The organism is Spirulina sp. LEGE 11439, assembly GCF_059821285.1.
Genome location: NZ_JCAMRX010000006.1, coordinates 1 through 57,671 on the forward strand (window position 1 = coordinate 1; position 57,671 = coordinate 57,671).

Sequence of the window (57,671 nt, forward strand, 5' to 3'; positions counted from 1 at the left end):
CGATGAAGTGCGAACCGCTCCTGAATGGATTCAGTTGGATTTGTTCGGGGAATCCCCGTCTCTTTAGAGCGGGGAGGATGTCAAAGCCGTGACATTATCGGGTTTCTAGTAACCTTTGGATGCGATCGTCAATTTCTTCAACTTCGCCAATTTCTTCAACTTCAGAGAGGGAAAATTCTCTCGCCCGAGGCTGCGATCGCGTCAAAACAACAGCTAAGCATGAAGAGATGAAAAATAGTAAAAGCCAATGTTTCATTGCAAAAAAAACCAATTATCAACAAACTTGGCGCGATCGCTTGCCGATAACTGGCCTTGAATCATAAATTATCGTCGGAGAAAGCGACTTGATACATATTGTCCCGCACCAATTTGCACCCAAGAAGCATTGGGACGACCGATTTCATTGACCGTGGCATTATTGGCCAAAGTGCCGATAACCCTAGAATTCAGACTCGGGCTACTGCGGATATTCAGACGAGAGCCTCCCGTAGCAACTCGATAGCGGCCTGCAGTATTAGCGCTGACCTGACGAGTGCGAGTGCTGGTACTGGCGGCAGCCACCGACCCCCCACGCAATGCGCTCATCGTCCGAGGTCCGGCAACCCCGTCTACCGATAATCTGGCATCCCGTTGAAATTGACGCAGTGCATTCAAGGTTTGTTGTCCAAAAGTTCCGCGTCCGGCACCATTGGCACCATAACGAATGGCATAGCCGCGATTTCTTAACAGGGTTTGCAACTCAGAGACCGCACCGCCCCGAGATCCCATCGTCAAATAGCGTCCCCCCGTACTCCCGCCAGTATTGCTGCGGGCAATGCGAACGCTTGCATTCGTCGTGCGACCGCCAACCCCATTTTTTAACGCCGCAAGGGTGCGAGAACCGACAATCCCATCAGGGGTTAAACCCATTTTTTGCTGGAAGGCACGGATGGCACTTTCAGTTTGCGGTCCGAACTTCCCGCGTCCAGCACCATTCGCCCCGTAGCGAACGCTATAACCGCGATTTCTCAATAGGGTTTGCACTTCCGCGACATCATTTCCCCGCATTCCTCGCGTCATCATGCGCGCTTGTGCGGGAGCAACAGAAGTTAAAATACCGGCCACTACCGTCGCCGTTAACAAGCTCAAACACATCGAACGGCTGAAACGGCTGAGATGATTCCCAAAGGTCAATAAATCCAACTCGGGAAAATCATATTCAATGCCTTCCATCTCTTCGCGGACGAGATATCCTTGAGTATAGGCAATCGTATCCAATGTTCTTTCCTCCTCTAAATTGCAACGATCGCAGGTTTTCTTTAATTTTACCGACTCTAACTCGAAACGGCGATCGCTTTATCTCATTACCAAAGAATTCCCATGCTTCGTTACCTGAATGTTGCAAGAAGACTCCCGCTAGACCGAAGGTTAGCGGCGAGACGAGTCTTTTAAAAGGCGGACGCAGGTTCCCCCCCCGCAGCCCCTCATAAATCGCAACCCATCAAAAAGAATGAGTGCTAACAAATTCTTATAAGAACATTGCTTTTGGGTAAACTCTGTTAAAATCAAATCATGCTAGTCATCGAAGCCAAACTCAAAGGAACACAATCTCAGTATGTCCAATTAGACGAAGCCATCCGAACCGCTCAATTCATTCGGAATTCGTGCTTGCGATACTGGGAAAATCATCAAGGGGTCACCAGAAATGACCTCCAGAGGTTGTGTGCGGTACTCGCAAAAAACCAAGAAACCCCTTGGGTGAAACAGCTCAACTCTCAAGCGCGTCAAAGTTCTGCGGATCGAGCTTGGCAAGCCATCTCGCGATTTTTAACCAACTGCAAGCAGCAAAAACTAAGAAAGAAAGGCTATCCCAAGTACAAAAAATTCAACCGTTCAGTTGAATACAAAAAAACGGGATGGAAACTCTCTCCCGACCGGAAACAAATCGAATTTACCGATGGATTCAAAGCAGGAAAATTCCAACTTTGGACGAGTCGAGACTTGGTTTTCTATTCAGAACAACAAATTCAAAGAGTTCGAATTGTTAGACGTGCCGATGGCTACTACTGTCAATTTCTCATTAAATGGGAGCGAAAAGAAAAGCATGATTTTCAAGGAAACTTTGTGGGTATCGATCTGGGACTCAAAGAGTTCTATACCGATAGCCGTGGTAATACTGTAGAGAATCCCCGTTGTTTAAGAAAATCCGAGAAACGGTTAAAGAGATTGCAGCGTCGGGTTTCCAAACGACACAGAAAAGGGAAAAAACAATCGAAGCGATATCACAAAGCAAGGAAGGCATTGGCCAAACAACATCTTAAAGTCTCCAGACAGCGTAAAGACAGAGCCATAAAAGACGCTTTGGCGTTAGTGAGGTCTAACGATCTCATTGTCTATGAAGATTTAAAGATACAAAATATGGTGAGAAATCATAAGCTGGCGAAATCCATATCCGATGCTTCTTGGTATCAATTCAGACAATGGCTGCAATATTTCGCCAAAATCCACGGCATTATTTGTATTCCAGTGACTCCACATTATACGACCATTAACTGTTCGGGATGTGGCGCAAAAGTTGAGAAAACATTAAGCACTCGGACTCATCAATGTAGTCAGTGCGGGTTAGTATTAGATCGAGACTGGAATGCTGCCAAAAATATTTTAGCGAAAGGATTGCAAATTTTAGCAGAATATTTAAACAGTAGCGAAGGGCATTCGCGAACTGGGGTTAAAAACCCGAACGCTCGAGGAGAGAACGACCACTGGTTTGTTGATAGAGATATTGACAATCTAAGCCGACTCGTTGAACCGAGAACTGTGGTTTCACAGGAATCCCCCACTAGAACGCAAAGCGTTTAGTGGCGGGAGGATGTCAAACTGGAAAAGAAATCTCAATCAGGCATATTTAGGGAGTGATGGGTGTAAATCTGCATAAATGTCCGGGATACCCGAGGACTTGCTCGAAAACTCAATTGAGTATTCCTTCTCTGTGAGGGAAACATTTGATGCCAAACCCGCGCAAATTTTCAATGACTACGCCAACGCCAGCCAAGGAAAATATTTTAGTGGTTGACGATACCCCCGCCAACCTGCGCTTGCTCGTCACGATGCTCAAACAGCAAGGTTACGAAGTCCGACCCACTTTGAATGGTAAAATTGCCCTCTCTGCCGCCCGCGCAATTCCCCCGGATTTGGTCTTGCTCGATATTATGATGCCAGAGATGGACGGTTATGAAATTTGTCGCCATCTCAAAGCCGACGATCGCACTAAAGATATTCCCGTGATTTTTCTCAGTGCCTTGGACGATGCCCGAGATAAAGTGAAAGCCTTTGATGCGGGGGGAGTGGATTATATTACCAAACCCTTTCAAAAAGCCGAAGTTCTCGCTCGCATTGCCAATCAACTTCACCTGCGATCGCTACAAAAACAACTCGCCCAACAAAATCGACACTTGCAGAATTTTGGCGATCGCCTCAAGCAAATACATCGTCTCAATACCACGAGTTATTGCGATTTCACCGAACTTTTTCGAGATTATCTCGAAACCGGCTGTGAAATTTTTGGACTTCCTTTTGCCGAGATCGCTCGAATTGAAGGCGATCGCGGCTATATCGAAGCCAGTTATCAGTCGCCAGTCACCAGTCACCAGTCACCAGTTGACGAAGAAGGCGCAGAGGACAAAGAGGAAAGCGGAAAAAATCATCTTGCTTCTTTTCCCTTGGCTGAAACTTATTGCCAACTGCCCTTGATTCAGCGAACCACCGTTACCGTGAATGGTGCGAGTGTAAAAGAAGAATTGCGCGATCGTCTCTTCGATCGACAATTCCCAATCGAATCTTATATTGGTACGCCGATATGGGTGAATCAAGAAATCTACGGCATTCTCAGTTTCTATTCCTCAAAAATGTACGAGGAGGCTTTCGCGTCTCGAGATATTGAAATTATCGAATTGATGGCACAAAGCCTCGGAAAGTTCATCGCCTCTCATCAAACCGACTTGCAACGCCAGCAAGCCGAAGAAGAAGTGCAATTTCTTTTAACCCTATCTCAAGCGATTAGCAATGCCTCCGACTTCGATCGCGCTCTCGAAATTGCCCTCCGTCAAATTTGTGAGAAAACCGGTTGGATTTATGGGGAGGTTTGGCTCGAAACGGCCGATCGTTCGGCGCTCGAATGCAGTCCCAGTTGGTATCGTCGCCAGCAAAATATTGCTCCGTCCCTCAGCAAAGCGATCGATCGCTTCCGAGAATATAGCACCGCCCTCATCCTATTACCGGGAGAAGAAATCCCGGGAGACGTTTGGGCAACCGGAACACCTCAATGGAACGCCCTGTCCCCTGATAGTGAAGATCCCCTCCTGCGCGTAGAAACTGCCCGACAGAGCGGTTTCCATGCTGCGTTTAGCGTTCCCATCCTCGCGGCGGAGAATTTTGGTGGCGAAAGAACGCGAGTATTAGCCGTACTGAGCTTTTTTACCCTTGAAACCTGCGAGCAAGATATGCGCCTCAGTCATCTCGTAACTGCTGTAGCCGATCAATTGGGTAATAATTTACATCAAAAGCAAATCGAAGCCGAACAACGCGGGATGTTTGCGGCCATGACTGACTTAACGGTTATTTACGATCGCTCTGGGGTTTGTCTGAAAGTCGCACCGACCAAAACCGACCATCTTTTGGGGTCTCCCGCAGATCTTTTGGGAAAAACCTTGCCGGAAGTCATGCCCCAAGAAACAGCCGATCGCCTCCAAGAAGCTATTTGCATCACCCTCAACACCGGAGAAACTCAGCATATCGAATACGATCTGCATCTCAATAATCGCCAGATTTGGTTTGATGCCAGCGTTTCTCCTTTAGATGAAGAGAGTGCCATTATCGTCGCTCGAGATATTAGCGATCGCAAAACCACCGAACTGGCCTTACAAACCAGCGAGGCCAAAAATCAAGCCATTCTCAGAGCCATTCCCGATCTCATGTTTCGCATGAATGAGACGGGAATTTATCTGGATTATGTCAAATCGCAAGAATTCTCGAGTGTAGTTTCGCCGGAAATCGACCTCATTGGCAAAGATTCACGGGACGTTCTGCCTCGAGAAATCGCCGAGCGTCAAATTCAAGCCGCTCGAGAGGTTCTCGCAACGAAAGAACCTCAAAGCTACGAACAAGAGGTCTGGATCGGTCGCCGTTTGCAATACGAAGACATTCGTGTCGTCCCGAGCGGCACGGATGAAGTTCTCTTTATGGTGAGAGATAATAGCGATCGCAAGCGGGCAGAATTGGCACTGCGCTTGGCCAAACAACAATCCGAACGGCTTTTGCTCAATATTCTTCCCCGTTCTATTGCCGATCGCCTCAAGAAAACGACTGGAGCGATCGCGGAACAATACGACTCGGTGAGCATTCTCTTCGCCGATATTGTTGGATTTACCCCTCTTTCCGCGCAGATGTCTCCTATCGAACTGGTTGAATTACTCAATCAAATTTTCTCGGAGTTTGACAAGTTGGCGGACAAACACGGCTTAGAAAAAATTAAAACGATTGGTGATGCTTATATGGTGGTGGGCGGACTGCCAGAACGCAAACCCGGACATCTCGAAGCGATCGCGGCAATGGCTCTCGATATGCAAGCAGCTATGCCTCACTTCCAAACCCCAAAACTTGCACAGTTACGAGGCAAAAATTCCCTCGAAATTCGCATCGGCATTAGTACAGGATCTGTTGTTGCTGGGGTCATCGGGATGAAAAAGTTTATTTACGATCTGTGGGGAGATACAGTCAATGTGGCTTCCCGCATGGAAGCCCAAGGAAAACCGGGTAAAATTCAAATGACAGCCGACGCTCGCGAAACTCTCAGAGATCTCTACCGTTTTAGCGAGCAACGCAAAATTTCCGTGAAAGGAAAAGGAGAAATGATCACGTATTGGCTTTTAGGCAAAAATGAAGGATAAATAGTCTGACAGTATTCATTGATAATTGTTCATTGTTCATTGATAATTGAACCAAGGATGGGAGGCAATTGACGCATAATTTTCCAGCTATTGCGATCGACGGCAACTAAAGTAACCCGTGCAGTGAGATATAATTCTTGACTGTCTGGCGATCGGATTTCGTAATCCCAATTGAGACGAACGCCTTTCAAATTCATATTCGCTTTGACGATCGCGGACTGACCCAATTGCAAGGCTTTTCGATAGCGCATCGCCAGTTCCACCACGGGAAGATCGCACCCCGACTTGACAACATCGGCAAATTCGATGCCCAAAGAACGCAAATATTCCACTCGCGCTTCCTCCATCCAAGCCACATAAGTGCCGTGCCAAGCAATGCCAGCATAATCCGTCTGATGCGCTTGTACCCGAACGGGATAATCGAACCAAAATTCGTTGTTCATCTTTCAGCGTTCATTTTTTCCTCTTTTTTTATCCTTCATTCTTCATCCTTTCTCCTTAACTCTTTATCCTTTCTTTAAGTGCCATTTCCACTCGCTGATATTCTACGCGAATTTGCGTTAAGAGAGACCCATTAACTGTCGTGCTTCCCGATCGCCCCAAGTTTTCCAATTCCGCGCAAATCTCGGCAAATTTCGTCAGCCCCAAAGAGGCACTGCTCGATTTTAAGGTATGGGCGTGATAATAGAGTTGTTGGGCATCGTGGGTCGCGATCGCGCCCTCAATATTCGCGAGTAACTGAGGACTATCTTCACAGTAAGACTCGATCAATTCGCGAAGGAGATCGTCGGCATCCTCGCCACCAATTTCAATAAGCTCTTGCCACATCCTCTCATCGATCGCGGCGGGAACTAAGTTTTCTTCCTTGACGGTTGCCGTGGTCATAGAATCATATTTTTTTAAAGCTTCTACCAAGTTATTCACGCGAATGGGCTTGCTGACATAATCATCCATCCCTGCCTCGAGACAAGCCTCGCGATCGCCTTGCATCGCATTGGCTGTCATGGCAATAATGGTAACAGGTGAATGATGAGTAGTTCTTTCCATTTCGCGAATGTGTCGTGTTGCTTCCAAACCATCCATATCGGGCATTTGTACGTCCATAAACACCACATCATAAGGCTGGCGTTTGAGGGCTTCTAATACTTCTAGTCCATTGGCAGCAACATCGGCTCTATAGCCTAATTTTTTTAGGATATTGAGAGCAACTTTTTGGTTGACGACATTATCTTCCGCCAACAAGATTTTTAAAGGAATTTGTTCGCTTAACGGTGCGTCAAATTGAGAAGAAGACAAAGTAGATCCTCCCATTGAAGGGGATTGAGGAATTAATAAATTGATGAGAATATTATAAAGCTGAGATTGCTTAATTGGTTTGTTCAAATAGGCTGCAAAGTTAACTTTTGCGAAATCGCGATCGCTATCAAACTGTCCCATTGAAGTCAGCATGACTAACGGTAAAGTTTGGCATACGGGTAATTGACGGATACTCTCGGCTAGCATCAATCCATCCATTTCTGGCATTTGCATATCGAGAATGGCGACATCGAATTGCTCCCCTGCTTCCAGCCATGTCAGTGCTTCAGACCCCGAGGATGCCGAGCGAGAAACCATGCCAAAAGATTGCGCTTGCAGGGTTAAAACTTTGCGATTGGTGGCATTGTCATCTACGATTAATAAGCGTTTGTCTTGTAATTGCCCTTTCAGATCGCCATTTTCTACAAGAGCGATGGGAGCAACAAGGGTAAACAAAAATATCGATCCCCGTCCGACTTCACTCTCCACCCACATTTTTCCTCCCATGAGTTCCGTCAAGCGCTTGCTAATGGCGAGTCCCAACCCCGTACCGCCAAATTTTCGGGTGGTAGAGGCATCGACTTGAGAGAAAGGTTTAAAAAGACGATTGAGGCGATCGGGAGGAATACCAATACCTGTATCTTTAACGGCAAATTCAATTTCACACTGCTCTTTATGGGGATTATCACAACGAACAGAGACAACGATCTCTCCTTCTTGGGTAAACTTGACTGCATTGCCCAACAAATTTACCAACACTTGCCGCAAGCGCGTCACATCTCCCACGATCGCCTTGGGGGTTTGCGGCTCAAATAAATAGGCCAGTTCGAGATTTTTCTCTGCCGCTCGGGTGGAGAGCAAATCTAAGGATTCTTCAATACATTGCCGCAGGTTGAAGGGGTGTTCTTCAAGCTCTAATTTACCGGATTCGATTTTCGAGAAGTCGAGAATGTCGTTAATCAGGGTCAGCAAGGCATCGCCGCTACTGCGAATGATTTCGGCAAAATCTCGCTGTTGGGTGGTTAAGTCTGTATCGAGAATCAATCCTGTCATACCGATAACGGCATTCATGGGGGTACGAATTTCGTGGCTCATGGTGGCGAGAAATTCGCTTTTGGCGCGATTGGCAATTTCAGCTTCTTCTTTGGCTTTTCGCATGGCCGTTTCTGCTTGTTTTTGTTCGGTAATATCGGTCATGGTGCCAACGAGTCGATAAGCATTGTCTTCCTTATTGCCTTCCTCGTCTCGCAAGCATTTTCCTTTGGCCAAAAACCAGCGATATTCACCATTGCGATGCTGTAAGCGATGAATATTTTCGTAGAGAGGAGTTGTGCCATTAAGGTGATCGCGAACATTTTGTAGCGCGGCTTCTAAATCGTCCGGATGAACGCGATCGCTCCACGTTGCCAGTTCGTTAGGTAGAGGATCGTCTTCATAGCCCACAATTCGCATCCATGACGGTGAATAATACACTTCATCGGTGCGTAGATCCCAATCCCAGATCCCGTCATTGGTTCCGGAAATGGCCAGATCGAAGCGTTCTTTTTGCTCTCGCAATGAGGCTTCGATATCTTGGCGGCGGACAATTTCTTCGTTCAAGTTATCATTCAGTCGCGAAAGCTCTCGGGTGCGTCGGGTGACGCGATGTTCGAGGGTTTCGTTGGCTTGTTGCAATTCGCCAAACATCTCGGCAAGGGCGACTACCATCAATTGAAAATTACTGGCAAGGGCGCTAATTTCGCTGATACGAGATTGAGGGAAGCGATCGATCTGCAAATGTCCCTTCAATTTTTGCGGGATATCCGTGGTGACGGCAGTTAATGTTTTTACAGGGGCGACCAAGCGTTGACTGACGAGAATGGCAATGAAGAGGGCGAGAATGGCGATGAAGAGAACGAAAGCCAAAGTTTCGATATAGAGCCATTCTAAGCGATCGATATAGGGCTGGGCGGGAATTTCGACGATGAGCTTCCAAGGTAAATCTTCAGAGATCTCGACTTCTCGGACGAAACGGGATTTGCGCCAGCGTACCATATCGGGTAATCCTGAAGTGTTTGGCAGCCATTGAAAAATATTCTCGGTATTTTCGACGGAACGCACGATTCCCCCTTCGCGCCAATTGAAAGCAGTCATGGTTTCGCGTTCGGTGTAAGAACTAGCGATCGTGCGAGTTTGACCGTCTAATAGGGTAGCTTTCAGGCGATCGTTGGCGATGCTGGCTTCTAAAACCGTGGCAATTTCTTTTAACTCTAGGGAACCATAAGCTAATCCGTTCCACTGGTTGTTAACAAGGATGGGAATGCTGATGCCTACGTGAGGAGTGCTATTGGCTTTATCGCCATGAACATCAGTAAAAAAAGGTTCTAAGGTCGTTTTCGCTGTTTTCCAATTGGTTTTGTGGGCAATATTGCCACCGATAACGGTTTCTCCGGCTTCATTGGTGGTTGGAGCGGCAACAATAATTGTACCGTCTGCATTGGTGGCATAAAGTTTAAGGAAAAAAGGAAAGGCTTCTTTAATTGCTGTTGTACTGCGTTGCAATTCTTCTTGAGGTGAATCTGGTAATTCGCCAATAGTTTTAGCAAGGGCTTGCACGCCGTTAAAATGCTGTTGATACCAGCGAGTAAATTCTGTGACTAAAGGTGTTGCTGTGGCTTCCAATTCGATTTTAATTTCTCGTTCGAGGGTATTGAGCGTTTCTCGTCCGTTTAAGATAGTGAGTAATAACGTGGGCAAGAAAACAAATGTAATAAGAAGAATAAAAATAGTCTGGTGAAAGGAAATTCCTTGTTTTAAGTGTGGATTTTTATTGAGTCTAGTTTGGGTTTTATAAGGAAGTTTATTAAAGGGAAAATAGGTTACGAGAAGATAGGCCACGATCGCGTTAAAAATTCCGTTAGTCGATTGTTTGAGAGCAATCAGAATCGTGCCGTTGATGGGAACATGTAAAACAATGCTATAAAAGAAGCTGACGAGAGGAATCCCTCCACACAGCCAGTACATCCCGTCGAGAAAAACTAGATTTTGCCTAGTGCGACGCATCAAGATTGCGACAAAAAGTGCTTCACAGGTAAAAATAACAATAGCGTAGGGGTGACTCCATAATAAATAAGTCAAACTACTGGCAATGAGACTGGCGATCGCGCTCCAAAATGGACCATAAAAATAAGCGGCAATTAAAACAGCAATACTGCCAAATAAAAAATCAATGCTAAAAAAGAGCGTGAGGTGAAAATAATTCCCGAAATACCCAGCAATAATTAGTAAAATTAGTATGATGAATGCCTGCCACGAAGAGGGGAAGCGAAACATCTTAGGAATTCGATTGAAAAAATTCATTATGAGGAATGAGTAACAGAATGAGAACGACTCGGAATTCAACCGTAATATTTTGATATTTTATATTTTACCCGCTCTCTTCTAGGATTTATCGCTCGCTCGATCGGCGTAAAATTGAGAAAACGTAAATTATCGGAATATGATTTATGCCTCACGATTCCTTACCGTTCGAGCAATGCTTCACTATCGCACAAATTGTTGTTACCTCAGACCAAATGCGTCAAATTGAAGGACGAATATTGGCTGCGGGAATGCCGGTTGCGGCATTAATGGAAAAGGTTGCGGGAACGATCGCGCAAAACATTATTGCTCTCTATCCGCGATCGACTTGCGATCGCGTTGGTATTTTAGCGGGTCCCGGTCACAATGGTGGCGATGCGTTAGTGGTGGCACGAGAATTATATTTGCAAGGTTATGATGTTTGCATTTATGCGCCTTTTGATAAGTTAAAAGAATTAACAGCTAATCATGCTCGCTATGCAGCCAGTTTAGGCATTCCCTCTCATTCTCAAATTGAATCTTTAGGCGATCGCCAAATTATTATTGATGGGTTATTCGGTTTCGGTTTAACGCGAGAACTTTCTGGAGAAATTGCACGATCGGTCAACTGGATTAATGAAAGCGGTAAACCCGTAGTGAGTATCGATCTCCCTTCCGGTATTCATACGGATACAGGAGCCGTTTTAGGAATTGCCCTTCGGGCAACCCATACCTTTTGTTTGGGATTATGGAAATTAGCATTCTTTCAAGACTGCGCTTTAGAATACTTTGGTGAAGCATCTCTACTCGAGTTTGGTATTCCGATAGCAGATGTCAAGGCAATTCTTTCCGAATGCCCTCCCATTCAGCGATTGACAAAAACCCTAGCATCCGCAATCTTACCCCGAAAACGTCCTCTCGTCACCCATAAATACAAACAGGGGCATTTACTGCTCGTATGCGGGTCGAAACGCTATGCAGGGGCAGCAATACTCACGGGTTTGGGGGCAAGAGCGAGTGGGGTGGGAATGCTGTCAATCGCCGTTCCGGAATCCTTGCGTTTAATGGTCGTTTCCCATTTACCCGAAGCCTTAATTATTGGCTGTCCGGAAACGGAAGAGGGGGCGATCGCCGCGTTACCTTTGACTCATTTAGAAGCATTTGACGCGATCGCCTGCGGCCCCGGACTGACCCGCGAACCTATATCTCTGGTTGAGAGAGTTTTACAAGTTCCCCAGCCTTTAATTTTAGATGCGGATGGTTTAAATATTTTGGCAGCAATGGAAACCATTTTCCTGCTCTCTCAACGAAAAGTTCCCACCATCCTTACTCCTCATATCGGTGAATTTAAGCGACTTTTTCCCCGTATTTTCCCTGAAAATACCATTGCAGCCGCCCGAGAAGCCGCGCAACAAAGCGGGGCGATTATTCTCTTAAAGGGAGCGAGAACGTCGATCGCTTCCCCGAATGGTTCCCTCTGGGTGATTCCCGATAGTACGCCAGCTTTGGCACGAGGAGGAAGTGGAGATGTACTGACGGGGTTAATGGGAGGTTTGACGGCGGTTTTAGCGAACTCCGAGAAACCTTTAGAACTGGTGGCAGCAACTGCCGCATGGTGGCACGCTCGAGGGGGAATTTTAGCGGCAAAAGAGCGTACTGAATTCGGTGTAGATCCTTTAACTCTCACAAATTTTCTTTCGCGATGTTTCTGAACTCAAAATATTCACTGATATTTTTGTGCTTTTTTGAGCCTCTAAATTTTTCGGATTTTAAGACAAATATCCAGTGCGTATTGTGATGCTAAAACAAAAAGTAATAAAAACAGAAGGCGATCGCAAATTGCGATCGCCTTCTTCACACACAAGATAGCAATATACACACAGACCCGATCTCTGCTATTCGATCTCTAAATTACGCGATCGCCGGCCAAGAAGCACTGGCGAAACGTTTTTCAGAAATCGAAGGAATTGTCACTAGTGGCTGCAGGCGTTCTAAAATCGCCATCACACTAGCTGGACGTTCCCTGACTAAAGGCGCGATAAGATCGTCAATCAGCGCAGCGAACTGAGGATTTAACCCCGAGACTCGCTCTTGCCAGATTAATCGTCCCTCCCACTCGGGTAAATTGGTGGGGGTTTGTCCTGTCAGGAGATGAACCATTGTCCGTCCTAACCCATACAAATCCGATTGTATGACCGCGTTGCCGCGTTCCTGTTCCGGAGCCATATAATTTGGCGTTCCCGCTCGGGTGCGATCTGCTCGGGCATTTCCCACAATGCCAAAGTCGATCAAGGCGAGCTTCCCGTCCGGCTGCAACATGATATTAGAAGGTTTAATATCTCGATGCAATAAGCCGCGCTCGTGAATGAAGGCCAAAATCTCGGCAAGTTGGATCGACCACGCGATCGCTTGGTAATGGGCGATCGCCCCGGTTTTCTCCACTGCCTCGGCTAAATTGAACCCTGGGATTTTTTCCATTACCAAACAGCGAAACGGCTTGAGGGTATGGGGAAAAGAGACGGTAAAACTACCCACCGATTCCACTTTCGGGATACGTGGATGTCTCAACCAAATCAACGTCCGCGCCTCTTCCTCAAACAATTGGGACAAGGGCGAGCTATTTGATTTGAGAATTTTGAGAACTTTTTTCGTACCCATGTGTTCCGGTTCTAAACTCCAGTCCTCGACCTCATAAATATCCGTGGCATGGCTTGGCGACAGGTCTCGCAAGGGGCGAAGGGCGCGATAGCGATGGTTAATCAATAACCGCGTGCCGCAGGCTTCGCATTCTTCAAGTTGCTCCGGGTTGGGGTGATGACAATCGGGATTAATGCAGTGGTTAATAGCAGGATCTAAAGCATTCATGGCTGAATGTGCCGCACAGAAATTGCGACTCGTCTAGTTTGCGTGTAAGACCAGAGGCAAGAAGCCTCTCTACAGAAGCTCTGGCTCAAATCGATCTTTTTATGCAAAATGGAACGAGTTGTCACAATTCTTTACAGCCTTAATTCGCCGCCGGCTCCAGATTCAGTTCGCCAAGCAGATTGAGAATATTATCGATGGAGTAGCCAACTTCCAAGGGGAATTTGTCCTCGAGCAGGACTTGAATTTTGCTAAGACGCTCGCTGAGACGGCGATCGCTGCGGAACATCCGCAACAAACGTTCTTTCACGGGCTTGAGCAACATATTTTCCTGCAAGGTTCGCAGTTCGCTGTCCTCTTCATCCACTTTCAACAAGGCGTGAGAGCGGAAGGTTTTCACTTTGTCGAGTTTCTGGGTGCGGCTGAGTTCGACGATTTCCGCGCAAATCTGCTCGACCAACTGTTGGGTAATGTATTCCATCACCACGGGTTGCAGGGCAAACACGGCACCGCCATCCTCTTGGCTCTTCTCGATCAAAGAACGGCGTTTCAAGGATTCAAGGGCTTCAAAGAGATCTTTCGGAGGCAATGGCAGGAGAATATCGTTTTGCAACTGTTCCATCGAAGCGGGGAAACGCTCGATCGCCAGCCAATAAACGATTTCTCGCTCCAATTCCGACAAGCGCGAGAGTTGCTGTTCGAGCAAACTATCAATATCGCCGAAAACGAGAGTATTTTGCTTGAGGAACTCTTTAACGCTACCGCCGAACAGTTCCTTGATGGTGGTGGCCACAATTTTTAGCGCCAAAGGATTGCCGCGATAGAGGTCCACTAAATCCCCCCATTTTTTCTTCTCTTCGGCTTTATCGTCGAGACCTTTCACCTTAAAGATTTCCGACGCATCTTCTGCTTGCAAACCATCAAGGGTCATGGTGCGAACGGGAGTATTATTCCCGGCCCGCAGGGCAATTTCCCGAGGGGTTTCCAAACTGGTGAGAACCACGCAACTTTGGTGGGTTTCTTCGGCCAAGCGTCGGAAGAAATCGCCATAATTGCGATAGCCGTCGCGATATTGACCGGCCAATTCTGCGGGGCTGAGGATGGCATCGACGCGATCCAAAACGAGCAAGCATTGGCGATCGCGCAACACCTTAATCAAGTGAGAGATCTTCTCGTCAAGAGGATCCGAGAGAATCGAGCGAGCGGGACGGGCAAGAGTTCGCAGTAAATCCGTAAGCAATTCCGACAGGGAAGGAGCTTGACGGAGCGATCGCCAAACCACACAATCGAATTCTTCTTCGGACTGTTTGGCCAGTTTCACGGAAAGGGAAGTTTTGCCGATTCCTCCCATACCCAACAGGGCGAGAATACGACAATCTTCCTCGATCATTGAGGTGGTTGCGGTTTGTAACTCGTCTTCGCGACCGTAAAAAATGGAGACATCGGGAGCTTGTCCCCAATCTCGCACAGGTTTGCTGGGGTCGGTCTTGGGTTCGAGATCGTCTCCGCCGCGAGCCTCTTTCATGCGGTGACGTTCGACGAGAATTTGTTGGAGCTTGGCAAGTTTGCCAGGACCGGCGCCGGAGATGTGAAACTTTTTGTAAATTTCACCCAAGCGCTTGCGAGCGGCAGCCGCTTGAATATTGAGTCGTGCGGCAATTTCTGCATTGGAAACCCCTTGAATGGCAAGGGACAAAACTTCCAATTCAGCATCGGTCACGCCGTACTCATCGGCGATTTCTTGGAGAAAATCAGGTGGAATGATAGTCATGGGACAATCAACAAACTAAATAACTAACTCGATAAGTAAACTTTCTTTCCTCTACTCACCTAATGTTAAGATATTAAGTCGAGTGGGAAAGATAAGACTACAATCTTAACATCATCATAGCGAATTTTTAATTCTGTCAACTTTTTTTGTTGTTAACCTTAGTGAGAGGAAATACGCATATTCTTACTCTCAGTTTCGGCCAATTGACAATTGACGAAACTCTCGATGCAACCTAAAACCTTCATGAAATGAGGCATAGATAGTCTACGAGAAAATACTGAACAGAGTTAGAATGGCTTTTAGCTTCTCATCTTTGAGCGATCGCGACAACGAGGCGTTAATATAAATAAACATTTGCATGCTCTGCAAACCTGTAGTTAATCTTGCACTTTGGCCTGAGAAGTATAAAGTTTTATGACCGCAACCGTTGCTCCACCGCCACAACCCACCCAGACCCGCCGTGTTGTTTTTCCTTTTACCGCCATTGTCGGCCAAGAGGAAATGAAGCTCGCCCTCTTGCTCAACGCCATCGATCCCAAAATTGGTGGGGTCATGATCATGGGCGATCGCGGGACGGGGAAATCGACCACTATTCGCGCTCTCGCCGAATTGCTGCCGGAAATCGAAATTGTTGAAAACGATCCCTTTAATAGCGACCCCCAAGATCCGGATTTAATGAGCGAAGAGCTGCGAGGAGCGATCGCGAAAGGTCAGACCTTTGCCACCATCCGCAAAAAGGTTGCGATGGTGGATTTGCCTCTCGGGGCGACGGAAGATCGGGTTTGCGGCACCATTGATATTGAAAAAGCCCTCTCAGAAGGCGTGAAAGCCTTTGAACCCGGTTTGCTGGCTAAAGCCAATCGCGGGATTCTCTATGTTGATGAAGTCAATCTTCTCGACGATCACCTCGTAGATGTTCTCCTCGATTCTGCTGCCAGTGGTTGGAATACAGTAGAACGAGAAGGGATTTCCATTCGTCATCCCGCTCGTTTTGTCTTAGTCGGGTCAGGAAACCCAGAAGAAGGGGAATTGCGGCCTCAACTTCTCGATCGCTTTGGCATGCACGCCGAAATTCATACGGTGAAAGAGCCAGCTTTACGAGTAAAAATCGTCGAACAGCGATCGCAATTCGATCGCGATCCGCAAACTTTTTGCGCCCAATATCAAAGCGAACAAGATAGCTTGCAGGAGAAATTAGTCAACGCGCAAAATTATCTCAAGCGCGTTGATATCGATTATGATTTGCGGGTCAAAATTTCGGAAGTTTGCTCGGAATTAGACGTGGATGGCTTGCGCGGAGATATCGTTACCAACCGCGCGGCCAAAGCCTTGGCTGCTTTTGAAGGACGCGAAGAAGCAACCGTAGAAGATATTCGCCGCGTCGTGGTCTTGTCCTTGCGCCATCGCCTGCGAAAAGACCCTCTCGAGTCCATTGATTCTGGATATAAAGTCACCAAAGCCTTTAATCGAGTTTTTGGGATCGCGGAAGGAGAAGAATAGGGAGTTAATCATTCATTGATAATTGCTCATTGAAATGGATCCCATTATCGAACTGAGAAAAGTCAGCAAATCTTTCGGCAATAGCGTTGTTCTCGACGAGATCGATCTCAGCATTTATCCCGGTAAAGCACTCGTTGTCATCGGACCTTCAGGGGCGGGAAAATCCACCATTTTACGGATTATTGCGGGTTTGCTTAACCCCGATGCAGGAGAAATCTATATTGCCGGACAGAAGCGAACGGGATTAATTGAAGACAGTCCCGATCCCATTGCGATTAGCATGGTGTTTCAGCAGGCTGCTCTTTTTGACTCCCTCACCGTTGAAGAAAACGTCGGTTTTACCCTCTTGCAACACTCGAATTTAGATCGAGAAACCATTAGCCATTTAGTGGAAGAAAAATTAGGTATGGTGGGATTGAGTGGTATTAGCGATCGCTATCCCGCTCAACTTTCTGGGGGAATGCGAAAGCGGGTCAGTTTCGCTCGAGCGATTATGGCCAATCCCGAAAATCCTCAAGATAGTCCCGATGTCATTCTCTACGACGAACCTACTGCCGGTTTAGATCCCATTGCTTCAACAACGATCGAAAATTTGGTCCGCCAACTACAGCGACAAGAAGAAATTTGCGGCACCTATGTCATGGTTTCCCACCAAGAAAGCACCATTCGCCGAACCGCCGATCGCGTGGCCTTTCTTTATGATGGTAAACTAAGCTGGGAAGGCAGCATTACCGAAATCGATACGACCGATAATCCCTTCGTGCGACAATTTTTTAGCGCGAGTTTAGAAGGACCAATTCGAGTGGTGAATTGAATTTGTTATAGAGAGGAGGAAAATCAATCATGCGATCGCGGACGATACGAGAAGGATCCGTCGGCCTGTTTATCCTCATCGGTCTCGCCGTCTTCGGAACCCTAACCGTTTGGTTGCGCGGGTTGCGACTCGGAGCAGACAATTATAAAATCGAAATTGCGTTTACCAATACCAATGGCATGGCAGTAGGAGGATCTGTGCGCTATCGGGGTTACAAGGTGGGCAATATTACAAGCATTACTCCAGAAACCAATGGGGTTGTAGTAACGGTTTCTATCACTCCGCCAGACCTACTCATTCCCCAGAATTCCCGCGTAGAAACCCTACAAGCAGGATTGATTGCTGAAACGGGGATTGAAATTACTCCCCTCGAAGAACTTCCCGATCCCGCGATTTTGGCTGCTCCTCTCAGTTCTCGCTGCGATAGTACCCTTATTGTTTGCCAAGGCGATCGCATCCAAGGAGATTCGGGCATAACTTTTAATGATGCCCTTCGCGGTACTGTCAGCATGAGCAATCGCCTCAGCGATCCTGAATTTTTTGAGCAGGTTAAAGCCTTAACTGAAAATGCCAATCTTGCCGTTAAGGAATTAACGGTATTGGGAAAAGAACTCGGTTTACTCTCCCAAACCACTCGCACGCAACTGAGTACGGTGGCGCGAGCCTCAAATTCTATTACCAATGCCGCCGAATCGACGACGACTCAACTGAATGCAACAGTGGAAGAATATGGCCAGCTTGCGAGTAATCTTAATGGGGTTATCTCGGATAACCGGGCTGGCTTACAGGCAACCCTCGGGAATATCGGTCAAACGAGCGAACAATTACAACTGCTCTTAACCAATTTAAATACGACAGTCGGTGGGATCGAGACTGCCGGCACGATGCAAAATTTAGAGGAACTGACGGCGAATGCGGCGGCGGCTTCTGCCAGTCTTCGCGATATGACCAATTCTTTTAACGATCCGACGACTTTAATTACCTTGCAGCGCACCCTCAATTCTGCTCGCTCTACTTTTGAAAATGCTCAAAAAATTACCGCAGATTTGGAAGAATTAACGGGAAATCCAGAATTTCGTAACAATATTTTACGATTGGTCAATGGTTTAAGCGGTTTAGTTTCTTCGACCGAAGATTTAAGCGATCGCGTGAAAATAGCACGACAACTCGAAGCGATGCAGGAAGAAATCCCTCGGGAACAAACTGAATCCGAACCCACAAAATCGCCGGTTGCTAAAGAAACTATTCCCGATGAGGAAGAAGCGATCGCAGACGAAAATAAGAGTCAAGAATCCTCACCCGAGTTATTAGAATCCCATGAACCTCTCGATCCTGTAACGATTTTTCAAACAACATCAGTTGAGGAGACATCTGCGATCGAGAGCGATCGCATTCCTCAGATGACAGCCGAAGAATTTGCTCGAGAGATTTTTCAAACACGAACCTTTGATGATGTTGAAGAACAAAAAACGACAGATTGAAAAAATCTTTAATTAAATGCGTTAGCAATCATAAACTTTGATTCGCTTGTAATATCTATCCCTCAAAAATCCACTCAATTTATTGATAATTGTTCATCGATCGCTGTTCATTGAATAGATATGTCTACTTTTACGGGTTTAAGTGAAACTGAAGCGATCGCACTTCGCCAAGCCGGCCAAGGAAATAATGTTTCCCTCGAAACCAGTCGTTCTTATTTACAAATTCTCCAAGAGAATCTCTTTACCTTTATTAATGCTGTCTTTTTTACCCTCAGTATTTTTTTGATTGTTTTAGGGCGAGTTGGCGATGCCATATTGGTAGGCGTTGTTATTTTAGGAGGAGTTATTGTTAATGTTTTACAGGAAGTTTGGGCCAAACAAAAACTCGATCGCATTGCCTTATTAACCCGTCCGCGATCGACAGTCATTCGAGATGGAAAAGAACGCAATATCGACCCCAAGGAGATTGTTTTAGGCGATATTCTTATTGTAGAAACAGGGGATCAAATTGTCGTTGATGGGGAAATTATTGGGACAACAGGAGTTGAGGTCGATGAATCTTTACTGACAGGAGAATCCGATGCGATCGCCAAAAAAACCGGAGATACTGTCTACTCGGGTAGCATCTGTACGAGCGGAAAAACCTATTATCAAGTCACCCGAGTGGGCAAAGCCAGTTTTGCTTATCAAATGACTGCCAAAGCACGAGAATTCCGCAAAACTTACACGCCTTTACAATTAGAAATAAATTTAGTCATTCGCATTTTTCTCCTCTTGGCAACTTTCCTCTGGATTTTAGTAGGAATTTCTGTCTGGACGGGGTTTTTAACCTTTCGCGATGGAGTCCAACGAGCAGCAGTCATTGCAGGATTAGTGCCGAGTGGTTTATATTTATCGATCACTCTTGCCTATGCTTTAGGAGCCGTGCGAATGATAGGTCAAGAGGTCTTAATTCAACAAGCCAATGCTGTTGAATCTTTGAGTAATGTCGATATTCTTTGTTTAGATAAAACCGGAACTTTAACGACAAATCGGATTAACCTCGATCGCCTCGAGCCGATTGATATTTCTGAAGCAGAATTACGAGATATTTTAGGAGATTATGTTTTTAATAGTACGACCAAAAACAAAACCAGCGAGGCGATCTCTTCGGTTTATCCCGGTAGAAAACGAGTGATAAATGATGAAATTCCTTTTTCCTCAACGCGAAAATGGAGTGCGATCGCTTTTGACGATCCCCAACGACAAGGTATTTATCTCCTCGGCGCACCGGAAATGTTAAGCGATCGCACGTCTCTTAGCGAAGCAAACCAAGAAACGATTCAGACTTTAACCCAACAAGGATTGCGAGTTCTTCTCCTGATTTATCATCCCGATCTCGTCTCTTGCAATGAAACTCATTCTCTAAGCGATCGCTTAGACTTTACACCTCTAGGCATTATCAGTTTTAGCGATGAATTACGCCAAGATGCCAAAGAAACGCTAGCAGGTTTTACCAATGCAGGCATTGACTTGAAGATTATTTCTGGAGATAATCCCGATACTGTTGCTGCTCTCGCGACACAAGTGGGATTAGGGGAAGAAATTCCGATTATTTCTGGTGTAGAGTTGACCAAAATGGATAATTCTGAATTTGCTCGCGCTGCCCAGAAATATCGAATTTTTGGTCGCATTACCCCAGAACAAAAAGCAAAGTTAGTGGCAAGTTTACGCCAAGATGAGCATTATGTTGCCGCGATGGGAGATGGGGTTAATGATGTTTTAGCATTGAAAAAAGCCAACTTAGGTATTGCCATGGAAAGCGGCAGCAAAGCTACTCGCAATGCTGCTGACATTGTTCTCTTAAAAGATTCTTTTGCCTCTCTTCCTCATACTTTTTTGGAAGGGCAACGCATCCGCAACGGTATTCAAGATGTGCTGAAATTATTTATGGTGCGGGTATTTGTGGTGACTTTAATTATTTTTGCCACGGGACAAGTTTTAGGCACGTTTCCTCTATTGAATAAACATAGTGCGGTCGTGACAATTGTTGGGGTGGGATTGCCTACGATGTTTATGCCAATTTGGGCGAAAACAGGGCAGTTTCCTCAAGGGAGTATTGTGCGTTCTTTACTGAATTTTACCCTTCCCGCCACGTTAAGCATGACGTTAACGGGGTTGGGGGTGTATTTGGGGTATTTGGTGAAAAGTCTTTGGGAAGCAACAGATAGTGAAATCATGGCTTCTTTGGCGTTGGGATTGTCAGGATCGGCAAGTTTGAGTTTGTGTAATGCGATCGTGAGTTTGCAAGGAGCCTTTTTAAGCGATCGCCTTCTTGCCATTCCTCGCAGTGCTTTAGTGACAATTTTAGTGTGGTGCGGGTTGCTCTTAGTTCCCTTTCTCAAGCCCCCGACAACGGCATGGGTGGGAGGAGAACCTTTGTCAAAAGATTGGCGCTATACCGGCATTGCGATCGCACTAATCGGTTTATATTGTCTTTTGCTGACTATTCCCGTTACACGCAACTTTTTTGAACTCTCTTTGTTGAGTTGGCTGGATTATTTGCTTCTCGGTTTAATTGCCTTGGGATGGTGTTTGATTTTGCGTTATTTATGGCGGAAAAAATTATTAGATCGCTTTTTAGGAGTCAAGCTGGAGTAGTAGAGGAAGAAGGAGAATAAATTTATTCTTCCTCCTTCCTCTTTACCAATTATTCACCGGCTAAAAACGCGATGGACTCGGCTTCCTGCCAGAGTTTGAACAGAAAGAACTCGGCGCGATCGCTCATCATGGTCACGAAGATCCCTTCTTCGCTATTGGGATCGGAAACCAACCAAGTGCCATTCAAGCAAACTTCAAGATATTCCGCATCGCAAACCGCCAAAGAGAGAGCATTGTGATGTTCTCGGGTCGCCAGGGCTTCCAACTCGGCCAAGTGGGGCAGATCCGCAGGAAGCAAGAAAGAAGCCGTACTCGGCTCGACAAACAAAGGAGTTGCCGATCGCAACGCCAAAACAACTCGCGTGGCGACCCAATTTTCCATCGGTTGAGTCAAATGCTCTAAGCAAAATCCGTTTTCTGTGTAAGTCAGTTTCAACATGAGTTCTGTTTTCGATCGTGTTTCCCGGTTGGTGGGGCGATCGCGGAGGAGTGCGATCGCCGTGATTTATACGAACTTACTAACTGTTTACTGTGGGCTATTATCGCGCCAGAATTGTTCGGCGAAAGCAACGGTGGGGTGCATCGGTGCTTTGGGTTTCTGACGCAGAGGCATGGCTGCTTCTCGGGGGGTACGAGCGCCTTTTTTGGAATTACACCCTTCGCAAGCAATAACTACGTTATCCCAAACGTGTTTTCCGCCTTTAGAACGAGGAATGACGTGATCCAAGGTCAATTTGTGCTTATTCCCACAATATTGACAGGTGTGCTTGTCTCGCCGCAGGACTTCTCGCCGATTTACGGCGGGTACCTTCCAAACTCGTTCGGTTTGTGCCATCGTCAGACGGATGTGGGCGGGAACGTGCAGTTTAACGCTAGGAGAACGGACTTCCCAAAATTCGTCGCTAAACAGATCCACGGGTTCCGCTTTTCCCGTTACGAGCAAAGCGATCGCTCGGCGAATGTTAATCCGGCTCAAGGGCAAGTAGTTTTTAGAAAAGACGACCACCGATCGACTTAAAGTTTCTGTGATTCCGCTCACGGCTTTACTCCTTTTTCTGCCGTTTTTAGTTAAGTCCCCAAAACGCGAAAACCCCCGCTTTCTCTGGACTCAGAAGCGGGGGTACAAACCTAGTTGGGGTTGTGTTATTGGGGTACTGTGGGCTTTGGCCTGTACCTCCCGCTTAGTTGTTGTGGCTTTAATCCACCTAATAATCTGGTAAATAATTTTTCGTTTTCGTTGTTATGCCGATAATTTGGGCTTGGGTTGCTCATTGCACTAAAAATCTTGCGAATTGAGCTTGGGCAACTGGGAAGACCGAAAGTGCGATCGAGGGTGAATGAGGGATCTATTTGATTCGATACAATTGTATCATCTAGAAGAATGCCGCTATCTCCTATCTCTCCTCCCATTATTTCTCTGACTTCTGCGCCCACTTCTAAGGACATTCGAACGTTATTCGCGTCCGCCCAAGTGGCTAAAGTCTGAGATTTTCGCTCTCGCGTTGCCATCTGCCAATTTGTTTGGCAATGGGTGACAAGGTTGAGCGTTGATAGGGATGAGAGAAGATTCACGGATTCCTCCTGTACATGGTTCTTTTGAACTTTGCGTTCCTTTGAACTAAAGTAAATCTGAAATTTTGTTTTTGAACTCGATAGGGGTTGTCAAAACCCATCTATTACATACTACACTTGTAATATCCATCTGTCTACTATTTTTGGAGGAAATTTTTTCGATGCGTACTTTAACTCGTACTCGTACATCAACAACCGACATGGAAGTCACTAGCATTCGTCTGGAAAGAGAACTCAAGGAGAAGTTGAAGGATCTGTCAGGCAACACGGGTTATCAAGCATTGATCAGAGATGTCCTTTGGAACTACGTCCAACAAAAGTCTGGCGACTACCGACCGACGTTTTCCAAAACCGATATTCGCGCCAGTTTTGAGGCGATCGCCCAAAAAGACGAATGCTGCGTCCTAACCGGCAAAACGATACCCGAACATGCGCCCATGTTTCTGGCTCTGACCACTCACGGCGATCTCGTCCCGTTAAGCGTGGAAAGTTTATCTGCTGCTTAACATTATCGGGGGGCGAGGAATCAAAATTTAGCTAACTCGCCCTCTTCAAGAAACAGTTATCAGTCTTTTGTCACTCTGGGGAATTTCAACAAATTTCCGCCATCACAGCCAACGAAAAATCAACGTTTCACCTCGATTTGACAGAAGAGGGTTATTTATTCTGGGAGTCTTGCGATCGCAATGGTTTGATTCTTGCCAGTCTGCACGGGATAGAGATCGTTCCCTGAAGCAAAAATAAGGCACTTTCAACGTTTCGCTTATTATTTTCGTTAAACCCTTTTGACCCTGAGTGACGCGCTTCTTTTGCTGCTCTCGCGGTGTTTTGTGAACATAGGCTTGAGTATTAACCTTTTTGCCTCCGAGAGTGATTACGCCGTTGCGATAAATTCTTCCTGAGACTCCGCTTTCATCGCTTGACTCTGACGTGCTATGCTTATCCATAATGATTATGAGTTAATGTTAATCGCACCTATCCCTTAGTTGCTGCTAGGGGCTATTTTTTGGGTACATCAGAACTATAAGCGATTGCAGGAAGAAGGAGCAATTTTTGATTATAAATAATTGAGTAAGATATGAGTAATTTTGATATTACAATTGCTTTGCTCGATTGACGAGAGAACGTAGAATGTAGCGTTTTTGACATAAGGACACTACAGATAGCGTATAAAAGTAAAAAGATGCTGTATATATGGTAGGAAAGCCAGTTTGTTCTGTATAAATCTTGCTATAGTTAATTTTCCAACCAAGAACAGAAATCTAATGAGACAAGGCAAAATAATGAAAAATTTGAGTAAACAGAGAGTAAATAAGGATTGTATTGAAGCAATAAACCCTAAAAAACCTTCAAAAACTGGGGTTTATCGTACTAATGCCAATAATTATCTACAGGAATGGCAGGAGAGTTGCGTTGACGAGCAACTCATCCGCTTAAACGTTACTGCTTTAGAAGGCGATCGCCCCTATGACTACCTTTTTTATGCCGATAGCATTCCTCGGCGGAATGATGGGCGCATTGGAGAGTCTTTACTTAAGCGCTACCAACACCTTGAAAATGGAGGTTGGTGGTGTTCGGGAATCGATATTTTGACAGGAGATAATGACCTCTGGGGTTGCTTTAAACCTATTTCCCCTAGGCTTAGTTTAGAAAGACACAAGCCAATCAAGTACGAGCATCCTCCTAAAACCTCTACAGGAGTTTTTGCACTTAAAGTACCTTTTCGTCTTTGGGAGAAAATATCAGAACGCTATAACCAGCCTATTTTACCAGAAGAAATCGATCCCGAACAATCCGATTCAGGTTTTTGGCCGTGGTTGATGAAATATCCTCAGATTCCCTTATGTATTACGGAAGGCGCAAAAAAAGCAGGCGCATTGTTGACGGCGGGTTATGCCGCGATCGCACTTCCGGGAGTTAATGGAGGGTATCGCGTCCCTCGCAACGAATTCGGCGATCGCATCGGCAAAGCTAGGCTCATTCCCCAACTACAAAAACTCGCCCAAAATCAGCGTCCGATCTATATTGTCTTCGATCGCGATCGCAAACCCAACACGGTAAAAACAGTCAACGCAGCGATTCGTCAAACAGGATACTTATTAACTCAACAAGAGTGTAGAGTCAAAGTTATTACTTGGAATCCGGAATGGGGAAAAGGAGTTGACGATCTGATCTCCGAAAAAGGATTAGAAACCTTCGATCGCGCTTACGAAACTGCCCCAACTTTGGAAATGTGGAAAGCATTTGCCTTTACGCAGCTGACCCATCCTGCCCATTATCAATTTAATCGTCGCTATCTCTCCGAGCTAACAATTCCTCAAGAAGCGCGTTTAATTGGTATTAAATCTCCCAAAGGAACCGGAAAAACGCAATTTTTAGAAAGTATTGTTAAAAAAGCGATCGCCGAACAGAAATGGGTCTTAATTATCGGTCATCGCGTGCGTTTGGTGGAATCTTTATGTAAGCGCTTCGGTTTAAATTATATTACTGAAGTTCGTGGCGATCGTTCTTTAGGAATCTTAGGTTATGGCTTATGTATCGACTCCCTTCATCCCAATTCTCAAGCGCAATTTAATGCTGCAAATTGGCAAGATGGAATCGTTATTATTGATGAAGTCGAGCAAGTTCTTTGGCACGGACTCAACTCGAAAACCTGTCAAGGAAATCGTGTTGCTATTCTTAAATCTCTCAAAACATTAATGCAAAATGTTTTAGGAGGAGAAGGAAAAGTCTATGTTGCTGATGCAGATTTAACTGATGTTTCTTTAGACTATTTGATTTCTTTAGCAGGAGTTAATTTACAACCTTTTATCATTAGAAATGATTGGCAGCCCGATCGCGAAAATGCTTGGCCAATTTATCATTATTCCGACGAAGCCCCCGATCGCCTCATGGGAGACTTAGAAGCTCATATTGCAGAAGGCGGTAAACCTTTTGTCTGCCTTTCCGCTCAAAAACTGAAAAGTCAATGGGGAACGCGTAACCTAGAAGCATACTTAACAGAGAAATTTCCTAAGACCAAGATTTTGCGAATTGATTCAGAATCCCTCGCAGATCCTACTCATGACGCTTATGGCTGCATGAGCGATCTAAATACAGTGTTAAGTCATTATGATATTGTTTTAGCCAGCCCTTCCATTGAAACAGGAGTGAGTATCGATCTCAGAGGTCACTTTACTTCTGTTTGGGCGATCGCACAAGGAATTCAATCGGAAAATTCCGTGCGTCAATCCCTCGGTCGCATTCGCGACAATATTCCTCGCTATCTTTGGATCGCCTCTTTTGGCTTCAATAAAGTAGGCAATGGTTCCACTTCAATTCCAGTCTTGTTAAACTCCGGACAGCGTTTGACTCAACTCAATGTGAGATTACTGCAACAATCGGATTTTGCTGCTTTAGACGACCTAGAAACGGGATTTCAGGCTGAATCTTTGCTCTGTTGGGCTAAATTTGCCGTCCGTTTTAATGCAGCAACCTTCGAATACCGCAGAACAATTTTAACGGCTTTATTGGCAGAAGGACATCTTTTAGAGGAAAAAAAAGCAATAGAAAAGATAAAAAGAGAAGGAGAGGAAAAACAGGAGAAACCCTCAATTGATGGGTTGAAAGCGGCCATCGCAGAAGTTCGCAATCGCAACTATCAAGAAGAATGTGAAGCGATCGCTTTTGCTGCCGATATCGACGAACGAGAGTATCAATTCCTGAAAAAACAACTGGTGAAAACCTATCCTCAACGGCGCAAATTGCGAAAATACGAACTCCTCAAGCGTTACGGTATCGAGATTACGCCGGATTTGGTCGTTAAAGATGATAATGGCTGGTATGCTCAACTGCGCCTGCATTATTTTCTCACAATAGGACGACAATATTTAGCCGATCGCGATGCAGCCAAAGCAAAACAACTCCTCGAACAAGGAGAGGGAAAGATTTTTGCACCAGATTTCAATCGCTCTCAATTAGGCGCTAAAATTGGCACGATGGAAGTACTAGGAATTCCCATCCTTTTAGACCATCTCGATCGCGAATTGAGAAATAGCGATCTCGACCTCAAAGCCATGCAAAAGATAGCGATCGACAATCGTACTTTTATTAAAACAGTTTTGGGTATTGGTATTGCTAAAAATTCTAGTCCAGTTTTAATCGTGCGCCGTTTTCTCGAACAGATTGGCTACGGAGTGAATTGTATTAAATGTGAAGGAGAGCGAATGAAAAATAAGAAAACAAAGCGCATTCGAGTTTACAAAACAGATATTCCCGATGACAATCGTTTTGCGATATTCGCTCAATGGCTGAAACAGGAAGAAACTGTCTTAATTCCCAATGAACTTTTAGAAACTGTTACGATTTCTCAGCACTCAAAAAAACAGCAGGACGATCGGCAAAACCAATTCATTCAACTAAGTTTGTTTTAAACTCAACATAATACTGATTGAATATCGGTCATTTTTTTAAAAAGAAATTAACGATTTCACAACAAGATTAGCTGCATCAAATAAACCTTCAAAAAAACCGGGAACGATATAGAGGATAATTAAAGGAACAAGTGCAAATTGACTATGTTGTAACGGTTTTAATACCGGAAAAATCTCACTAAATACGCGAAACCCATCGAGAGGAGGGAAAGGAATGAGATTAAACAAAAATAGCACTAAATTGATACGAGCAGCATGATAAAGAAACTCGTAACTTAAAATCTTCCCGATCGGTAATATCAAATACAATTTAAGGAGAACAACAAACAAAATAGCTAAAGACAGATTGAGAAATGGGCCGGCTGCCGATACGAGAATCTCTCCTAGCTTAGGAGAACGAAATTTAGAAGGGTTCACGGGCATCGATCCCCAGGCAATACCAGCCAAACAGAGAAAAATGATGGATGACCAGCCCATGTGAACAATGGGATTGGGAGTCATATGGCCGCTGATTTCGGGAGTATCGTCCCCTTGACTTAAAGCAGCCCATCCGTGAGCAAGTTCGTGTAGGGTAATAGAGAGGATGAGAATTAAAACTATCCTGAAAAATAGTAGAGGGTCACTTAGTACGAGCTGAATAAACATTTTTCATCTCCTTTAGTGAGAGCATGCGAAGTCTTGAATTGAGAATTTTTGTGGTCTTTGCCTCCACAAAGCGATGGACTCTAATATTTGTTCAAGGGATATTATAAAAGCTAAAGATTAAATCCGGCAATATTATAGGCGATCGCCCTGACAACTAGAGAAACATCAAAAAATAGGAAACCCTCATCCGCAGCGATCGCGCCTTCATAGTTGACTCGGGCAACTTCTTCCCCATCGATATACAAGCGGATACTATGACCGTCAAACATTCCTGCATAATCTGAACTTACGCACAGACACTAGATGTAGTGTCTGTGCGTAAGTTCAGTCAAACTCAGCGTTTTTCCCGTAAAATAGGAAAGATCATTTCGGAGATTCCTTATGCAAGAGGAGCGCATTGCTTGGTTAGTTCCTTCCGTAGAGTTAGGTGCATACTGGCAGCCTGTTTTACAGCATTTTACCCAAGCCTTTGAGCAAACTATCTTCTATACTGGGAAAGTCTGGCCGGGTTTCGATGCGAAGATACCCGGTGCGTCGGCGATTCAAATTGTCGGGAAGGCTGACTTTGTGGAGACACAAAAGGTTGAGACGGGATACGGACGGGGATTTATTATTGTTTCCCCCAATATCATTTTTGATCTCCTCCAATATAAACCCCGAGTCGTTCTACCTCAAGCCTTTTCTTTGTGGACATTATTGAGCGTTCTTTTTAAATCTCTTGGGGGCTGGAAAATTATTTTGATTTACGATGGTAGTTCTCCGAATACCGATTTTCGGGATTCTACTTTTCGGACTATTGCCCGTCGTTGGCTGGCCAAATTTGCCGATGCTTTTGTCGCCAATAGTCACGCGGGAGAACAATATTTAATAGAAGCGCTGAACGTCCCCAAAGATAAGATTTTTATCAAAACTTACCTCGTCCCCGATATTGAAGCCTTGCAGAAGCAAATAACAACCGCAGAACGCCCAAACTTAGACGGGATGCAGCAGCCGATTTTTCTTTATGTAGGGCGAATTACCCAGCGTAAAGGATTAAAAACTCTGCTCGAGGCTTGCGGACATTTGCGATCGCGAGGCTATAACAATTACACTCTCTTAATTGTCGGCACGGGAGATCAAAAAGCAGAACTACAAGGATTAATTGAAGCAGAAGGAATTACCGACCGGATACGTTGGGAAGGTTGGGTCGAATACGGTCGTTTGGGAGCATATTTTCAACAATCGGATGTGTTTGTCTTTCCGACTTATGAGGATGTTTGGGGCATGGTCGTTCCCGAAGCAATGGTATTCGGAAAACCTGTTCTTTGTTCTCGAGGTGCTGCTGCTGCGGAGTTAATTGCCGAAGGGGAAAATGGATATATTTTTGATCCTTTAAACGCCAAAGAATTGGCCGAGAAAATGCAGTTTTTTCTCGATCGCCCAGAATTAATTGCTGCTATGGGAATGCGATCGCAAGAAATTATTGCCCGCACGACTCCCGAAACAGCAGCGCAGGGGTTTGTTGAAGTTATTTCGCAGGTATTGAACCCATGAAAATTTTACTCTCTGCTTTTGCCTGTGAACCGGGACAAGGATCTGAAGAAGGAGTCGGCTGGAATAATGCTATAGAAACAGCAAAATATCACGAAGTTTGGGTTGTAACTCGTGTGTTTTATCAAGCTGCGATCGCAGCAGAATTAGAACGCAATCCTATCCCTAATCTTCATTTTATCTATGTCGAACCTTTAGGCTGGAAGGAAAATTTTAAAGGCAGACAAGGAGGATTACAACTGCATTATTACCTCTGGCAAATCTTAGCCTATTTAGCCGCTCGCAAGCTCCATAAGCAAGTTAAACTCGATTTAACTCGTCATGTGACCTATGTTAAATTTTGGTCGCCGAGTCTGGTTTGTTTATTACCCGTGCCGTTTATTTGGGGACCGATTGGAGGCGGAGAAGCGGCCCCAAAACCTTTTTGGCGAGACTTTAGTTTTAAGGCTAAACTATACGAAACTGCACGAGATATTGCTCAAAGAATAGGCGAATTCGATCCACTTACCCGCATTACGGCAAAACGTAGTATATTTACTCCCGTCACTACCGAAGACACCGCCCAACGAGTTCGCAAAATGGGGGCAAAAAATGTCCAAATTTTCTCCGAAGCAGGGTTATCGGAAGAGGAAATCGAGACTTTAGCACAATCTCCCTCACCTCCAGACTCTCCCATCCGTTTTATTAGTATGGGTCGCTTTTTACACTGGAAAGGTTATCATTTATCTGTGCAAGCATTTGCAAGGGCAAATCTCACTCATGCCGAATATTGGCTGTTAGGAGATGGACCCGAACGGAGTAATCTAGAAGCAATGGCGCAAGAATTAGGCATTGAATCACAAATTAAATTTTGGGGTAGAGTGCCGCGATCGCAAAGTTTGCAACTTCTCGGTCAATCTCATGTTTTAGTGCATCCCAGTTTACACGATTCTGGCGGCTGGACTTGCTTAGAAGGCATGGCATCAGGTCGTCCCATCCTCTGCTTGGCTTTGGGAGGACCCAATACTCAAGTCACTCCCGAAACAGGGATTAAAATCCCTGCGATCGACCCCGATCGCACTGTGGAAGGACTCGCAGAAGCCATGATTCGCTTAGCGAATGATAAAATGTTGCGCGATCGCCTTGGTCAAGCTGGCAAGCAACGAATTCGGGATGTTTTTACATGGTCTGCTAAAAGTGAGTTTCTCAATCAAATATATCGAGATGCAATTGTCAATCAGTAACGAGTAACAACCAACAACTAACAACAAATAACCAAATTATGTCTATTGCAATTATTACAGGTTCTGCGGGTTTAATTGGTTCGGAAGCCTCGAGATTTTTTGCTTCTCAAGAATTAGAAATTGTCGGTATTGATAACGATATGCGACGAGTTTTCTTTGGTGATGAAGCTTCGACGACATGGAATCGCCAACGATTGGAAAAAGACTTAGGAAAAAAGTATACTCATGTTGCCGCAGATATCCGCGATCATGAGGCGATCGAAAATCTTTTCCAACAATACGGAAAGAATATTGTTCTCATTATTCATACTGCCGCACAACCTTCTCATGATTGGGCTGCCCGAGATCCACACATGGATTTTAGCGTCAATGCTAACGGAACTTTAAATTTATTAGAAGCCACTCGCAATCATTGTCCAGAAGCTACTTTTATTTTTACTTCGACTAACAAAGTTTATGGCGATACTCCTAATCGTTTGCCATTAATTGAAAAGGAAATGCGCTGGGAAATCGATCCGACTCATACTTATATCAATGGCATTCGTGAAGATATGTCTATTGACCATACAACTCATAGTTTATTCGGTGCGTCCAAGGTTGCAGCAGATATTTTAGTGCAAGAATACGGTCGTTATTTTGACATAAAAACCGCTTGTTTTCGCGGCGGCTGCCTCACAGGTCCCAATCATTCAGGAACGCAGCTTCATGGATTTTTAGCCTATTTAATGAAATGTGCGGCGACGGGTAAACCTTATACAATTTTTGGCTATAAAGGCAAGCAAGTGCGAGACAATATTCATAGTGCCGATCTTATTAATGCCTTCTATGAATTCTTTAAAGCACCGCGAGTTTCAGAAGTCTATAATACCGGAGGAGGGCGATATAGTAATTGTTCCATGTTAGAGGCCGTGCAGTTATGTCAAGACATTACAGGACGAGAATTTAAACCAGAATATTCCGACCAAAATCGCATCGGCGATCATATTTGGTGGATCAGCGATAATAGTCGCTTTTCAGAACATTATCCCAATTGGAAAATGAAATATAATGTTCCTAAAATCTTGCAAGAAATTTATGAGTTCAATAAAGAACGATGGGCAAAAAAATTAGAATAAAAGACAAAAATAAGATCGATTTTTTTCTACATACTCTCCTTCATTGATAATTTTCTCTCAATCAATATGCACTGGAAACCAATAGAAAATTTAACAACTGATTGGAAAGAACTTGCAAGTGATGAATTACCACCTCTAGTCAAGGTTTGGGAAGAACAATCAGAACGTCTCAAGGACTCGGGTGAGTATAGAACCTTTATGGAAAGGTTATGTCGGGAAATCGCGATCGAGACTGGAATCATCGAACGTTTATATACTCTCGATCGCGGGATTACTCGCTTATTAATCGAACAAGGTATTAATGAGGCTTTAATCCCACATGGAACAACCGATCGCCCGGTCAAACAGGTTATTTCCCTTATTCAAGATCAACAAACGGCTGTAGAAGGATTATTTGATTTTGTTGGAAGACAAAGACAATTATCGACATTTTATATTAAACAATTACATCAGCTTTTAACACAAAATCAAAAGAGTACCGAAGCATTAGTTCCAACCACTGGACAAATTATTAATATCTCTCTCATTAGTGGGAACTGGAAACAACAACCCAATAATCCTATGCGATCTGATGGTTCGATTTATGAATATTGTCCTCCCGAACAAGTTGCTTCGGAAATGGATAATCTCGTACAATGGCATCATCAACATCAAGAAAACAAAATTCCCCCTGAAATTGAAGCTGCTTGGCTGCATCATCGTTTCACGCAAATCCATCCATTTCAAGATGGAAATGGTCGAGTAGCACGCTGTTTGGCAAGTTTAGTTTTTATTCAAGCAAAATGGTTTCCTTTAATTGTTACTCGCGACGATCGTGCAGTTTATATTACCGCATTAGAACAAGCCGATCGCGGCAATCTATTGGGTTTGATTCAACTATTCTCAAAAAGTCAAAAGCAAGCCTTCATCAATAGTCTTAGCTTGTCCGAACAAATTTTATCGGAATCACGACGAACTCAAGTGATTATTGCTGCAGTTGCTGATAAACTCAAACGCGGACAGTCAGAAACTCTTCAAGAACGTTACCACAAAGTTGAATCTTTCTCAGATCGCTTGTATAGAATAGCTTACGAACGTTTGGAAAATATTGTTGAGGAGATTAAACTATCTTTGCAAAATATCACTAATGATTTTCAAGTGTTTACAATTTCATCTCCAGTTGATAATTCTAAATCTCATTATCACCGCTATCAAGTTGTAGAAACTGCTAAACAGTTAGAATATTTCGCTAATATTAATCCATATCATGATTGGTTGAAATTGATTATTAATGTTCGATCTGTCACTATAATTTTGTTATCTTTTCATGTTATTGGTCGTGAATATCGCGGCCTACTTGCTTGCTCTGTCTGTGCATATAATAGAGATAATACTGAAGAAGGCGACCGAAATATTAGCGAAATTCAGTCTTTAACAGATACACCTTTTCAATTTTCTTATGCTGATGAAGAAAGCAACTTAGTAATGCGTTTTCAAAAATGGCTTGAAGAAGCATTAGTAAATGGTTTAGAATACTGGAATAATAGTCTTTAAGATTAATACAACTCATACTTTAATAAGGTGCAAGCTAAAGAACCATTATAAACCGGAAAGCGTCGAGATGCTTTTAAACCCACCTTTTTTGCAAGTTCTTTATTGCCAGTCAAAATATAAGCCGTCCAACCTGTAAAACGTTGTTTGAAAATATCTCCCAATTGTTTATAAAATCCCTCCAGTTTTTTCACTTCTCCGAGGCGCTTTCCATAAGGAGGATTGCAAAGAATAATTCCTTTCTCGCAAGGAGGATGAATTTGAGAAAAATCTTGAATTGAAAATTGAACCCGATCGCGCAACTTACAAGCATCTGAATTTTCCCGGGCCTGTTGAATCAATTCTGAAGCGCGATCGCTCCCTAAAATTGGTGCGGGAAGTTCGGATAACTGCTGTTCTTTTGCTTCCTTAACTAATTTCTGCCACAGTATCGGCTCGTAATCCTTCCATGTTTGAAAAGCAAAGCGATCGCGAAACAAACCCGGAGCAATATTTAAGGCTTTTAATCCTGCTTCTAAAGGTAGCGTCCCAGAGCCGCATAAAGGGTCAAAAAAAGCAATTTCTCCGGTATATTCCGCCATTTCTAATAATGCGGCCGCTAGAGTTTCTTTTAATGGTGCCAACCCAACAGCCGGACGATAGCCGCGACGGTGCAAGCTATCTCCCGAACTATCCAAACTGAGAATACCGCGATCGCGATAAACGTGCAAATTAAGTGAAAGATCGGGATTTTTAATATCAACGCTGGAGCGCCTACCCCATTCTTGACGCTGGCGATCCGAGATCGCATTCTTCACCTGCAAAGCGGTAAAATGAGTGTGATTGAGTTGTTGATTTCCTCCCGTACAATGAACGGCTAAAGTATTATCCGGTGTTAAATATTCTTGCCAATCAATATCTCGAACAGCTTGATACAATTGTTGAGAATTTTGACAGGGAAACTCAGCGATCGGCATGAGAACGCGAAAAATTATTCTTCCCCATAAATTGACCTTGTAGAGTAGTTCTCGATCGCCAACAAAATGTACCCCGGTAAAATCCGGACTCACTTCTGTTGCACCTAAATTCTCTAACTCTCGGGCGGCGATCGCTTCCAATCCTCGCGCTACAGTGGCAAAATAGCGAGTCATTGCATCATTTTGTAACAATATCTTGCATTGTACAGGAGGATAAAAAAAAATAACTTTGAAGAATAGTCACTCTGTAGAAATCACCGCTCCACAGCCTTTGAGTCTCTGTGATAAATTAAAAAGCGATCGGAGAAAATTTACCGATTTTACCAAACCATCCCGATCCACCACAACCCGATCGGAATTTACTTAAAGAATATTGTTCTTAGCTAAGATAAACTGGACTGAACTAAGAACTTCCCATTCTTTTTACTTCTTTTCAACTGTAACAATATGACCGCGACTTCTGCCCCAGATTCTTTAAAACAACACCGACAGAATTTCCCTTCCCTTGCCAATAAAGCCTATTTTAACTTTGGCGGCCAAGGGCCGATGCCGAGAATGGCACTCGATGCGATTTATAAGGCCTACGAATACACGCAAAATCAAGGTCCTTTTTCTGCTCAAGTCAATAGTTGGCTCATGCAGGAATCAGCACTCACTCGAGAAGCTCTGGCAAGAGAATTAGGCACGAAGTCAGCAAATATTACGCTAACCGAAAATGTAACAGCAGGCTGCAATATCGTCTTGTGGGGTATTGATTGGCAAGAAGGCGATCGCATTCTTATCACGGATTGCGAGCATCCGGGGGTCATTGGAGCCGTTAAAGAAATTGCTCGTCGTTTTAAAGTGAAAGTAACAACCTGTCCGATCGCGGCAACCCTCAACCGTGGCAACCCTTCTGTGGTCATCGAGCAGCATTTACACCCCGCTACTCGCTTGTTTATCATGTCTCACTTATTATGGAACACGGGACAAGTTTTACAGTTGGGGGAAATTGTCGAAATTTGTCGCAATTATCAAAGCAATCGTCCGGTACAAATCCTCGTCGATGCAGCACAATCAGCAGGCTCTATGCCTTTAAATTTGGATGAATTGGGAGTAGATTTTTATGCGTTTACAGGACATAAATGGATGTGCGGCCCTGCAGGTGTAGGAGGGCTTTATGTTGGTTCAGAAGCGTTGGATACTTTAAGTCCAACTTTTATCGGCTGGCGAGGTGTCGTAGTCGATAGCAGTACGGGAATGCCTACGGGTTGGCAACCCGACGGACGCAGATTTGAAGTAGCAACCTCTGCTTATCAACAGTATGTCGGATTGCGAGCAGCACTAGCAGTTCACCATAAATGGGGGGATGCCGAGGCACGTTACATGCAAACCTGCCAAAATGGCCAATATTTGTGGCAGGGACTCTCAATTTTACCGAATATTAATTGCTTGCGAAATGCCCCTCCAGAATCAGGGATTGTTTCCTTCCAACTCAAGGGAAATATCAGTCACAAACAATTAGTACAAGCATTAGAGCAACAGGGATTTTTTCTGAGAACGCTTGCTAATCCCGATTGTATTCGAGCCTGCGTGCATTATTTTACCCTGCCGTCGGAAATGGATCAGCTAATTAAAGTTTTGGGAAGTTTGTGATCGCAAGAAAAGTCAAGAATGATGCGATCGCAAAAGAAAAAAGAGCTATCGCATCATTTTTAGCACTTAAGATTGTTAGTTTACTTTATGGACTGGGTATTGGCATTGCCGGAATAATTGCTATTGCAATTATTATTGGTGGATTTTCTCAGGGTAGCATTCAAGGAATTGCCGCATTCATTATCGCCCCAATCGCCTTTTTCCTGTATGTTATCCTCATTAGGATTAGTTTAGAAGCCTTTATTGCTTCTATTCGGACAGCAGAAAATACAGGACGAATTTATGACCACATGAGACGTACTGACGAAAATATATAGAGAGTACCTAATCTCTACTCTCCAAGTTTTCAAGTTCTCTCATTTTTCTGCATAGATGACGGGACTCCTATAAAAAATTGCGATCGCACTACTTTTCTGTTGCGATAAAAATAAGATGATTTAATGCAAAAATCTTTCTTCCTTATTCTCGATTTTTATGCTCTATTTTGCCGAAGATGCTCAACAATCGCAGATAATCCCCAACGATAACTATTTGCCCCAAAACCACTAATCTGACCGATCGCAACGGGGGCAATATAAGAATGATGGCGAAATTCTTCCCGTTGATAAATATTACTCAAATGGATTTCTACGGTGGGAAGTTTGACTCCTGCGATCGCATCTCGCAAAGCGATACTGGTATGGGTATAAGCCCCAGCGTTAATCATCAGTCCGTGTTTCTCTTCCCCAGCACGATGAATAGTATCAACTAATGCCCCTTCATGGTTGGACTGATAGCATTCTACCGTGGCTTTTAATATCTCGGCTTCGCGCTCTAGCATCGCATTAATTTCAGCGAGAGTCGCTAACCCATAAAAACTTGGCTCTCGCTTGCCCAAAAGATTTAGATTTGGACCATGCAGAACCAAGATATTCAAAATATCTACAGTTTCAGAACGCATTTTTCCAATGCCAGTTAAGTGAATAGTGCCAAAAATGCGAACAGGTGAAAATTATATTATTTTCACTAAGGCTATTTTTAGCAACACCCTTAATATCGAAAATATCTAGCAAAATTATCTCGCTAGATTATCTTGCAGATCTTCTGGGGGGATCGTTCGTAGGAATTGGAATTAACTCGGGTTCGGGTTCGACTTCTGGTCCCAAGAGGGTTTCAACGACGCGACGCGCCCATTCTTTAAGCTTTTCCAAAACCTTGTCTAAATAGTCCATCGAACAGAATGCTCCTGTGAGACTGAACTGAATATTTTTAACTGATATTGAGGTAAAAGTAGCAATTCCTTCAGAGTAAAATAATTGACTCTATGTTGTTTGCTTGTTTTACCATTTTGTTTTTTTGCTAGATCCTGCTGAATTCTTTAGATCTAAATACTAGATTATCACAAGAACTTGAAAGTCAGCAACCCCAACATCCCAGATAGCAGCAAAGCCGTGGTTCTCCTATTCGGGGGCAAAAAAGAAAAAGCCGAAAAGGTTGTTGTTTCGGTTTCCTTTCGCGATCCTTTCCAGAGTGCCAGCATGATATCCGCATTCACCTAGCCTTCCATCGAAATGAACCTAAAGACAAAAAACTGGGCTTTGGGATATAGATCCCAAAGCCCAGTTTTTGCATCACACCAAGAAAACGACGTTCTTCACCTTCAAGAAACAACAAAAATTCTCAATAATGAAGAAAATCACAAATTTTGTCTCACTTATTATTTGAATTTTGTCTGTAGCTCTCGATACAAATATTAGATGTATTTTTCCCACTTCAACAGAAAAAACAAAAATAATAACATAAACTTTAACTTTGTGCAAAATAATGCTCTTTTGGGAATATTAATTCATTTTTATTCTTGACATTTTATCGTTGTTAATGTTATGAAAATAAAAAGATATTATTAGGGTGGCAAACGAATTGGCGTAGAGAATATTTCAGCAGTTGTCATGCCAGAAACAACAGTAGAAAATATTTCTTTCTTTGCCAGTTTAGATCAAAATATTCCGATTATTCTGGTCAAAAATCCAACTCAATATAATATCACGCCAGAATGCTTGCAAATTGATACGAAGAAACGCAAGATATACACGGTAAACAGTTATATGAAGGCATCTGGTTTACTCTTGGCATTGCGTAATGGTATCGTACCGGAAGCCACGTAACGTCCTTTATCCGAACTTCAACCTATTTTTCTCGAAGAGAGCAAAACCTAAAAATAATCTGTACTCAATACTGCAAATCTAAGTTTGGATAACGATGAATCAACTTTCTTCTGCCTATGAGGTCATTGAATCTCATAATCAGAGCATTCAGGTTAGTCTTTATACTCCAGCGCATCAAGGTATTGCTCGTCAGAGCGATCGCTTGAGCCAAGAAATATATCGTTATGACGTTCCCTTTTTAACTCGTCCTCGCACGGAGGGAGTCGAACAGCATTTTTCTCGATTATACGGAACAAAACATACTTTTGCACTAACTGGAGGCGGCACTCAAGGAATATTAACAGCTTGTGCCTTATTGGGAGCTTGTTATCAGAAGGTGGCGATCGCGGCAAACATTCATATTTCAACGATTAATGGCATTATTTTAACGGGATTAGAACCTCACATTATTCCTTCTCGATCTTGGATGCCGACGACGGAGGAAACAATTGCAGCTCTAGAAGCAAGCAATGTTTCGGCTTTGCTGCTCACTCATCCCAGTTATGAAGGCATCACCCTCGATCTAGTTCGGATCGCCGCTTATTGTCGCCAACGCGATATTGTTTTAGCGATCGACGAAGCCCATGGTAGTCATTTTCCCTTTCTCGACGATCGATGGCAATCCGCGATCGCCGTCAATGCGGATATCGTGACTCACAGCATGCACAAGTATACGGGAAGTTTAGTGCAAACGGCCTTGTTGCATTTGCCCGAGGGGTCGAGATTTACGCGGGAAGAGACAATGAGCGCGTTATCCTTATTTGAAACGACCACGCGCAGCAATCTGCTCCTGTTGAGTTTGGAAAATGCTATCGAGTACGGATTTACAGATAAAGGAAGAACACTATTCGAAAAAAATATTCTGGAATGCGATCGCCTGCGCGCCCAACTGGATCGCTATGGCTCGGTTTTGACCTACAATCGTAACGTTTGCGATCCCCTGAAAATTTATTTACAGAGCGATCGCGTAACAGGAGAGGGATTAGAAGAGCTTTTGTATGAGCGAGGGATTGATGGAGAATATGCCGAGGAAGAAGGTGTATTATTGATTTTCTCTTTCAACCACGATCGCCAACATTTTCAGCTTCTCAGCCAAGTTTTTGCCGATCTCGTTTCCATTCTGACCGAAAAACCCGCAGGAGTCTCCCGAGGAGATTTTCCGCTTTGTCGCCATCTTCAAATGAGAATGTTGCCCAAAAATGCGTTTTTTGCTCCCAAAGAAAAACTGGTTCTTGGGGATGCGATCGGCAAAACTAGCAGTTGTTGTATTAAGAAAGTTCCTCCCGGAATTCCCGTGCTAATCCCCGGGGAAAAAATTACGCAATGGCATTTAAAAAATTTGCCCAGCGATACCTCTATCTCTACTGTCAAAAATTCAAAATAATATTTCCTTAAAAAACGATTATAGTTTTGCTGATAGATAGATAATGATTAGGTGTATCTCAAATTTGTAAATTTATAATTCAGGTAATAAAAGAAAACTTCTCGATTATGGAACAAGAATCCTGCTTGTTTGAGAATTATATCAAATTACCCACGGGCAAGATGCCTATTCCACAGTAAAATAGAAAAAATATTCTCTTCGGGATTAGATATTTTTGAAAAACTGAGATACACCCTAATGATTGAATACTTTTCACCTTGAAATCCTTTTTTCAAGTCTATTTAAACTACTTTTATCCCAGTTAAATAAAGATTTTTTAATTCTTTTGTATTCTCTTCTCATGCAAAGCAAACAGAATTCTGAACAAAGCGTATTTACATTGAGTTTCTTCAGTTTATTGTTGGGCGTTTTGTTTCTTTCCGCAGCCGCAATTTTGATTCGCTTAAGTGAAGATAAAATTGGAATTAGTACGACTCTGTTTAATCGTCTTTGGATTGCGACAATTTTTTTAGGATTTTGGCATCAAATCATTGGTTTAATTCAGCGATCGCCTTCTCAAGAAAATCCTCAATCTGAAAATAAAATAATCGATCATTTTGGACTTTTGTTCCTTGTAGTAATTATTGATTTAATCTGTATTCTTTTTTGGGCTTGGTCTTTAACGCAAACGACAATTGCTAATTCTAATTTGCTTCATAACCTAACTCCTATTTTTGTAACTCTTGGAGGATGGCTATTTTTAAATCAATCTTTTAGTCCTCAGTTTGTAGCGGGTATTGTTTTAGCTTCAATTGGATCCGGGGCGATCGCTTTCTCTGATTTTCAATTTGGTAGTCAATATATAATCGGTGATAGTGTGGCTTTAAGTTCTGCGATACTGTACGGTATTTGCTATCTTATTTACGAAAAGCTCAGACAAAAATTTTCTGCAACCACTTTAATGTTTTGGACTTGCCTAATTCAGAGTATTTTGCTTTTCCCTTTTGTACTTTTTACAGAGTCTCAAATTTTTCCTTCATCTTGGTCAGAATGGCTCATAGTTATTTGTTTGGGAGTATTTTGTCAAGGCTTAGGTCATTTGATTTTACTTCATAGTTTTAAGGAATTTTCCGCAGTATTTGTTTCACTGCTCCTCTTACTCGATCCTGTTTTAACTGCAATTTTTGCAGGCATTATTTTTGCCGAAAAATTGAGTTATCTGAATTGGATTGCTTTTGGGATCGTTTTATTAGGAATCTACTTGGCAAAATCTAGCCAGAATGAAAAAACAACAGCAAGCAAGCAACTCCATTTAGAGCGAGATTTTTAACATTTAATATTCCCAACCTCCCGATAGAGGCACCAAAGAACCTGTCAAATAGGGTGGACTTTCCAGAATTAACCATTTAATTGTTTCTACAATCTCATCAATACGACATAATCGAGCAGCCGGTATTGCTTGTAGAAACCTCTCTCTGCTTTCTGGTAAAAGAGCCGAATCATCGACAGCACCCGGACAAATTGAATTAACTCGAACTCCAAAACGCGCAAATCGAGTGGCAAAAGATTTAGTTAAGAGAACGACACCGGCTTTTGCCGTACAATATCCAACAGAGACTTCACGAGGCTTTAAATATTCAGAACCAGCAAAGGAAAAATTAATAATATGTCCTTGGGATTGAATGAGATAATCTTTGGAAAAATAGATTGTATTAAAAACAACATTAAGATTTAGTTCCAGAGTAGATTTCCATTCTTGAGGTGTGAGTTCAAAAATATCCCGAGATTCAAAGGGTCCTGTATTATTAATCAAAACATCTATTCGTCCAAAAGTGTTAATGGTTTGTTGGACAATTTTTTGTGCTTCTTCTTCCTGCATCAGATTTCCCTGTAGAAGTTTGACCCGCACTCCATTTTTTTCCGCTTTTTCTTTTAAAGATTGGGCCGCTAAATCATTCTTCAAATAGTGAGCAGCAAGATCGTATCCATTCTCGGACAGCATTAAAGAAATTCCTTGTCCGATATCCGAGGTCGAACCAATGACCAACGCTATTTTTTGATTCATAGAAAACTCTCATACCAATTCTAAGTGAGGTCACATTCCCCTAATGCCACTATAACAATGCTTTACACCTTTGCTTTACACCTTTTCATTAAGTGCAGCTTTACATAGAATTGGTATAAGTCAAGAAGATAAAGAAAAGTTAATTGATTTAGACTGATAATTTCAGCTTTTAATATTATATCCTTACATCTGACGGACTACCTACGATTAAATTAGTCAAATTTGTATGGTTATCGAAATCTTGCTGTGGGAATATTCTGAGAATATTCCCACAGCAATTTCTAATTCGATCGCCTTAACTGAATGCGATTTTCGGAAAACTCACCGGGTTTGATATACGTCGGAATCGTCGTGTCGCTTTCCTCGGATTCTTCTTGGGGTGTATTTTCCGGTGCTTGGGAAACTTCTTCTTCTAGAGGGCGATCGCTCTCATTTTCAAAGAGGGTTCCCAACCCTAACACCATTTCTCCGAGTTCTTCCGCACTGGAAAGATAGAGAGACGGTTCATCTAACTCAGCTTCAGTTGCCGCGATCGCTTCCGCTTCTTCAGGATAGAGAAGTTCCAGCATTTCTGCCATCGCCCACTCCAAATGAGGTCCCGAATCAACGGGAATCCAACCTGTGGACATTAAGTGCCGCCATTCAAAGTGCAAGTGAGGTCCCGTAGAATTGCCTGTACTGCCCACCGTACCGATAACTTCTCCCTGTTCTACCCAGTCTCCCGGCTCGACAAAAAGTTCCGATAAGTGAGCATAACGAGATTCTTGGGTACCCTCTTCGTGACGCAGGGCTACCATTTTTCCGTAACCGCCGACATAATCTGCGATCGCAACTTCACCGTGATAGCTGGCAACGACAGGGGTCCCCAAGGGTGCAGCAATATCCGTTCCCGAGTGCATGCGCCAATTCCCGAAAATGGGATGCAGCCGCCAGCCAAACCCAGAGGAAAGCCGTGCGGGAGTAGGTAGAGGAAAGAGTAAGCCCGTGTTGCCATTGTTGGGATAGGCAGTCGGCTGAGTTGTTGCCGCATTGGTTGCTGCATTAGTTTCGGTATGATATTCCCGCCGAGATTGACTCGGAGAACTGATTCCCGTGCGTGTTGCCCATTCTGCGGGGGAAGGCACGACTCGAATGCGACGAGAGGCCACGGGGACGGATGCACCCCGCCACCGCGAATTGGGGGAAATAGAGACGCGAGGGGCGGGGACTCGCTGACGGGAAACTGAACGAGGTGAGGGGGTTTGACGGGCGATCGCGCGAGGCTGTCTCGGTTTAACGTTACAACTGCCACGACTCAAGCGACCGTTTTGCATTACTGCTTCGCATCCCGTGGAACGATTTCTGAGGACAACGGTGGGGCGATCGCGGTTGGGGGAAGGAGTTGAAGTTGCTGGTGGCGTGGCTGCCGTGGTATTGACTGTATTGTAATTGGTGCGATCGAGAAAATTATTAGTTTCTCGTACCGAAGCCGTATGGGGGCGATCGATCCAATGCGAAGGAATTTCGGGTTGTTTCTCGGGAACGGAAACGACAGGTGCAGAGATGGGCTGAGAGGGACGAGTTGCAGGGCGAGTTGTGGGACGACTGGGAGTGGGTTGGGCAACTGTCCTGACCGGTCGAGTGGGTTGGGGTCGGGCCACGGGTTGAGGAGCCGGTCTGACCGCCGGACGAGGAGCGGGTTTAGCCGCAGGGGGTCGGGCAACGGGGGTATTATTGCGAGGGGGTTTGGCGACTCTGGGGGGTGGAGGAGCCGGCCGAGGAGTGGGTCGGCTCGCTCTTGGCGGTGGGGGGGTTACTTTCGCCTTAGTCGGTTTGGCTAAGCGTGGGGTGGTCGGGACTGGAGAAGCAGCAGGGGTTAAATTATCGACAAAAGTATTTGTATTTGCCCATCCCATGCCTGCGCTTAATAAGCTAAGACTGCCTAACATTCCTAGGCTTTTCGCAATCAGGCAAGTTCTCATCAGGCGATGTAAGGGTTTTTCTGGAGAGTGGTTCTGGGTCATTTGCTCCTCACAGCTAAGTAACTAATAGTTCTTTTTAACTTTACTTGGGGTTTTTTAGGATTTTTTATGCAGCGATCGCTCGCTGAAATTTTCATCTTTTGTATTGTATCCTAGGGCGATCGTTCCGGGTGGGCAACAAATTTCTGTAGAGGCTCCTGGAGATTTGAGGCAAATGCGAAGTTCGCCTCGGGGGGTAATACCTACAATTGTTCCTAGAGCGCCGTTTACCATTACAGAACGTCCTTTTGCGATCGCAAGTTCCCAATAGGAAGATAATAGCGCGTCTATCCCTTCGTTTAAATAGTAATGATATCCCGACAAAATACCATGAGTCGCGATCGCCGCTAAACTTTCCAGATCGGCGATCGGGGCGCGATCGCTTAGAAATGCCGCCAAAGAAATACCGGGATCGGGAGGCTGATTTTGCCAATTAATACCCACACCAATAACGGCATAAGAGGATTTCTCAATTCCTCCTACCTTCTTTGAGAAAAGAGGGATCGAGTTAATCTGGCGGTTTCTGAATAATTCTGTCTTAATTCCGCCCAGCTTTTTCCCGTCTAAAATTAAGTCATTCGGCCATTTGAGTTGTACGGGAATTCCTTCTTGACGCAGTGCTGTGGCAAGACCCCAACCGCTACAAAATGTTAGATGAATACCAATCGCATTTTCGACGACCATCCCAATCGATAAATATAAGCCCCCGCGATCGCTTTGCCATTGTCGTCCCCATTGTCCGCGTCCGGCAGTTTGGCGATCGGCAATCACAACAAGAGGAAAAGATGCGCCACTTTCTAACAATTTCGCTGCGGTTGTATTGGTAGAGTTTAAGACTTCGTAATGATGGAGAGCGATCGCACTTTCGGAAAAATTGCGAGGGAGACAAGGGAAGATTGTGAGAAATTTCTGGCGATCGAACACTTGGTCAGTTATCAGTTATCAGTTATCAGTTATCAGTTATCAGTTATCAGCAGGGACGTTGCATGCAACGTCCGTACACCAGTTATCAGTTATTTTGCAAAATGCGATCGCAAACCTCAATCAATCGCTGCCACTCGGAATCCCATTTGACACTCATACCATTCTGGGGGAGTATCTTCGCGATCGCCTCGAGCTACTGCTGGAGATTCAGGCGATCGCCGTGCAGAGAGCGCCAAACCACAGCCCAATTTTCCCTTACGCCAACGCGGTAAACCTTTGCTATTCGCCAAAAGACAGTTACAGCAGACCTGCTGGGGGGAAAGCATTTGTTCGTCTGTCAGAATTACTAACATTATTCCCCTCCGATAGTGTTCTCGAATACTCTTTAACCTTATTATAATTTAATTTTTTGGACGAACAGTGGAAATTGCTACATACCTTAACTCAAATCTGCCAACGCAAGGCAGCGATCGCGCCTTATCGATGGGGTATGATGGAAAACTTGCACCGAATTTAGAATAATTCTTATGAGCGAAACTAACACGGATTTTCTCGTCCAAACCGATCCCGAAATTGCCAGTATCATCAATCTCGAACTGCAACGGCAACGCGATCGCCTCGAACTCATCGCCAGCGAAAACTTTACCTCTCCTGCGGTGATGGCTGCCCAAGGGTCGGTATTAACCAATAAATATGCCGAAGGATTGCCCAAAAAACGCTACTACGGCGGCTGCGAATTCATCGATCGCGCCGAACAATTGGCGATCGATCGCGTCAAACAGCTTTTTGGGGCAACCAGTGCCAACGTTCAACCTCATTCCGGCGCACAAGCTAATTTTGCCGTCTTCCTCGCCCTCCTCGAACCGGGAGACAAAATTCTGGGTATGGACTTATCCCACGGCGGACACCTCACTCATGGCTCTCCCGTCAACGTTTCCGGGAAATGGTTTCAAGTCGCGCAATATGGAGTCGATCGCGAAACCGAATGCCTCAACTTCGACCAAATTCGCGAAATTGCCCGCAAAGAACGCCCCAAATTGATTATCTGCGGTTATTCTGCCTATTCTCGCATCATTGATTTTGCCAAGTTCCGGGAAATTGCCGACGAGGTTGGCGCTTATTTAATGGCGGATATCGCGCATATTGCCGGCTTGGTGGCCACCGGACATCATCCCAACCCCGTTCCCCATTGCCATGTCGTCACCACCACCACCCACAAAACCCTCAGAGGTCCGCGAGGGGGATTGATCCTCACCCAAGATAAAGAATTAGGCAAACAATTCAATAAAGCCGTTTTCCCCGGCAGTCAAGGCGGACCCCTCGAACACGTTATCGCCGCCAAAGCCGTTGCCTTCGGGGAAGCCCTCAAACCCGAATTTAAAACCTATTGCGGTCAAGTTATCGAAAACTCTCAAACCCTCGCCTCTCGCCTCAGGGAACGCGGGTTTAAAATTGTTTCTGGGGGAACCGACAATCACGTTTTTCTCATGGATATGCGCTCTGTTAGCATGACCGGGAAAAAAGGCTGTCGCCTCCTCGAAGAAGTCAACGTTACCACCAATAAAAATACCGTTCCCTTCGATCCTGAATCTCCTTTCGTCACCAGTGGCGTGCGCTTGGGTTCTCCCGCCATGACCACTCGAGGTATGGGTAAAGGCGAATTCACAGAAATCGCCAATATTATCGCCGATCGCCTGCTCAACCCTGAAGACGAAAACATCGCCGAAGATTGTCGCCATCGGGTCGCCAGTTTGTGCGATCGCTTCCCCCTCTATCCCCATCTCAAAATTCCCACCCCCGCGATCGTGTAATTTCCGTCACCGGTTCCGAAAAATTTCTCCCTCGGTCTAGGCTAGAGGGAAAGATTTAGTGTAGACTTTGACGGATCCCATTAGGTTTTTTACCTGTCCAGATGCCTCTCCATCTGTATCACCTCATTGCCTTTCTCATTTCCGCGATCGTCGTCCTCTGGAGTACGCCCGTCGTCAAGACGATCGGCCTCAAAAGCGGCCACGTCGATCGCCCCAACGAACGCAAGGTTCACGAACAACCGATGGTTCGTTTGGGAGGGGTATCTATTTTCATCGGCACTATTTCGGCTTTAATTATCGTTTATTTTTTGGGTGGGTTTAATAACCTACCCTTGCAAGAACAGGGAAGTCTTTGGGGAGTTCTCCTCGGGGGTATTGGCTTTTTTTTAATTGGTTTGGCAGATGATTTATTTAATCTCAGCCCCTTTTTGCGGCTGTTAATGCAAATCGCAGTTTCTGCCTCAGTTTGGCTGATGGGCGTGCGGATCGAGTTTCTTTCCATTCCCTTTGACGATGGCTTAGTCTACATGGGTTGGCTGAGTTTACCCATTACCGTCTTATGGTTGACGGGGATGCCCAATGCCATCAATTGGATTGATGGTTTGGATGGCTTGGCTGCTGGCGTATCGGGCATTGCTGCCGTGGTCATGCTCATTGTCACCCTATTTATGGATCAACCCGCCGCCGCTTTGATCGCAGCCGCTTTAGCAGGAGGAGCCCTCGGATTTTTGCGCTATAACTTTAACCCAGCGCAAATTTTTATGGGAGACGGCGGTGCTTATTTTATGGGATTTACTTTAGCGGGGGTGGGAATCATTGGTTTGGTGAAAAGTACCGCCGTGACTGCCGTTCTCTTACCTTATTTAATTCTTGCCGTCCCGATCTTAGATATGTCTGCCGTGATTATCTCCCGTCTGAGTCATGGTAAATCTCCCTTTTTGGCCGATAAACGCCACCTTCACCATCGCTTGCTTGAAGCGGGAATTCCTCAACGATTAACGGTGTTATTTATTTATGCCTTAACCTTGTGGGTGGGGAGTTTGGCTCTCGCTTTCTCGGGTATTCCCAGTGGGGAGGCTTATGCGATGGGAGCAACCATGCTATTAGCTTATGTCGGCTGGCAGGTTTGGCGGAAAACCAAAATTCCAAGGTAATATCAATTTGCCATTCATAAAGCCTCAATTGAAATTTGACAATAAAAATGGTATGAGTGCGGAAATCATTTGCGTGGGAACAGAATTACTGTTAGGGGATATTCTCAACAGTAATGCCCGCTATTTAGGGCAAGAATTAGCAAAACTCGGTATTCCTCACTACTATCAATGTGTAGTGGGAGATAATCCAGCGCGAATTAAAAATACGATCGAAGTGGCGATCGCGCGATCGTCTATTCTTATTTTCACGGGAGGACTTGGACCGACTCCCGACGATCTGACCGTGGAAACCCTCGCTGATTTTTTTGAAACTCCCCTCGAGGAACACCCAGAAATCTTACAGGATATTACCGAAAAATTTGCCCAACGGCGCAGGCAAATGACACCAAACAATCGCAAACAAGCACTATTACCGGTCGGTGCAGAGGTTTTACCCAATCCTGGAGGAACGGCACCCGGCATTATTTGGCAACCCCGCTCGGGATTGACGATTTTAACGTTTCCGGGAGTTCCGTCGGAAATGTACCGAATGTGGGAAGAGACGGCAATTCCTTATCTCAAAAATCAGGGCTGGGGACGAGAAATTATTTACAGTCGCCTGTTGCGATTTTGGGGTATTGGCGAATCGGCATTAGCGACCAAGGTTTCTCACTTATTTGATGGCGTCAATCCTACCGTTGCCCCTTATGCGGGGAAAGGAGAAGTGCGCTTACGGATTTCGGCTAAGGCTAAATCAGAAACCGAAGCCGATCGCTTAATCGATCCCATTGCGACGGAGATTCGCAAAATTGCAGGAGACGATTGTTTTGGAGTCGATGGGGATACTCTGGGTTCTGTCGTCGGGCAGTTATTACGCGATCGCGGACAAACTCTAGCCGTTGCCGAATCTTGCACGGGAGGAGGTTTAGGGGCAATGCTGACAGAAATTCCGGGCAGTTCCGACTATTTTGTCGGAGGGGTGATTTCTTATAGCAATCGCGTCAAAACGGAACTCTTGGGAGTGAGTCAGGAATTACTCTCCCAGTTGGGGGCAGTTAGCGAACCTGTAGCCAAGCAAATGGCTGCAGGTGTTAAAAAACAAATGGCTGCAGACTGGAGTTTGAGCATTACGGGCATTGCCGGACCGGGAGGAGGGTCTTCCCACAAACCTATCGGTTTGGTTTATATCGGTTTGGCCAGTCCCGATCGCGAAGTCGAAATTTTTGAGTATCGTTTCGGACAAGAACGAGATCGCGACATGATTCGACATCGCAGTATCTGTCATGCTCTCGATCGCCTGCGTCGCAGACTCTTGGCTAGAATATGATTTAGTCAAATTTGAATCAAGAAAGCAATTGCAACACACGCCCCATCAAATCATCGATTGTATTGATACCAGTTCTATAGCAATCCTAAATGAGTTGTGAAAAAGCATCGAATTTTTCTAGATTAGGAAAATTAAACAATTCATATTTTGAAACCGATCTCCTCACTCTACAATACTATTTAAAGTTGTTGTTTAGCTAATTCACCGAGGGTTTGCATGGTGCGATCTACTACGGGAGACCAAGAAATTGCTGTATTTAAGCGAAAACAATTTTGATAGCATTTTCCAGAAACTGAGAACATAACTCCAGGTGCAATACTAATCTTTTGTGCTAGAGCTTCTTGATACAGTTGCAAAGAATCGAATCCTGCCGGCATTTCCAACCAGAGAACATGACCACCATTGGGTTGAGTGACGCGGGTTTCCGGGGGAAAATAATCGCAAATTGCCTGTAACAGTCGGTTCATTTGGGTTTGATAAGCGTGGCGCAATTGTCGCAAGTGCCGATCGCAACCGCCATTGGCGAAAAATTCTGCGATGGTGAGTTGAGGTGGAACTGCAGTGCTCTGATTGATAACCGCTTTCACTTGGAGGATGCGATCGCCGTAGCGTCCCGCCGCACACCAACCGATCCGCAAACCAGGAGAGAGAATCTTGCTCACAGAAGAACAGTAAATTACACGTTCTTCTGTATCGAAGGCTTTAATCGCTTTGGGACGAGTGCCATTAAAATAAATCTCCCCATAAACATCATCTTCAATGAGGGGGATATCATATGTGTTCAATAATTCCACGAGGCGCTTTTTTTTAAGATCACTCATGCAACTACCGAGAGGGTTATTAAAGTTGGCAATAATTAAACAGGCTTTTACTTGTTCTTTTTGTAATGCTTCTTCTAGGTGAGATAGACTGATGCCTTCGCGAGGATGAGTGGGTAAAGCTAAAGCATTGAGTTGCAAGGTTTTCATCGCCTCGAGTACCCCAAAATAAGTGGGAGATTCGATCGCGATGGTATCTCCGGGTTGGGTGACGGCTTGCAAGGCGAGATAAATGGCTTCCATTGCCCCATTCGTGATGATAATGCGATCGGGATGGATGGAACAACCCGCGTCTAGCATCCGTTTGGCGAGTTCCGATCGTAAGGAAAGACAGCCGAGAGAAGTCCCGTAGGAGTGAGCGATGCGAGGATTTTCTCGCAAAATTTTCCCCATCAAGCGATTGAGCTTAGTGAGAGGAAGATATTCGATCGCAGGAATGGCGGCTCCTAATTGTACGGTATCGAATTCTCTGATTTTAGCCATCACCTGAAAAGCGAGGGAAATATCAACCGGGCTGGCCTCTTGAGGTGGTGAGGTTTCTGCGGGTTCTTGGGGTAAATCGAGGGCAGTTTGCTTGACATAGTACCCCGATTGAGGACGAGGGACAATCAGTCCGCGATCTTCGAGGAGTCGATACGCTTCGAGGACGGTGGAGGTACTCACAGAAAGCTGTTCTCGCAGTTTGCGAATGGAAGGCAGGCGATCGCCTGGTTCGAGTGTACCTTCTACGATCAGTCCTTGCAGGCGATCGGCGACTTGTTCGTACAAAATTTGGTCGGAGGAGACGGCGATCGGGGTAATTTTCATGGGTAGGAATACAATTTCAAGACTTTTCAACCAGAACAGTTGCAAAAAAACAAACTGTATACGAAACAATTTAATGCAATTGTCTCTGTACGGATCGCAATCGGTTGAAGAAAATACAAATATGCCAATATTGAAACCGTTTCGAGGTGTCTCCCATGAGAAATTACGATCTTTACGCCAGACTCGAATTAATTCCCAGCGATCGCGTTATTGCGACCAACTCGCTGAAAAACAAGCTGGCAAGTTTGGGAAAATCTTTATTAAACTTTTTCACGGGTTCAATGCAACTCCGTATTACTGAGAAACGCGATCGCCGAGGAAATCTCCATTTTCAGGTCTACGATCCCTACGATCGCTCTCGTCGTACCTTTGATTCTGAAACAGGATTGCGAGGGTGGTTAGAGCAAAGATATTACCAGTAATGTAATGTGTCAATCTTATTTTTTGGCGCTTTTGGCTTCTCTGAGTCTTATTTCTCAACCTTTTTGCTTTTTTTCAGCAAGCCCTAAATAAGAAAAGGAGAGCTAATAAAGCTCTCCACGACCAGCAAACTTTGAAAGACGATCGCACTACGCGGATTCAGATATCATCTCAGTCATGTGTAAGAAGCGAACAGACTGATTGCGAGCGTGAAACGCCATAAAACTACGTGCAGCTTCTACCGGAAACAGGTTTTTCCATGCCAACCATTCTCGTTGAATCGCACTTAATTCTAATAATAAACTATTAGGAATATTAGTGGTACAACAATCGATAACACGGATCGCTTCACTCAGAAGATATTTGGTTTGTCGATCTTGTTTCGCATGCGGGGTTTGTGCAGCGATCGCGGCAAAAAGAGAAGCCAAAATTCTTAATTTTTGTTGCCAATTCAACTGTTGTAATTCTGAATTGTTAGGTAAAGTCGTTGCTTGCATGATCGAATCCCTCCAAAATGCACGCCTCAATTCAATGTTCTGCGTGTGCCTCTCTTTCTACAATGATGTTTTTACACTGAATCAGCCAAGATCTAAACTGGATCGGCGTATTAAGTATCACTTTCAATTATTAATTATCAATGAGAGAGTTTGTGGTTATGAGTCACTTTGTTTGTAGTTATGGGTCACATTGTTTACAGTTATCTGTCACTTCACTTACAGTTTAAGATCGCGAATAAATTGCGATCGCTATCATTCTTATTGCCTCTCCTCATCTCTACAACTGTTGACCCATAAACGGTGACAGATGATTGAGAACTGGTGACTGGTGACTGGTGACTGGTGACTGTTCCTCCCACTTCTCCCCCTCTCGATCTACAATCGATCTTGCATGATGGAACAAAATACGCTATGGCAACGCTGAAAGCCTCTAAATTGGGATTGAGTCGCATTCAACAAGCACGCAAAGAAAAGGGATGGAGTTGGAATGCAGAGGATGACACTTGCTTTCTCGAAGCCAGCCAGATTTTAGAGCCTGCGGTCACTTGGCATACTGGAGGACCTTATGCTTATGGGGTGTCTCTGGGAACGTGGAAACGCTTTCTTGCGGGAAAATATCCCATTAGTGCCAAAACTTTCAAAGCCTATTGTCAAATTCTGGGATTGAATTGGGAAGAGATTGTCGATCGCCGCGATCCCAATACCAACGAGAGCAAACAAGACTGGGATGAAGAGATTGACGTATCCGGCTTTTACGGACGCGAGGAGGAACTCGGACAACTCGAACAATGGATTCTTGGCGATCGCTGTCGTCTCATTGTCCTCTCGGGAATGGGGGGGATCGGCAAAACGTCCCTTTCGGTTAAATTGGGAAGCAATTTACACAATCAATTTCAATATATTCTGCGACGATCGCTCCGTCACGAACCCTCAATTAGCGCTCTTTTAAGGGAAATTCATCTATTTCTCTGTAGCGAGACAGATCCTCAAATTCCTGATGCGATCGAAGAACAAATTGCTCAAATTATCGAATTGTTACGCGATCGCCGTTGCCTATTATTATTTGACGATTTTGAAGCAGTGTTATCCAGTGGAAAATTAGCCGGACAATACAAACAACATCATCAAAACTATAGGGAACTCATTCACAGAATCGGACGAGAACGCCATCAAAGTTGTTTATTACTCATCACCCGAGAAAAACCACGAGAAGTGACTGCATTAGCAGGGGAATCTACTCCGATTCGCGATTTAAAATTAAGAGGACTCTCTCTAGAAGAATCGCGAAAGATATTAACAGATCGCGGGTTTCCGAATTCTCCACGCGGTGCGATTCAACTTATTCAACTTTATCGCGGTCATCCTCTCGCCTTAAAACTTATTTCCAGCACGATTCAAGATATTTTTGGTGGAGAAATTGCCGAGTTTCTCAAGCAAAGTACGTTGGTTTTAGGGGATATCATGCCCACAATTTTTTATCAGCAATTTGCACGTCTCTCAGAATTAGAACGAGAAATTGTTTATTGGTTAGCTATTGAAGGGGATGCTGTTTCTCTGTCTCAAGTCAAAAACGATCTGCGATTTTCTGGTGCTTCTTCCTCGGAAATTGTTGCCGCACTAGAATCTTTAAAACGGCGATCGCTTTTGGAAATTTCTAAATCTATTGATGGATTTGCTGAATTTACATTGGGAACTGTTTTTATGAAATATATTACGCAACAATTGATTGATGAATTTTATCGTGAAATCGAAGAAATATTAGAATTGCGATCGCTCCAAAATCTTAAAGTGTGTAAAACTCATTGCTTGGCAAGTCCGCGAGGAGAAAGTAATGATAAACGAGATTTGATTCTCAGAAAACTTAAAGAAAAGCTCGAACTTACTCTTGGCTTTTCTGACGATCTAGAACAAATAATGGAACTTTTCCAAGGTCGCTTAACTCGAGATATCGGTTATGCAAAAAATAATCTAAAAACTGTTCTTGCAACTAATAACTAATAACAACCCACCCCCAACCCCTCCCAAGAGGGGAGTAACTAACAACTAATAACCAACAACAACTCACCCCCAACCCCTCCCAAGAGGGGAGTAACCAACGACTAACAACCAACAGCAAATAATGAAAATCGCGATCGCACAACTCAATCCGATTATTGGCGACCTAGCAGGTAATGCCAATAATATTCTTACAGTGGCAACAATAGCCTCAGAGCAAGGTGTTAATTTGTTATTAACACCAGAACTTTCTTTATGTGGCTACCCTCCCCGAGATTTACTTCTCAATCCAAATTTTGTGACAAAAATGTCACAGGAATTACAGAAATTAGCACGAGAATTACCGCAAAATTTAACAGTTTTAGTAGGTACTGTCGAACCTAATCTTGAAGCCGAATTACAAGGTAAAAAACCACTATTTAATGGAATTGCATTATTAAATGAAGGGAAAATACAACGCATTTTTCACAAGCATTTATTACCGACCTATGATGTTTTTGACGAACATCGTTATTTTAGTTCTAGTGATGAAAGTAATTATTTTATCTTAGAAGAAAATGGAAAATCCATAAAAATTGGTGTAACAATCTGTGAGGATTTGTGGAACGATGAAGAGTTTTGGGGTAAGCGCAGTTATCAAATTAATCCGATTGAAGATTTAGCGCGATCGCAGGTCGATTTTATTGTCAATTTATCAGCTTCTCCTTACAGTGTTGGAAAACAAAACTTACGAGAAGCCATGTTACGCCATTGTGTTCTACGTTATAAAATCCCTATTATTTATACCAATCAAGTCGGAGGAAATGACGACCTTTTATTTGATGGCAATAGCATTGCATTTAATCGCAAAGGAACTTTAATTTGTCGTGCTAAAAGTTTTGCAACGGATTTAAAAATCGTTGAATTCGACAGGGAAAAACGAGATTATTTACCCATCCCTCTCGTTCCTTTATCCGATTGCGAAGAAGCAGAAATTTGGTCGGCATTGGTATTAGGAGCCAAGGATTATGCGAGAAAATGCGGCTTTTCTCAAGCCATTTTAGGATTGAGTGGTGGGATTGATTCTTCTTTAGTGGCTGCGATCGCATCAGAAGCATTGGGTGCAAAAAATGTTTTCGGGGTGTTAATGCCTTCTCCTTACAATTCCGATCATTCCTTGAAAGATGCAGAGGCCTTGGTTAAAAACTTGGGGATTAATAGTCACACGATCGCGATCGCAGAGGCAATGACGGCTTACGATCGCTTATTAGAGCCTTTATTTTCGGGAACGGAATTTGGAGTTGCAGAAGAGAATATTCAATCGCGAATTCGCGGCAATTTGTTAATGGCGATCGCCAACAAATTTAATTATTTGCTCCTTTCTACGGGTAATAAATCAGAAATGGCGGTAGGATACTGTACCTTATACGGCGATATGAATGGCGGTTTAGCAGTTATTGCTGATGTTCCTAAAATGCGGGTTTTTGCACTTTGTCGCTGGCTCAATCGAGAACGAGAAGTTATTCCTCAAAATGTTATCATTAAGCCGCCTAGTGCCGAACTCAAGCCCGATCAAAAAGACCGAGATTCTCTTCCGGATTACGAAATTCTTGACGAGATTTTACGCCAATTCATTGAAAATCATCAATCAATTGAGGAGATTGTCAATTCGGGATACGATCGCGCTACAGTAGAGAAAGTAGCGCGTTTGGTGGCTCGGGCTGAATTTAAGCGCCGTCAAGCACCTCCGGGATTAAAAATTACCGATCGCGCTTTTGGGACGGGATGGCGAATGCCGATCGCTTCTCGGATAACGAATTAAAAACCTGAAAATTCATACTGGAATGAGTTGTTTTTTATGAGAGATAATACGAGTAAATCTGGTTCGAGTCCAATGCTTTTTGGAGTTCTTCCGCTTCAGTTAGTATTAAAATGGGGAAAATGGGCGATCGCGCTTTTGGGTTTATTAATTTTATTGGGAATGTGGCAAAAAGGAACAAATTTTGTCGCAGAAATCAAAACCTTATTTCGTATTGAACTTAAAGAACCCAAAGTTAATATTTCGACAATAATTGTTGAAAAAATTCGCGGTGCAAGTGAGTTAACTACGGCGATTTATACCACAGAAACAGTCGTTCCCACTCATCAAGATCGCGAAGTTGCCGGGGTTCTACAATTCCGGACAAAAATGCTCTATATTGCTTACGGGGAAGTTGAAGCCGGTATCGATCTCAGTCAATTAACGACGGAAAATATCAAAGTTGCCGATAAAACCATTTATATTCAATTGCCCGCACCGCAAATTTTAGATGCTAAGATTGATGTCGCGCGATCGCGCATCTATGACTACGATCGCGGTATTTTTAATTTGGGTCCCAATACTTCTGCTGAGTTACAAACCCTTGCACAACGAACCACATTAAAGAAAATTGTTGCGGGTGCTTGCGAACAAGGATTACTGGATGAAGCCAACGATCGCGCTAAATTAGCCTTAACTCAATTATTAGATTTGGCCGGACACGGAGAAGTTGAAGTCATAACCACTCCGCCTTATTTGAAAACTTGTCAAAAAACTTAAAGCAGAAAAGGTTGCGATCGCTAGGTGGGTAATGTTTTTGGCAAAATTAATTGTTTTCTTAAATAAACCGTTAGGGGTTTTTCAACGAAACTATAGAAAATACATGACAATCCAATCGAAGCGATCGCAATTAGTGAGCCGAGAATAAAGTAATTATTAATCATTTCATTGAGTTTCAATTTTAAAGTCAATTGAACTATAGCAGAAATAACAGGACTATGAATAAGGTAAATAGAATAAGACGCATCTCCAAAATAATTAAATGTTTTCGGAATATTTATCCCTTGCTTAATATCAATCGAAGCTGCGCCCACGACGAGCAACAAACAAGGAATTCCTGCAAATATTGTGCGATTAATATTAAAATCAATCCCCAAAATATTGATTACATTAACTTCATTAATTATACCATAAGTTTGCAAAAAGCTGAATAGCAACAAAGAGGCTAATCCTAGAAAAAATATGGTTTTGCGGTAATGTAGAGAATAATTAAGAACAATATAGGCAGCAATACAACCAAACAAGAATTCTAAATTGAGAGAGTTAAAAACAAGCCCTAAATAAGGATACTCTGCTGGGGAAATTGCAAAACTACCAATAAATTGTGATGCCGATCCCAAAAAGACAATCGCGATCGTGGCGAAATAAAGACGACGGGGCAGAATATAGTTTAAACTAAAAATAAGATAGAAGAAAATAATCAAAATCAAAGTCCAGCCGACGTTTAAAATAGGAGCTTGGCCTTGAGGAAACAGCAGAAAAGATTGTAGAATAAAAGGTAAAGTTAAAGGAGTATTGTTTTTAAATCCCGGTAACAATAGTAAAAAGCAAAGAATGCCCAATGTTGAAATCCAGTAAATCGGATAAATCCGAATAAATCGCTTTAAGAGAAACAATTTAAACTTAGAGAAACTTCGTTGTAATAAGTTTCGATGTTGAGTATAAATAATAATGAATCCGCTGAGTACGAGAAAATAATCTACCCCCGACCAACCAAATTTAAAAACATCGAAGACAAAAACAGTATGAAATTTTTCATTAGTTAGCTGATCGACATGAAACAAAGCCACTGCGATCGCGGCAAGTCCTCTAAAAAGTTGTAAAAGATTAAGCGTCTTGGGTTTACTACTCGTTTGTTGCTGCATTTTTCTTACTGACTCGAGCGGATAATATCTAAAATTTCAGAGATTTCTCAGTTTTTGCCGACCTCTAGCAGGCATAATAAAATAGAAAGAATAAAAGACAATTCAGGAATGATGCTCCGCTTTCGTCGTTGGTTTATTTTCTCTCTCATTGCTTCTATTACCGTGTTTTTCGCGATCGCTTGTTCGGGAAAACCACAGGCAACAGAAACAACGATCCGCATTGGCTCAAAAGATTTTGCCGAACAATTCATTTTAGCTGAAATGTATGCGTTAATTCTTGAAGACAATAGTTTCACGGTAGAACGCAAGCTGAATTTAGGAGGAACGCCAGTCACTCAAGACAGTCTGATAAGTGGAGAGATCGACCTTTACCCAGAATATACCGGAACGGCACTCTTAAGC

The 57,671-nt window shown here is 44.0% G+C and carries 47 protein-coding genes (1 of these 47 running past the window's edge); 26 read left to right on the forward strand and 21 right to left on the reverse strand.

What is annotated here, in order from left to right; translation table 11 throughout:
• Positions 1-94: 94 nt before the first annotated feature.
• Positions 95-256: a hypothetical protein gene (locus tag AC6RV6_RS05740; RefSeq protein ID WP_500239635.1), complete on the reverse strand. Its 162-nt coding sequence runs from the start codon at positions 254-256 to the stop codon at positions 95-97.
• Between the two features lie 68 nt (positions 257-324).
• Positions 325-1,257, reverse strand: coding sequence for a peptidoglycan-binding protein (locus AC6RV6_RS05745; protein ID WP_500239636.1), 933 nt, complete (start codon positions 1,255-1,257; stop codon positions 325-327).
• Positions 1,258-1,551: 294 nt separating this feature from the next.
• Here AC6RV6_RS05745 and AC6RV6_RS05750 point away from each other — a divergent pair, with 294 nt between their 5' ends.
• Together AC6RV6_RS05750 and AC6RV6_RS05755 are read left to right on the forward strand one after the other, a co-directional pair.
• Entirely contained in the window at positions 1,552-2,838 is a 1,287-nt protein-coding gene (locus AC6RV6_RS05750) for an RNA-guided endonuclease InsQ/TnpB family protein (protein ID WP_500239637.1), read from the forward strand.
• Positions 2,839-3,008: 170 nt separating this feature from the next.
• A complete protein-coding gene (locus tag AC6RV6_RS05755) occupies positions 3,009-5,924 on the forward strand; it encodes an adenylate/guanylate cyclase domain-containing protein (protein ID WP_500239638.1) in 2,916 nt (971 codons plus the stop codon).
• A gap of 29 nt (positions 5,925-5,953) precedes the next feature.
• Here AC6RV6_RS05755 and AC6RV6_RS05760 read toward each other — a convergent pair whose 3' ends face one another.
• On the reverse strand, positions 5,954-6,367 hold the full coding sequence (locus AC6RV6_RS05760; protein ID WP_500239639.1) for an acyl-CoA thioesterase: 414 nt from the start codon (positions 6,365-6,367) through the stop codon (positions 5,954-5,956).
• A 55-nt stretch (positions 6,368-6,422) separates the two neighbouring features.
• A complete protein-coding gene (locus AC6RV6_RS05765) occupies positions 6,423-10,559 on the reverse strand; it encodes a response regulator (RefSeq protein WP_500239640.1) in 4,137 nt (1,378 codons plus the stop codon).
• Between the two features lie 146 nt (positions 10,560-10,705).
• Between AC6RV6_RS05765 and AC6RV6_RS05770 the strand changes: the two genes are divergently transcribed.
• On the forward strand, positions 10,706-12,250 hold the full coding sequence (locus AC6RV6_RS05770; RefSeq protein WP_500239641.1) for an NAD(P)H-hydrate dehydratase: 1,545 nt from the start codon (positions 10,706-10,708) through the stop codon (positions 12,248-12,250).
• A 199-nt stretch (positions 12,251-12,449) separates the two neighbouring features.
• Here AC6RV6_RS05770 and AC6RV6_RS05775 read toward each other — a convergent pair whose 3' ends face one another.
• Both AC6RV6_RS05775 and AC6RV6_RS05780 read right to left on the reverse strand, forming a co-directional pair.
• On the reverse strand, positions 12,450-13,403 hold the full coding sequence (locus AC6RV6_RS05775) for a protein kinase domain-containing protein (protein WP_500239642.1): 954 nt from the start codon (positions 13,401-13,403) through the stop codon (positions 12,450-12,452).
• A 139-nt stretch (positions 13,404-13,542) separates the two neighbouring features.
• Entirely contained in the window at positions 13,543-15,171 is a 1,629-nt protein-coding gene (locus tag AC6RV6_RS05780) for an NB-ARC domain-containing protein (protein WP_500239643.1), read from the reverse strand.
• 414 nt (positions 15,172-15,585) lie between these two features.
• Here AC6RV6_RS05780 and bchI point away from each other — a divergent pair, with 414 nt between their 5' ends.
• The 4 genes from bchI to AC6RV6_RS05800 all read left to right on the forward strand — a co-directional run bounded on the left by bchI (position 15,586) and on the right by AC6RV6_RS05800 (position 21,606).
• Positions 15,586-16,671 (forward strand): magnesium chelatase ATPase subunit I, encoded by a 1,086-nt coding sequence (gene bchI, locus AC6RV6_RS05785; RefSeq protein WP_500239644.1) that lies wholly within the window; start codon positions 15,586-15,588, stop codon positions 16,669-16,671.
• A gap of 34 nt (positions 16,672-16,705) precedes the next feature.
• Entirely contained in the window at positions 16,706-17,485 is a 780-nt protein-coding gene (locus AC6RV6_RS05790) for an ABC transporter ATP-binding protein (protein WP_500239645.1), read from the forward strand.
• A 29-nt stretch (positions 17,486-17,514) separates the two neighbouring features.
• Complete coding sequence (locus tag AC6RV6_RS05795; RefSeq protein ID WP_500239646.1) at positions 17,515-18,966, forward strand: MlaD family protein; 1,452 nt, start codon at positions 17,515-17,517, stop codon at positions 18,964-18,966.
• Positions 18,967-19,086: 120 nt separating this feature from the next.
• Positions 19,087-21,606, forward strand: a complete 2,520-nt coding sequence (locus tag AC6RV6_RS05800; protein ID WP_500239647.1) for an HAD-IC family P-type ATPase — start codon at positions 19,087-19,089, stop codon at positions 21,604-21,606.
• Positions 21,607-21,655: 49 nt separating this feature from the next.
• Here the strand turns inward: AC6RV6_RS05800 and AC6RV6_RS05805 are convergent, their stop codons facing one another.
• Positions 21,656-22,045, reverse strand: a complete 390-nt coding sequence (locus tag AC6RV6_RS05805; protein ID WP_500239648.1) for an alr0857 family protein — start codon at positions 22,043-22,045, stop codon at positions 21,656-21,658.
• Between the two features lie 87 nt (positions 22,046-22,132).
• A complete protein-coding gene (locus tag AC6RV6_RS05810) occupies positions 22,133-22,645 on the reverse strand; it encodes an HNH endonuclease (protein ID WP_500239649.1) in 513 nt (170 codons plus the stop codon).
• A 694-nt stretch (positions 22,646-23,339) separates the two neighbouring features.
• Here AC6RV6_RS05810 and AC6RV6_RS05815 point away from each other — a divergent pair.
• Both AC6RV6_RS05815 and AC6RV6_RS05820 read left to right on the forward strand, forming a co-directional pair.
• Positions 23,340-23,684, forward strand: a complete 345-nt coding sequence (locus tag AC6RV6_RS05815; RefSeq protein ID WP_500239650.1) for a hypothetical protein — start codon at positions 23,340-23,342, stop codon at positions 23,682-23,684.
• Between the two features lie 777 nt (positions 23,685-24,461).
• The gene (locus AC6RV6_RS05820; protein WP_500239651.1) at positions 24,462-27,590 is read left to right on the forward strand and encodes a plasmid replication protein, CyRepA1 family; all 3,129 of its coding nucleotides are present in this window, start codon (positions 24,462-24,464) and stop codon (positions 27,588-27,590) included.
• 36 nt (positions 27,591-27,626) lie between these two features.
• On the opposite strand, the gene AC6RV6_RS05825 is transcribed toward AC6RV6_RS05820, so the two are convergent.
• Both AC6RV6_RS05825 and AC6RV6_RS05830 read right to left on the reverse strand, forming a co-directional pair.
• Positions 27,627-28,235 carry a site-2 protease family protein gene (locus tag AC6RV6_RS05825; protein WP_500239652.1) on the reverse strand — a complete coding sequence of 203 codons (609 nt, stop codon included), beginning with the start codon at positions 28,233-28,235 and terminating at the stop codon, positions 27,627-27,629.
• A 110-nt stretch (positions 28,236-28,345) separates the two neighbouring features.
• Positions 28,346-28,504 carry a hypothetical protein gene (locus AC6RV6_RS05830; RefSeq protein WP_500239653.1) on the reverse strand — a complete coding sequence of 53 codons (159 nt, stop codon included), beginning with the start codon at positions 28,502-28,504 and terminating at the stop codon, positions 28,346-28,348.
• Positions 28,505-28,616: 112 nt separating this feature from the next.
• On the opposite strand from AC6RV6_RS05830, the gene AC6RV6_RS05835 reads away from it, so the two are divergent.
• The 4 genes from AC6RV6_RS05835 (at position 28,617) to AC6RV6_RS05850 (ending at position 33,636) form a co-directional block, all read left to right on the forward strand.
• On the forward strand, positions 28,617-29,768 hold the full coding sequence (locus tag AC6RV6_RS05835; protein ID WP_500239654.1) for a glycosyltransferase family 4 protein: 1,152 nt from the start codon (positions 28,617-28,619) through the stop codon (positions 29,766-29,768).
• Entirely contained in the window at positions 29,765-30,988 is a 1,224-nt protein-coding gene (locus AC6RV6_RS05840; RefSeq protein ID WP_500239655.1) for a glycosyltransferase family 4 protein, read from the forward strand. Before AC6RV6_RS05835 ends, AC6RV6_RS05840 begins: the two co-directional genes overlap by 4 nt.
• Before the next feature lie 38 nt (positions 30,989-31,026).
• Positions 31,027-32,103, forward strand: a complete 1,077-nt coding sequence (locus AC6RV6_RS05845; RefSeq protein WP_500239656.1) for an NAD-dependent epimerase/dehydratase family protein — start codon at positions 31,027-31,029, stop codon at positions 32,101-32,103.
• 66 nt (positions 32,104-32,169) lie between these two features.
• Positions 32,170-33,636, forward strand: coding sequence for a Fic family protein (locus AC6RV6_RS05850; protein ID WP_500239657.1), 1,467 nt, complete (start codon positions 32,170-32,172; stop codon positions 33,634-33,636).
• A 2-nt stretch (positions 33,637-33,638) separates the two neighbouring features.
• Here the strand turns inward: AC6RV6_RS05850 and AC6RV6_RS05855 are convergent, their stop codons facing one another.
• Positions 33,639-34,763 (reverse strand): THUMP domain-containing class I SAM-dependent RNA methyltransferase, encoded by a 1,125-nt coding sequence (locus tag AC6RV6_RS05855; protein ID WP_500239658.1) that lies wholly within the window; start codon positions 34,761-34,763, stop codon positions 33,639-33,641.
• A 273-nt stretch (positions 34,764-35,036) separates the two neighbouring features.
• On the opposite strand from AC6RV6_RS05855, the gene AC6RV6_RS05860 reads away from it, so the two are divergent.
• Together AC6RV6_RS05860 and AC6RV6_RS05865 are read left to right on the forward strand one after the other, a co-directional pair.
• Positions 35,037-36,224: an aminotransferase class V-fold PLP-dependent enzyme gene (locus tag AC6RV6_RS05860; RefSeq protein WP_500239659.1), complete on the forward strand. Its 1,188-nt coding sequence runs from the start codon at positions 35,037-35,039 to the stop codon at positions 36,222-36,224.
• Positions 36,221-36,541, forward strand: a complete 321-nt coding sequence (locus AC6RV6_RS05865) for a DUF4282 domain-containing protein (protein WP_500239660.1) — start codon at positions 36,221-36,223, stop codon at positions 36,539-36,541. Before AC6RV6_RS05860 ends, AC6RV6_RS05865 begins: the two co-directional genes overlap by 4 nt.
• A 155-nt stretch (positions 36,542-36,696) precedes the next feature.
• Here the strand turns inward: AC6RV6_RS05865 and aroQ are convergent, their stop codons facing one another.
• Both aroQ and AC6RV6_RS05875 read right to left on the reverse strand, forming a co-directional pair.
• Positions 36,697-37,164, reverse strand: coding sequence for a type II 3-dehydroquinate dehydratase (gene aroQ / locus AC6RV6_RS05870; RefSeq protein WP_500239661.1), 468 nt, complete (start codon positions 37,162-37,164; stop codon positions 36,697-36,699).
• Between the two features lie 127 nt (positions 37,165-37,291).
• On the reverse strand, positions 37,292-37,435 hold the full coding sequence (locus tag AC6RV6_RS05875) for a hypothetical protein (protein ID WP_500239663.1): 144 nt from the start codon (positions 37,433-37,435) through the stop codon (positions 37,292-37,294).
• 687 nt (positions 37,436-38,122) lie between these two features.
• On the opposite strand from AC6RV6_RS05875, the gene AC6RV6_RS05880 reads away from it, so the two are divergent.
• The 3 genes from AC6RV6_RS05880 (at position 38,123) to AC6RV6_RS05890 (ending at position 41,100) form a co-directional block, all read left to right on the forward strand.
• Positions 38,123-38,368, forward strand: coding sequence for a DUF3326 domain-containing protein (locus AC6RV6_RS05880; RefSeq protein ID WP_500239831.1), 246 nt, complete (start codon positions 38,123-38,125; stop codon positions 38,366-38,368).
• 94 nt (positions 38,369-38,462) lie between these two features.
• The gene (locus AC6RV6_RS05885; protein ID WP_500239664.1) at positions 38,463-39,791 is read left to right on the forward strand and encodes a DegT/DnrJ/EryC1/StrS family aminotransferase; all 1,329 of its coding nucleotides are present in this window, start codon (positions 38,463-38,465) and stop codon (positions 39,789-39,791) included.
• A gap of 340 nt (positions 39,792-40,131) precedes the next feature.
• Entirely contained in the window at positions 40,132-41,100 is a 969-nt protein-coding gene (locus AC6RV6_RS05890) for a DMT family transporter (protein ID WP_500239665.1), read from the forward strand.
• Between the two features lie 3 nt (positions 41,101-41,103).
• Here the strand turns inward: AC6RV6_RS05890 and AC6RV6_RS05895 are convergent, their stop codons facing one another.
• The 4 genes from AC6RV6_RS05895 to AC6RV6_RS05910 all read right to left on the reverse strand — a co-directional run bounded on the left by AC6RV6_RS05895 (position 41,104) and on the right by AC6RV6_RS05910 (position 45,112).
• A complete protein-coding gene (locus AC6RV6_RS05895; protein ID WP_500239666.1) occupies positions 41,104-41,835 on the reverse strand; it encodes an SDR family NAD(P)-dependent oxidoreductase in 732 nt (243 codons plus the stop codon).
• Positions 41,836-42,116: 281 nt separating this feature from the next.
• A complete protein-coding gene (locus AC6RV6_RS05900) occupies positions 42,117-43,838 on the reverse strand; it encodes a M23 family metallopeptidase (RefSeq protein ID WP_500239667.1) in 1,722 nt (573 codons plus the stop codon).
• Positions 43,839-43,892: 54 nt separating this feature from the next.
• The gene (locus AC6RV6_RS05905; RefSeq protein WP_500239668.1) at positions 43,893-44,759 is read right to left on the reverse strand and encodes a biotin--[acetyl-CoA-carboxylase] ligase; all 867 of its coding nucleotides are present in this window, start codon (positions 44,757-44,759) and stop codon (positions 43,893-43,895) included.
• Positions 44,760-44,875: 116 nt separating this feature from the next.
• The gene (locus AC6RV6_RS05910; RefSeq protein ID WP_500239669.1) at positions 44,876-45,112 is read right to left on the reverse strand and encodes a hypothetical protein; all 237 of its coding nucleotides are present in this window, start codon (positions 45,110-45,112) and stop codon (positions 44,876-44,878) included.
• A 174-nt stretch (positions 45,113-45,286) separates the two neighbouring features.
• On the opposite strand from AC6RV6_RS05910, the gene glyA reads away from it, so the two are divergent.
• From glyA to AC6RV6_RS05925, 3 genes are all read left to right on the forward strand, one after another.
• Positions 45,287-46,570, forward strand: coding sequence for a serine hydroxymethyltransferase (gene glyA / locus AC6RV6_RS05915; protein WP_500239671.1), 1,284 nt, complete (start codon positions 45,287-45,289; stop codon positions 46,568-46,570).
• A gap of 101 nt (positions 46,571-46,671) precedes the next feature.
• On the forward strand, positions 46,672-47,724 hold the full coding sequence (locus tag AC6RV6_RS05920) for a glycosyltransferase family 4 protein (RefSeq protein ID WP_500239672.1): 1,053 nt from the start codon (positions 46,672-46,674) through the stop codon (positions 47,722-47,724).
• A gap of 52 nt (positions 47,725-47,776) precedes the next feature.
• The gene (locus AC6RV6_RS05925; RefSeq protein WP_500239674.1) at positions 47,777-49,030 is read left to right on the forward strand and encodes a competence/damage-inducible protein A; all 1,254 of its coding nucleotides are present in this window, start codon (positions 47,777-47,779) and stop codon (positions 49,028-49,030) included.
• Between the two features lie 179 nt (positions 49,031-49,209).
• On the opposite strand, the gene AC6RV6_RS05930 is transcribed toward AC6RV6_RS05925, so the two are convergent.
• Entirely contained in the window at positions 49,210-50,655 is a 1,446-nt protein-coding gene (locus AC6RV6_RS05930; RefSeq protein WP_500239676.1) for an aminotransferase-like domain-containing protein, read from the reverse strand.
• 155 nt (positions 50,656-50,810) lie between these two features.
• Between AC6RV6_RS05930 and AC6RV6_RS05935 the strand changes: the two genes are divergently transcribed.
• A complete protein-coding gene (locus AC6RV6_RS05935) occupies positions 50,811-51,077 on the forward strand; it encodes a hypothetical protein (protein ID WP_500239677.1) in 267 nt (88 codons plus the stop codon).
• 147 nt (positions 51,078-51,224) lie between these two features.
• Here AC6RV6_RS05935 and AC6RV6_RS05940 read toward each other — a convergent pair whose 3' ends face one another.
• Together AC6RV6_RS05940 and AC6RV6_RS05945 are read right to left on the reverse strand one after the other, a co-directional pair.
• Complete coding sequence (locus tag AC6RV6_RS05940) at positions 51,225-51,572, reverse strand: hypothetical protein (RefSeq protein ID WP_500239678.1); 348 nt, start codon at positions 51,570-51,572, stop codon at positions 51,225-51,227.
• 212 nt (positions 51,573-51,784) lie between these two features.
• The gene (locus AC6RV6_RS05945; RefSeq protein WP_500239679.1) at positions 51,785-51,931 is read right to left on the reverse strand and encodes a hypothetical protein; all 147 of its coding nucleotides are present in this window, start codon (positions 51,929-51,931) and stop codon (positions 51,785-51,787) included.
• 52 nt (positions 51,932-51,983) lie between these two features.
• On the opposite strand from AC6RV6_RS05945, the gene AC6RV6_RS05950 reads away from it, so the two are divergent.
• From AC6RV6_RS05950 to AC6RV6_RS05960, 3 genes are all read left to right on the forward strand, one after another.
• Positions 51,984-53,570, forward strand: a complete 1,587-nt coding sequence (locus AC6RV6_RS05950) for an NB-ARC domain-containing protein (RefSeq protein WP_500239680.1) — start codon at positions 51,984-51,986, stop codon at positions 53,568-53,570.
• Between the two features lie 121 nt (positions 53,571-53,691).
• Entirely contained in the window at positions 53,692-55,368 is a 1,677-nt protein-coding gene (locus AC6RV6_RS05955; RefSeq protein WP_500239681.1) for an NAD+ synthase, read from the forward strand.
• 72 nt (positions 55,369-55,440) lie between these two features.
• Positions 55,441-56,124 carry a DUF4230 domain-containing protein gene (locus AC6RV6_RS05960; RefSeq protein ID WP_500239682.1) on the forward strand — a complete coding sequence of 228 codons (684 nt, stop codon included), beginning with the start codon at positions 55,441-55,443 and terminating at the stop codon, positions 56,122-56,124.
• A gap of 20 nt (positions 56,125-56,144) precedes the next feature.
• On the opposite strand, the gene AC6RV6_RS05965 is transcribed toward AC6RV6_RS05960, so the two are convergent.
• Positions 56,145-57,269 carry an acyltransferase family protein gene (locus tag AC6RV6_RS05965; RefSeq protein ID WP_500239683.1) on the reverse strand — a complete coding sequence of 375 codons (1,125 nt, stop codon included), beginning with the start codon at positions 57,267-57,269 and terminating at the stop codon, positions 56,145-56,147.
• A gap of 111 nt (positions 57,270-57,380) precedes the next feature.
• On the opposite strand from AC6RV6_RS05965, the gene AC6RV6_RS05970 reads away from it, so the two are divergent.
• Positions 57,381-57,671: the beginning of a glycine betaine ABC transporter substrate-binding protein gene (locus AC6RV6_RS05970; RefSeq protein ID WP_500239832.1), read on the forward strand. The gene runs 621 nt beyond the window's last position; the window shows 291 of its 912 coding nt (coding positions 1-291); it begins with the start codon at positions 57,381-57,383; its stop codon lies off the right edge, out of view.

Bases quoted from the DNA above. Each gene is read 5' to 3' on its own strand.
- AC6RV6_RS05900 (WP_500239667.1), bottom strand. From the start codon at position 43,838: ATGACCCAGAACCACTCTCCAGAAAAACCCTTACATCGCCTGATGAGA.
- AC6RV6_RS05820 (WP_500239651.1), top strand. From the start codon at position 24,462: ATGAAAAATTTGAGTAAACAGAGAGTAAATAAGGATTGTATTGAAGCA.
- bchI (WP_500239644.1), top strand. From the start codon at position 15,586: ATGACCGCAACCGTTGCTCCACCGCCACAACCCACCCAGACCCGCCGT.
- AC6RV6_RS05875 (WP_500239663.1), bottom strand. From the start codon at position 37,435: ATGGACTATTTAGACAAGGTTTTGGAAAAGCTTAAAGAATGGGCGCGT.
- AC6RV6_RS05760 (WP_500239639.1), bottom strand. From the start codon at position 6,367: ATGAACAACGAATTTTGGTTCGATTATCCCGTTCGGGTACAAGCGCAT.
- AC6RV6_RS05930 (WP_500239676.1), bottom strand. From the start codon at position 50,655: ATGAAAATTACCCCGATCGCCGTCTCCTCCGACCAAATTTTGTACGAA.
- aroQ (WP_500239661.1), bottom strand. From the start codon at position 37,164: ATGCGTTCTGAAACTGTAGATATTTTGAATATCTTGGTTCTGCATGGT.
- AC6RV6_RS05920 (WP_500239672.1), top strand. From the start codon at position 46,672: ATGCCTCTCCATCTGTATCACCTCATTGCCTTTCTCATTTCCGCGATC.
- AC6RV6_RS05805 (WP_500239648.1), bottom strand. From the start codon at position 22,045: ATGTTGAAACTGACTTACACAGAAAACGGATTTTGCTTAGAGCATTTG.
- AC6RV6_RS05925 (WP_500239674.1), top strand. From the start codon at position 47,777: ATGAGTGCGGAAATCATTTGCGTGGGAACAGAATTACTGTTAGGGGAT.
- AC6RV6_RS05840 (WP_500239655.1), top strand. From the start codon at position 29,765: ATGAAAATTTTACTCTCTGCTTTTGCCTGTGAACCGGGACAAGGATCT.
- AC6RV6_RS05795 (WP_500239646.1), top strand. From the start codon at position 17,515: ATGCGATCGCGGACGATACGAGAAGGATCCGTCGGCCTGTTTATCCTC.
- AC6RV6_RS05895 (WP_500239666.1), bottom strand. From the start codon at position 41,835: ATGAATCAAAAAATAGCGTTGGTCATTGGTTCGACCTCGGATATCGGA.
- AC6RV6_RS05790 (WP_500239645.1), top strand. From the start codon at position 16,706: ATGGATCCCATTATCGAACTGAGAAAAGTCAGCAAATCTTTCGGCAAT.
- AC6RV6_RS05910 (WP_500239669.1), bottom strand. From the start codon at position 45,112: ATGTTAGTAATTCTGACAGACGAACAAATGCTTTCCCCCCAGCAGGTC.
- AC6RV6_RS05950 (WP_500239680.1), top strand. From the start codon at position 51,984: ATGGCAACGCTGAAAGCCTCTAAATTGGGATTGAGTCGCATTCAACAA.
- AC6RV6_RS05815 (WP_500239650.1), top strand. From the start codon at position 23,340: ATGCGTACTTTAACTCGTACTCGTACATCAACAACCGACATGGAAGTC.
- AC6RV6_RS05960 (WP_500239682.1), top strand. From the start codon at position 55,441: ATGCTTTTTGGAGTTCTTCCGCTTCAGTTAGTATTAAAATGGGGAAAA.
- glyA (WP_500239671.1), top strand. From the start codon at position 45,287: ATGAGCGAAACTAACACGGATTTTCTCGTCCAAACCGATCCCGAAATT.
- AC6RV6_RS05885 (WP_500239664.1), top strand. From the start codon at position 38,463: ATGAATCAACTTTCTTCTGCCTATGAGGTCATTGAATCTCATAATCAG.
- AC6RV6_RS05800 (WP_500239647.1), top strand. From the start codon at position 19,087: ATGTCTACTTTTACGGGTTTAAGTGAAACTGAAGCGATCGCACTTCGC.
- AC6RV6_RS05965 (WP_500239683.1), bottom strand. From the start codon at position 57,269: ATGCAGCAACAAACGAGTAGTAAACCCAAGACGCTTAATCTTTTACAA.
- AC6RV6_RS05755 (WP_500239638.1), top strand. From the start codon at position 3,009: ATGACTACGCCAACGCCAGCCAAGGAAAATATTTTAGTGGTTGACGAT.
- AC6RV6_RS05765 (WP_500239640.1), bottom strand. From the start codon at position 10,559: ATGAATTTTTTCAATCGAATTCCTAAGATGTTTCGCTTCCCCTCTTCG.
- AC6RV6_RS05845 (WP_500239656.1), top strand. From the start codon at position 31,027: ATGTCTATTGCAATTATTACAGGTTCTGCGGGTTTAATTGGTTCGGAA.
- AC6RV6_RS05775 (WP_500239642.1), bottom strand. From the start codon at position 13,403: ATGAATGCTTTAGATCCTGCTATTAACCACTGCATTAATCCCGATTGT.
- AC6RV6_RS05935 (WP_500239677.1), top strand. From the start codon at position 50,811: ATGAGAAATTACGATCTTTACGCCAGACTCGAATTAATTCCCAGCGAT.
- AC6RV6_RS05830 (WP_500239653.1), bottom strand. From the start codon at position 28,504: ATGTTTGACGGTCATAGTATCCGCTTGTATATCGATGGGGAAGAAGTT.
- AC6RV6_RS05955 (WP_500239681.1), top strand. From the start codon at position 53,692: ATGAAAATCGCGATCGCACAACTCAATCCGATTATTGGCGACCTAGCA.
- AC6RV6_RS05855 (WP_500239658.1), bottom strand. From the start codon at position 34,763: ATGACTCGCTATTTTGCCACTGTAGCGCGAGGATTGGAAGCGATCGCC.
- AC6RV6_RS05750 (WP_500239637.1), top strand. From the start codon at position 1,552: ATGCTAGTCATCGAAGCCAAACTCAAAGGAACACAATCTCAGTATGTC.
- AC6RV6_RS05740 (WP_500239635.1), bottom strand. From the start codon at position 256: ATGAAACATTGGCTTTTACTATTTTTCATCTCTTCATGCTTAGCTGTT.
- AC6RV6_RS05780 (WP_500239643.1), bottom strand. From the start codon at position 15,171: ATGACTATCATTCCACCTGATTTTCTCCAAGAAATCGCCGATGAGTAC.
- AC6RV6_RS05835 (WP_500239654.1), top strand. From the start codon at position 28,617: ATGCAAGAGGAGCGCATTGCTTGGTTAGTTCCTTCCGTAGAGTTAGGT.
- AC6RV6_RS05940 (WP_500239678.1), bottom strand. From the start codon at position 51,572: ATGCAAGCAACGACTTTACCTAACAATTCAGAATTACAACAGTTGAAT.
- AC6RV6_RS05850 (WP_500239657.1), top strand. From the start codon at position 32,170: ATGCACTGGAAACCAATAGAAAATTTAACAACTGATTGGAAAGAACTT.
- AC6RV6_RS05825 (WP_500239652.1), bottom strand. From the start codon at position 28,235: ATGTTTATTCAGCTCGTACTAAGTGACCCTCTACTATTTTTCAGGATA.
- AC6RV6_RS05860 (WP_500239659.1), top strand. From the start codon at position 35,037: ATGACCGCGACTTCTGCCCCAGATTCTTTAAAACAACACCGACAGAAT.
- AC6RV6_RS05770 (WP_500239641.1), top strand. From the start codon at position 10,706: ATGCCTCACGATTCCTTACCGTTCGAGCAATGCTTCACTATCGCACAA.
- AC6RV6_RS05890 (WP_500239665.1), top strand. From the start codon at position 40,132: ATGCAAAGCAAACAGAATTCTGAACAAAGCGTATTTACATTGAGTTTC.